Source organism: Nostoc sp. (assembly GCF_036917815.1).
In the GTDB taxonomy this organism is placed as follows: Bacteria; Cyanobacteriota; Cyanobacteriia; order Cyanobacteriales; family Nostocaceae; genus Nostoc.
Genome location: NZ_JBALEK010000085.1, coordinates 1 through 57671, shown reverse-complemented (window position 1 = coordinate 57671; position 57671 = coordinate 1). Strand labels below are relative to the sequence as shown.

Genomic DNA, 57671 nt, shown 5'->3' with positions numbered 1-57671 from the left:
ACCCCTGTTTTGGTGGGCCAAAAAATCAGCCAATGTTAATTAATAGTTTATATGGTTCTATCACCAATCAGGATGCATTGCAAGCTTATTTAATTTCCTTTCAAAAGTGCGCTGTTGACTTACCACAACTTTTAAAACCAGAAGTTTTTCAAGCAGTACAAACAGCACCTTGGGTTTTTGAAGAAGATTTATATTCCCAAGCTAACTATTTGAATCGGTTGATGGCAATGAACATCAAATTTAAAGGTGCTGACCAAATTCTGACGAAAGTTAGTAACTTGACTCAAGCTGCTCTTTTACAAGGTCGTTCTCCCTTGTTTGACCAACGAGTAGTAGACTTAAGCATGGAGATACCCCCAGAGTATAAGCTTTCTGGAGTAGAAGAAAAAGCAGTATTAAAGCAAGCGATTACCTACGGTACGTCTTTGACGAACGCAGATATTTTACCAGACACAATTATTCATCGTCCCAAAAGTGGCATGATGGTGCCGGTGCAGTTAGGATTTCGCAAATATTGGCAGCAAGAAGCTAGAGATTTATTGCTCAATCGCAATGCGGCTATCACCCCCTACTTAAACCAGTTACCTATTCGTAATTGGTTAAACTATCAAGGAGATACTTGGAGTCGTTATGGTGTGAAGTTGTGGTTGCTTGCTAGTTTAGAAATTTGGTTGCAGGTGAATCAAAAAGCGCAGTAGTGAAAACAAATTTAGTGGTGTTATAAGAGGTTGTTTTAAAAGTCCTCCTATCGGTAGTAAAAAGTTTTAGATACCCCTAAATCCCCCGATAAATTGGGGGACTTTGATTCCGGTTCCCCCCTTTTTTAAGGGGGGTTAGGGGGGATCAATAAGTGCAAAGATACAGCCACCCACTTTTCAAACAACCTCTAAAATTATTTTTATAATTGTAATCTTTCTGAGATAATTTTTATAATAAATCAAGGAAATGTAAAATGGCTCCTACAATTTTGACAGTCAATACTACAGCCGATCAAAATGATGGCAGTGCTGCTAATGGGTTATCTCTGCGGGATGCGATTATAATTGCCAATGCAAACCCGAATACTGGCTATGAAATCGACTTAACAGGAGGAGCAACTTACAACCTAACATCGAACGGGATTGATGAAGATAATGCCCTCACCGGAGATTTAGATATTAAAAGTCGCAAAAATCTACTTTATATTGTGGCAGTTGGTGGACAAAAAGCAACTATTGATGCTTCGGGTTTAATAAATAGCGATCGCGTCTTTGATGTACTTACTGGAGGAGCCTTAGCCTTACAGAATGTAGTGGTTACAGGCGGCAATATCTCTACTCATGGTGGAGGTATTAGGGTTGATTATAATAGCTTTCTCGATTTGTCTAATTCGACCGTTACAGGCAACCAATCGTCCAGTTATGACGGCGGAGGCGGCATCTACAACGATGGTACAGTCTACTTGGAAAATGGTTCTAATATCAGTAACAATCAAGCTAACGTAAGCGGTGGCGGTATCCTTAACTCTGGCACTGTGGTTGCGATTGACTCCACAATAAGTAATAATAGCTCAGATGATGGAGGTGGAATCTACAACCTTGATACATTGACGCTGATAAACACTACAGTTAGTGATAATAGTGCAAGTAGCGCTGGCGGTGGTATCACAAATAATGGTGGCTCTAGTGCTTTAGTTAACACAACAATTAGTGGAAACAGTGCCGCAACAGCTGGCGGTGGTATAGATTCTGATGGTACGGGTGTGACAAATATACTTAACAGCACAATTACCAATAATACGGCGGGTACCAATAATACGGCGGTCAGTTTAGGAGGAGGTGGAATTTACGGCAGTGCCAATTTAAAGAACACAATTGTTGCCGGAAATTTTGGTAATTATGATAACCAGGGTACAGGCAAAGATATTCAAGGGACAGTTAACGGCAATAATTATAATCTAATTGGCTCTCTAGCTGGAGCCAGTGGCACTGTAGGCACTGGTACAGATATCGTCAACCCTTACCCCGGACTCAGCCCCCTACAAAATAACGGCGGAATCACCCTTACCCATGCCCTTCTGACTGGTAGCCCAGCCATTAACGCCGGCAACAACAACTTGATTCCTGCTGATACACAAGACCTTGACGGCGATGGCAACACTTCAGAACCCATTCCCTACGACCAACGAGGCTTGGCGCGGCTTGTTGGCGGTACAGTCGATATTGGCGCATTTGAAGTACAAGCAGCTACTGGAACTGTCCCCATCACTAACACCTTACAAGCTAGTACCACAACAACCTTAGCTAATGGTGTCGATAATCTAACTCTGATTGGAACCAGCAATATTAACGGCACTGGCAATAGTGGCAATAATATATTGACGGGTAATAGTGGCAATAATATTCTCACTGGTGGTCTGGGGAATGATACTTATGCATTCAATGCTTCCACCCCATTAGGTAGCGATCGCATTCAAGAAACTACCACAGGTGGGAATGATTCTTTAAGTTTCAATGGTACTACTACAGATATACGAGTGAATTTAGGCATCATTACCACCCAGACAGTCAATAGTAACTTGAAATTGACCCTATCAGCTAATAATGTCATTGAAAATGTGGTTGGTGGTAATGGTAGCGATCGCTTGATTGGCAATAGCCTCAATAATACCCTGAATGGGGGGACTGGAAATGATATTCTTACAGGTGGAAGTGGGGCTGATACTTTAATCGGTGGGTCTGGAAATGATATTCTTACAGGTGGGGCTGATAGCGATCGCTTTTTGTATAGTAGCGGACGAGCTTTTACTAGTAGCGATTTCGGTAGCGATATCCTGACTGACTTTACCTCTGGAAGCGATAAATTGGTGTTGAGCAAGAATACTTTTACTGCTTTGAGTAGTATTGTGGGTAATGGGTTGAGTCAAGCTTCTAATTTTACGACTGTAGACGATGATGATTTAGCTGCAACCAGCAATGCTTTCCTGGTTTACAGTCGCAGTAGTGGCAGTCTCTACTATAACCAAAATGGCAATGCAGCAGGCTTAGGAACTGGAGCCGAATTTATTAATCTGCTTAATATTCCCACCTTGACAACGACTGACTTCACAATTGTTACCTGAGTGGAATGATACAGCAGAATTCAAGAGTCAGAATTGGTGAATTCAGAAATCAAAACAGTTACTACCAATGCCCAATACAACTCTTGGAGAGGCTGCGCCAACGGCAACTCTTGGAGACGCTACGCGTAGCAAGATCCCCGGAGGGGTACGCTCAGTACAAGTGCCCAATGCAATGCCAAACTGATATCTTGCACCAGGCGACTGGAAGTCGCGCGCCAGGTGCTTCTCCCAGGGGGAGACGCTACGCGAACAAGTCGGCGGAGCCGCCCAACGCACTGGCTTGGCTACACAGGCAAAACCTTGATTTTGCATTAGTCCGCGTAGGCGGACGAGAGTTTGTATAGCCGCGATTTCTAATCGCCAGGGCTAGTAGTCCGTCAAGTTTAAATTGAGGGGTATTAATTTAGTTCGTAGTTGCGCTTTAGCGCTAAAGCGCAACTACGAACCCCTCAAAACTAGCTTGACAGACTACTAGGTGCAAGATATGAATGCCCCAAGGGGCGGGGCGGCTATCCCTCTCCACCCACAACGGGATGGATTTTCCCGCCGCTTTCAATGAATATTTCCTGACTTATGTCAGGATTTTTTGTTTTAAAAACCACTGAAAAAGCGCTTTTTCAGGTGATTGGCGATTTTTCGTCAATTTATTTTTGATTATTTACTGAGATGATCTCCATTTGGGGTGTACTCTCAAGGTACGGTAACTTATCACACTCGACCTTTGAGATAAATTACACCCAGAGGTGAATACCATGAAAAATTATGTTGATCAGCAGGAATTTATATTAAGTCAAATCACAAACAAATATTTTCAGCGCCGGGATTTTAGTGGATGTGACTTGAGGGGAATCGACCTCAGAGGAATTGATTTAAGTAGTATTAATTTCATCGGTGCGGATTTACGGGGTGCAAATTTGTGTGGCTGTGTTCTGACTCGTGCTAATTTAAGTGGCGCAAATTTGATGCAAGCTAGCTTACGTGAAGCTAATTTGTATGAAGCCTCTTTGTGTGAAGCCAATTTGACAAATGCTGATTTAACACAAGCAAATTTGTGCGGAACTTTCTTATGGCGGGTGAAATTCACAGGTAGTAATCTTTGGGGTGCTTCTTTGTGTGATGTGGATTTGAGAGAAGCCGACTTAAGTGAAGCCAAATTAATTGAAGCATCGCTGATTGAAGCTAACTTAAGTTCTGCAAATCTCGCAGAAGCAAATCTTGCAGGAGCAAAATTACTAGAAGCTAATTTGACTGATGCTAACTTAACAGGTGCAGACTTGACATGGGCAAATTTAACTAAGACAAACTTGAGTAAGGCAAACCTTTGGAAAACAAACTTAATGTATACAAAATTCCGGGATACTATCATGCCTGATGGCACAATTGAGCAACCTCAGATAGTCATTTATTAGTTAGCAGTTAGAGGATGTTTGAGAAGTCCTCTTCTCGGTAGCAAAAAAATCTATATCCTCCTAAATCCCCAGATAAATTGGGGGACTTTGATTCCGGTTCCCCTTTTTAAGCGGGGTTATGGGGGATTAATCAGTGCCAAAAATTACAGACAACTACTTTACGGACTTTATCCTAACGCACCCTACAATACCTAGTTTTTTCATAAATTAAACCGGATTACTATAGCTGATTTATACTGCAAATGAAGAAGATTGTTTCTTTTTATCCTTAATCCTTATTTCTTTAGTATCTACTACTGGGGAAAAGTAGAATATCTATTACTTCACCTACTACCAAACCTAATACCGCTATGACTGTTAAAACCCAAAATGAATCTAGCTTGTTGAAGTCAGAAAACCGCATTTCCAAATCAGCTAAAAGCGTAGTGGCTAGTGGTATGAGAAAAAGACCGAATAATAATGACCAAGTTGCTACTAAAGCAATTGATATACTTAAGAATAATATCACAATTAAGGTTTGAGAGCCAAATTCAACTAACCGCTCTAACCAAGAAATACTCTTTCGCACTACAGCTATAACCATAGCAGCCACAAAAGCTCCTACTAACCAAATAATATGATTAGTGGCAAGATACCACCCCAGGAGAGTATAAGCCAATAAGAGTAATACTAAAGGCATCAAAGGAATCCTATTAAAAAATTCCACATTCATACTCCTAAAACTGGTAAAAACACCAAGTTAATATTTGACTTAATCGTAGTCAAATATTATTACTGCCCCGACTTCTAAACATACCAACTTCCCTCAGGGTATTCCTCTATCTACAGAGCAAATTTTAGGACATACTCTTTCATCATGACCGAACAAGGCAAAAGTAAAAAGTAAAAAGGCACTCATCAAGAAAAAGAAAAATGGTTTGAGAGCAACTAAATTTATTTATGGAATGAAATAAAAACATTTATTTCGATAGCGCCGGCGGCAAGCGAGTCATCGAGCGTCGTGGCGCAGCGCGTTCGCATGATTGCGTCTCGTAGAGAGAAATAAGGTGTCATTATTAAATCCCCTCAATTTATTTATGGGGATTATCTTTTTACTTTTTACTTCTTAAAATATATAGCCTTACTTAATCAACACTTAGAGAAGTTGAGAATCTGAGCCTTAGATGCTTATAATATCTCTGGCAACAACAGCTTGCTAAATCAAAAATTTTATACTTGCAATCTAATTTAACTTACTTTGATGCGATCGCTCGGCAGCCTAACTAACAACTCAGGTTAGTATTTAGAGTATATTTTTATACTTAGTAGATCATAAGCAAGTTATATTTTAGAGATAAATTTATTGATTTAAGAACAATAGTATTAAATTCTCAAATACTAGTAATCTGTAAACAGATTGACTTTGGCTCTCACCTATTTGCCATGAAATTTAATGAAGAGGTCGTTACAATTCATGGTGTACAACTTTGACAACTGTCCACAATACCCTTGCATGTCTCAAGGTCATGGTAATATTATTTTACTGCCAGTAGATATTATTTTATACATCAAATTAAAACCATGCTGAAACAGCTAGTTAGGTGTGCTACCTCCAAAAAACAAAAAATTATTCAACCCACTCAGAAAATCAACAAAAGCGCTAGTATACAAAGCACAGAGCTTTTGAAAGTCTGCTTATATAAGATACTAAATAGCTGAAAAAGCCCTTTTTTAGAAATTATGAAAGCCAGTGAAAAAGACATAAAATTCTCTTGTAATTGCAAAAAATTAGACAAGAGTCCATAGGGAACTTTTGACACGATCTGAATGAATTGTTTTTTGGATATGTGAAAATATCAAAAAGCTCAATTTGTCTTTCAAAACAGACATCAGTATTGTCTGTTTTCTTTAGATATTGGTTTTCTTTGTGCTTAGTTACCTATATATAAAAGTCCTATTTTATTAGTGAAAATTTAAGCTAACCTCGACCAAATGAGGCAAACTATTAAATTTAACAAATGATTTAGGACTGCTAGATCAATGCTGATTTAGCAACGACTTGATTATTAACAACGTCAGCAAGAGTAACAGGAAAAACATGAATATCATTCTTCGTTTATTTGGAGCGATCGCTCTTCAAGTATCTGCGTTGGCTGCGATGTCTAGCATGGCAATGTCTGACGAAAATCCCTTACCCTTCCATACCCAGCAGACTCCTGCTGTTTCTCAACGGAAAACAACACAGAGGATTTGCTCTTTAGATCCTATTGAGGATTTATTACCTCCACCACAAACCAAGGCAAATAATTCTTTGCTTTCTTACCTTGCGGAACAAGGTTTTACACAGAATCAAGAGGGTTCTTGGGTCTGTTATGCGAATGATCCTAAAAAAGAAGGGCGTTACTTTACTCTGTTTAAGGTTAAACAAGTTGATCGCAGGCTCATAGCAAGTTCTTTTCTAGATGAGGGGAGTCTGATTCAGGGGCAGGAAAATCGTAGCTTGGACTTCTTTATGATGCTGATTGAGCATCATACGAATACTACTCAAGAGAACCGTCAGGGTATACGTAGATATTTAGAAGCCTTCGTTTCTTTGGTAAAGGAAGGGAAGATCAAACCCACAGCCCGTGGGTTTCTTTTCGACCAACCAAACCGGGCATTGGTCTCATATCACACACTCTCATCAGGAACTCTCAAAGGCACGGGAATCACGATCAATATTTATTTACCGAAGAAGATGTTTGAAAAGCCGCAAAGTGTACTAAAAACCCCTCTCCAAACCTCTCCCCCACAGGGAGAGAAGCTTTGAAACCCCTATTCTCTTTTAGGGAAGGCTTGCTGGGGAGTTAGCTTTCCGAGGCTTTGATATTACGAAAAATACTTTTCAAACATCCTCTAAGAGTTGAAGTGGGAGTGGGGGAGAAGAATTAATAACCAATACCGAATGGCACGAAGACAAGCCTTTGGGCTTGTCTCACCTAGTTCCCAGCCTGGAGCCTGGGAATGTCTTCTGAGGGGCTGCTGCCTCTGGTCAAGCTGCTGGAGGCGGCAGCCCCCCCAGAATGGGTTCCCAGCCTCTAGGCTGGGAACCAGTCAGGTCAAGGGCTGTATCTTTTCTTAGTGCCATTCGCCATTCAACCAATACCCAATTAAATTGCTGTCGTTTAGTGGAGGTGCATCTTGCCTAAATCAATTGTTCAAAGAATTGCGATATCGAAGGCGGCTCGCTTTGCGGCCATCGTATTTTCGTCTGTTGCAGTAGTACTCACTACGTGTCAGTCTGCTTTTGCACAGCTAAATATTGGACGCTATGGTATCCAACAAGGACTGGAGTCTGAGTATCTCCAATACCAAATCAATAATCCGAATCTGAGCCAGATGCAAGTCATTCCTGGATGTGATGTGGGATTTGGTCTGAGCTGCAATAAAACTGGATCGGTAATCCAGCAGTTAGTGGAGTTAAACAACGGGACTACCTATCAAAACCTCCTGATCAGAGCAGCCGGTGGGGAGAAAAACTTCCAGGATTTCGCTAGCTTTTACGGCAATAATCCCAATCTCTCTGCGGTGCCTTTCGCTTCATTTTGGAAAAATGAATCCCCCGCAATTATGGATGGATCTCAATACCTTCTTGGACAAAGTTTTGGTCGTAACCCCGTCGAAGGACTCGGACTTGTAACCAAGCAGTTCTACTGGGCACCTTACTCAGGAGTCAATAACTCCCTCAGCCCCCGTAATGGATTACTAGACTTGAAAATGTCATACGGACGACTGCTGTTTGAGGAGGCTTCCAAAATTCCCGACATTAAGGAGCAGATTCAGTCTCTAGGTTTGTCGCCAGAGATGACAAATTTTTATTTATATAAAATCTCTACAGGCTTGGATGCGTTGAATTCTGGAGATCAGAAACAACTCCAACAGAGGATTTTTGAAGTACTATCCTTTCCATACTCTGAAGATGGTGGGGAACTCGGACGTCCCAATAACGGGATTCCACAGGAATTGAATCAACTTTTAGGACAAGATATTGCAGGAGATATTTTACTGACTGACAATCCAGTACCGTTGGCGGGAGAAGCAATGAACCTTGATACTTTTCCTGCCTCTGCGGGAGATGTCTTGGTACCAGAGAGTTCTGATTCCTTTCCACTCTGGCCAATAATCGGAGTTGGAGGCCTTGCTTTAATTCTGCTTCTACTACTGGGTGGCGATAGTTCTTCAGCACAACCATCTGTTTCTTCAGTAAATACACCTTTGTCTCCCACCAACACTCCTTTGTCTCTGACTAGCAAAGGCGAATGTGATCTGAATCCTACTGGTAATGGTTCTGATCACACACAGATGATTGAGATTCCGTGTAATGTTACTCCTAAACCCCCTACGGAAGTGAGGAAGGTAGTGGAGCCATCTATGATCAAGGCGCTTTTATTGCTAATTGTTCTACTATGCATAGTCCGTTACAAACACCGGTCTTTGAAAATTCGTAATGACGCTCGATGACTCGCTACCGCTACGCTAACGTAATTCGTAATGACGCTTGCGGACTTGCTACTGCTACTCTCATGTAATTAAGTTTTGTAACAGCGATTTAGAAAGAGCCACAAAACTTGCTACTTGTTAGTCGCGATGAAACTTAAACCCCAAGAATTAGTTAAACAAAGACGTAAGCGGCATCGAGAGATTGACGCTTAGACAAGTGGCAGATCATTTTTCCTTGATATGATCCCCTTCAAATCGAAAAACTATTTGTTGCCCTCGTTGTTTTGGGTTCCAGCCTTGATCGATAGCATATAAGATGGCTTTCCTCAACAACCAGGGGGAAATAATGTTTCCTTGACACTCCACAACAACTGCCATCCCAGGTTCATCGTCTGGTTGCACGACCCAACGGTATTCAACACCATCAACTTTAATTAGCCTTGTGCCTTTTTTAGCAAGCGCCATAGTCGTCAAATTCTTTTGTCTTAAGTTATAGCTGTAAAATAAATTTGCTGCGGCTCTTTAGCTAAATTAAAATTCTGGAGTTTTGTGACTCTGTGCTTACTCAGTTACCGACTATCAATGCCCTGAAAAAACCCACTAGTTTGGCTTGGGTTGAACAAGCGATCGCTAACTTAGATATCATCTTACTCGACCACTCCCACTGTGAACGCAAAGCAGCAGGCGTGGCCTTGAACTTGATGTTTCGCTACCCTTCTAATAGTAAAATGGTACGGGAGTTAACAGCGATCGCCCGCGAAGAACTAGAACACTTTGAGCTAGTTAACCAATGGTTAGAACTCCGCAATATTCCCTTGGCTCCCTTACCACCGCCTCCCTACGGCGCGGGTTTAAAAGCTAATGTCCGCCCCAAAGAACCTGAGCGATTTTTGGATTCCTTACTAGTCACTGGTTTAATTGAAGCTCGCTCTCATGAACGCCTGGGATTATTAGCTGCTCACTGTCCAGAGCCAGAATTAGCAAAATTTTATCATGGGCTAATGGCGTCCGAAGCGCGTCACTACGGTATATATTGGGTTTTAGCTGCTACTTACTTCGACAGAGAAATTGTCATGCAACGCCTTGATGAATTGGCAATTGTCGAAAGCGAGTTGCTGGCGACTTTGCACCCAGAACCTAGAATTCACAGTTAGTAGACTAACCTAACAGGTATGAAGCTTCAGTTAACACATCTGAGACTGCTTGTATCCAACTACAAAGATTCTTTTCTGTTCTATCGGGATCTGCTGAAATTTGATGTCGATTGGGGCGATGAAGATAGCGGATATGCTGAGTTTAACACCGGATATCTCAAGCTGGGTTTGTTCAAAAAAGAATTAATGGCTGAAGTAGTCCCCAGAATCGAACAGCCTTCTTATGTTGTCAATCGAGATAAAATTGTCTTGATTTTTGCAGTCGATAACGTGGATGAGGTCTATGAGCAAGTAAAAGATCACAATGGGATCGTTGTGACTCAACCACAAGATCGCCCAGATTGGGGAATTCGCACAGCTCATTTCCGCGATCCTGATGGCAATCTCATCGAAATCTACAACAATCTCGGAATTGTCATTTAACGATAGGTAAAAGTCGCCACCGCTACTTCCTAGAGGGGTGGGTAGTTCATAGATGACTTTTTTTAGTACTGTTACAATTCAAGCCTTGAGAGTACCGCCTAAAATCGACTCTGCCAAAAAAGCTATTTGCTGGGTAAATTGGGATATAGATGCTCCTAAATTTTCTGTGTAAACTTGACCAGCAAATGGTAATGAAAAACTCTTATCAAGATTTTATAATTCGTGATTGGGTTGAAAGCGATCGCACAAGAGCCGCCGAAGTCATCAGTTATGTATTATCAGAATACGGTTTGGGCTGGGAACCAAACGGTGCTGATAGAGATGTACTGCGAGTAGAAGAATTTTATTTAGCTACTGGGGGAGAGTTTTGGGTAATTGAACACCAAAGCCAGTTAGTAGGTACTGGGGCATACTACCCCATACACCGTGGTGAAAAAGCTGTAGAAATCCGCAAAATGTATCTTTTGCCCAGCATCAGGGGTTTGGGATTAGGAAAATATTTGTTACAACAGCTAGAAGCAGCGATCGCAAAGCGTGGATTTGGGCAAATTTGGATTGAAACCGCCAGTGTTTTGGTGGAAGCAGTCAAGCTGTATGAAAGCAACGGCTACATTCCAGCAAGGGTGGATGTAGAAACAACAAGGTGCGATCGCGTGTATGTTAAGTCATTGGTCAATGGTCATTAGTCATTGGTCAAAGACTAAGGACTAAGGACAAATGACAAAGGACAATTCTAAATGCACACTTGGATTAAAAATCTCACAGGCTTACTCAATCTTTTTCTCCAATCCCATTGCCCTCTGTGTCAACGTGCAACTTCCCAAGAGTTGTGTCATAAATGCACCAGACAACTGCAAAAATGTCAACGTCAAGACCCGATTTCTTTGTGGCAAGAGCCACTACCAGTATTTGGCTGGGGCGAGTATGGTGGCCCGGTGAAACGGGCGATCGCAGCGATGAAATACGAAAATCAACCTCAAATAGCTCGTCCTTTAGGTCAATGGTTAGGAGAAGCATGGTTATTAAATTCACCGAGGCGAGATAGCCAGCCTGTGGTAGTTCCCATCCCACTCCACGCTAGCAAACAAAAGCAACGTAAATACAATCAAGCCGCACTAATAGCACAAAGCTTCTGTGAAATAACTGGATTAAAATTGAAACTAAACGGTTTAGCAAGAGTGCGAGAAACTGAAGCGCAATTTGGTTTATCGGTATCTAAACGAGAAAAAAACTTAGCTCAAGCTTTTGCTGTGGGGCAAGAATTTCGCGATCGTCCCCCAAATGTCCCAGTGCTGTTAGTGGACGACATTTATACTACTGGTGCTACTGCCAGGTCTGCTGTGCAAACACTTCGTCAGTATGGAATTGTAGTCTTAGGATTAGTAGCTGTAGCCACTGCCATCAAAGACGGATAAATGAAGGATTAATGGGCAAGCTTTCATAGATAATTGCATAAATTGACCGAATTACCCTATTTTTGTAGAAAAATTGCTTGAAATGTATGAATAAAGTTTTGGTGGCGGGTTTAAAGCAACTCATGATCATTCCTGCCGCATTGCTGGCAATAGGTATAAGTACAAGTGCAGCTTTTGCTCAAAATAAGTTGTATAGTCCAATCCCCTTATCTAACAGTACGGAAATTAATGATACCCTCTCAGATAAAGACATTCCCACTGGTCAAGGTGGGTTTGCCCGTGATTACGTAGTGAAGTTACAGAAGGGCGATAATTTAGCAGTTGACCTGTCATCTGAAAACTTTGACAGCATCATCACACTGCTGGGACCTGATGGTTCGACTGTAGGAGAAAATGATGACGGTCCTGATGGTACTAGCAATTCCCTACTATTTACTCGCATCGTAGAGACAGGGAATTATGTTATTCGTGTGCGGTCTTTTGGAGAAACTGGGGTTGGCGCTTTTAAACTCAAGGTGACGAAGTTGCAACCGATTAAATGAATTAGTCATTAGTCATTAGTCAGGAGTTAAAAATTCTTTTTCTGCGCCTCTGCTCCTCTATCCCCCTGATCCCTCATCTTCCTCATTTTTTAAAAGGCGGTCAGCACAGAGAGAAATAAGGCTTCAGTCCACTCAACGACTGCACCGTAGGTATCTCCAGTGTGTCCGCCTAGTTTGTGGTTGAACCATGCACCAGTTAAAGTGGCGATCGCACTTCCAACAACGATCATTGCCATTGGAAGAAATACCTGGTGTTTATCTATCAGCCAAAGTAACCCACTCAAACCAAACAACAACAACAATCCTGGTAACAAATCTTTGTAAGAACGAATGGCTTGTTTGTGAAATGCACCTTTACCAGTTGGTTTCAGATAAGGGTATCGCGCGATCGCTAGCTGTTGTCCCCAACGTCCCCAGCCACAAGCCGCCATCATCAACAACCAACGGTTTTCTGATATATCTGTCAAAGCTGTTGTTTTCAGTATCACTAAGGCGATGGCAGCCATTGCCCCAAATGCTCCTGTGGCACTATCTGCCATCACTTCCAATCGCCGCTCTGGGTCGCCCACTGCCAAACCATCGGCAGTATCCATTGCCCCATCTAAGTGCAATCCTCCAGTTATGGCAATCCAAACACTTACTACCAAAGCACTACGAGTTAGCACGGGCATACCAATATAATCCATCCCCATATCCAGCAACCCTAAAATTCCCCCAATTATCAACCCTACAAGGGAAGCAAGACGCGCCACTCCCCGAAAGTCTAATCCGTTCAAATACGGTAGTGGAATACTTGTGTAAAATATAATACTAGCTGCCAGTTTTAACAGCAGCTTTTTCCACCACTGTTGCTGTTTCGTCATCGGAATTAGATTAATATTTGGTAAACTACTGGATAATAGTCTTGATTTCGGTACAACCGACATGAACAGACTTTAAAACTTTAGATAAGATTTACTTCTATCAGATATTCTCCTTGAAAATTTTGTTATGCTGGTCTAAGTGCTACAGTAAATAATCTTGAGTGTTTTTTATACAAAAAACGAATGGTTTAGGAAGTGAAAATTCCATCAAGGAGCAAAATTTGTGTTTTGTATTCGTTAACTAAAAACTTACTCAAAATTATTTAGACGATTGCCCCACAAAATTGATATTTTTTTAAATGTAGGAAGTAAACAAGCTATTCAATTATGACAGTCTAGCTATGTTGTCGCTCTCCTTAGCTCAATCGCTATTTTCCTATGAGTCACCATCTACCCGACACCAGGATACCAGCTCCGTGCATTATTAACACGGGCATCATTGTGAATAAGCTCGACATCCGGCGATTGCTGACAGATTTAGGTCGAGTCCACTACATCTACACCCAAGAAGATAAGGTACTGAGCGAGGGTGAAGGGGATGTGATGGAAGTTTTTGCTAATCCACAAAGGTCTACCTTAGTGGCTAACCATGCGCTATATCTGAATGTTTGTAGTTTTGATTACTTGGAACTAAAACAGTCGTCGCAACAAGAAACCTACTTCGATTTGATGCAAGAAGGAGTGTGTCTGCGGTTGATTCCCCGCTCAACCCCTTTACAAGAGCGGCGAGAGCGAGGCTTCAATGTCAGCGCCATAGAAGCAATGATGGAGCAAGTACTTTCAGCCAGGTGGGATGCAGAAATTGACGATGACTGTTCTGATTCTTTCTAAATAACAATTATTTCAGTATATACTCGTAAAGTTGGTAACTAGGTTAATAGTGAATCCTTAAGTGTTCACTAAAACCCAATTACCAGTTATTATATTTGTCCATAATTTAGCCAAATAATATTAATTTTGCCCTAATACCTTATGGTTTTATGGCTGCTAGTTATGGATTTCTGAAACTCTTTACCGATTATAGGACTAGCCCTTTCAAGGTGACTAACGAAGATACGTTATTTCAGTGCTATCATCTTGAATCCTCCGCTCAGATTTTGGGCTTTTTGAAGGTTGAAATAAGCAATCTTCGTTCCAAATTTCACCACCTTGAAAGGGCTAGTCCTAAATTAGGGTTTCACAATCCAAAATCTAAAATCCAAAATGGCATGAGTGCGAATTTTTCTTTTCAATGTCTTGCTTGTTGTAGTCAAACCAAAGCTAGAGCCGGAGTGTTTTTCACTCCTCACGGTGTTGTGGAAACCCCCAGATTTATGCCCGTGGGAACGCTGGCTAATGTTAAAACTATCACCCCAGCACAGTTGCGAGATACTGGGGCACAAATGATCTTATCCAATACTTATCATCTTCACCTCCAACCAGGGGAAGCGATCGTGGCTGGGGGTGGTGGGTTGCATAAATTTATGGGTTGGAACGGGCCGATGCTCACAGATTCGGGTGGGTTTCAGGTGTTCAGCTTAAGCGAGATGCGAAAAATTACTGAAGAAGGCGTAACTTTCCGATCGCCCCACGATGGACAAATTATTAATTTAACACCAGAACGCTCCATTGAGATTCAAAATACTTTGGGGGCGGATGTAATCATGGCCTTTGATGAATGTCCGCCCTACCCAGCGACTCGCCAAGAGGTAGAAACTGCAACTGAGCGCACTTATCGCTGGTTAGAACGCTGTATCAAGGCTCATCAACGTAGCGATCAGGCGTTGTTTGGGATTGTGCAAGGGGGCGTGTATTTGGATTTGCGTTGTCGTGCGGCGGAAGCTTTAGCTAAGTTGGATTTGCCTGGATATGCTATTGGTGGGGTAAGTGTGGGAGAACCGCCAGAAATGATGGCTGAGATTGTCAAAGTCACAGCACCGCTTCTACCTGCCGATAAGCCGCGTTACTTGATGGGTGTGGGTACTTATCGGGAAATGGCGATCGCGATCGCATCTGGTGTAGATTTATTTGATTGCGTAATTCCCACACGCTGGGCGAGACATGGTACAGCCATAGTCCAAGGCGGACGCTGGAATTTGAAAAATGCGAAGTTTCGTGAAGATTTTACGCCATTAGATGAAACTTGCCCATGCTACAGTTGTCAAAATTTTAGTCGTGCTTACATATCTCATTTAGTGCGATCGCAGGAAATTTTGGCTTATACCTTGTTGAGCATTCACAACATTACCGAACTAATTCGCTTTACCCAAAAGATTAGAGAAGCAATATTGAGCGATCGCTTCACCACAGAATTTGGTCACTGGCTCAACTCATCTGAAGCAGCACCAGATGAGGGGGAAATTACAAATGACTATTGACAAATGATCAAGACCCAAACCATGTTAAAATACTTCTCAATTATGAAAGCTGTGTTGGATAGGTGGATTTAAACAAACATGGAAGCAGCACTTTTATTAGCAAAACTGCCTGAAGCATACCAAATCTTCGATCCTTTGGTAGATGTTCTCCCAGTTATCCCCGTATTCTTCTTGTTGCTTGCTTTCGTTTGGCAAGCAGCCGTAGGATTTAGGTAAGTTAATCTATTTTTCAAAAAATAGGACAGGTGGAGTACCTGTCCTATTTTTTTGTAGCGCCATATTTTACAAAGTTAATATTTATTAATATCTTGTAATGAATTGAGATAATAAATAAGATGTTAATCAAGCCATGTCAATATGAAGCCTTGAAAGCCAAGCTTACAGTCAAGGAGGAATCAGTTATGGGTAATATCAAATTCGTTAAAGAGAATAAAGAAGTAGTGGCGGCAGATGGTGCAAATCTTCGGCTCAAAGCCATGCAAAATGACATTGATATATATACATTCATTGGCAAGATGACGAATTGCGGTGGTAATGGTCAGTGTGGCACTTGCGTTGTCGAGATAGTCGAAGGACTAGGAAATCTTTCCCCCCGCACAGACGTAGAAAACCGGAAATTCAAGAAAAAGCCGGAAAATTATCGCCTTGCCTGTCAAACTTTAGTGAATGGCTCAGTCAGCGTAGTCACCAAGCCTTAAATTCTCAAATCTTCCATTAGTTCAAGTTGTATCCAGTCATAAGTAAAAATACTTACCAAAATAGAGTTTACTCATTTGGAATTTTGAATTGGTATAACTCTGTCATTGATGATGCTATCCTAATGTTGTTGACTGGAAATTTAAGAGAGGTTTTCTTGCCATGCAAGTTAATGACCTAGGGTTCATAGCGAGCATTTTGTTCGTACTAGTCCCTGCTGTGTTTTTACTAATTCTGTACATCCAAACTGCTAGCCGAGAAGGTGGAAAAGATAGTTAAGAGTTTGTGTATAAAATAAATAACCCCTACACTATTGGTGCAGGGGTTTTTATTTATCAACTTTTCCAGGCTTTCATTGAAAGCGGCGGGACGGCTATCCCTCTACAGACAGATGGGGATGGAGTTTTTTATTTCTCGGTATCCTAGTGTAAAGGCTTTAGGCGTAGCACCAGTATATAGGATTCCTATTTGATTTTTGAACAAAATTAGGTACTGTAGGGTGCGTTAGGATGAAATCCGTAACGCACCATTCGTAAGGATTTAGTGCGTTACGCTGTCGCTAACACACCCTACGTATCTTTTTGAAAATCAAATAGTAGTCCTATAGCAATCCTAAATGAGTTGTGAAAATGCGCGATGTCCAGATACCTGACTTCTCGAAGAAGTCGGGGATCTAATTTTTCACGAATGATTAAGGATTGCTATATTTATTAGCTTTTATTAGTAAATGATTTCTTATTTTCGTCTATTTTAAATGAGAGAAGAGCATTATTTTGAGCAAATTTCTGCTGCGCTAGAGAGATTTCGGGATAGTTTGTCTGCGCCCATGAAGCAAGCGCCTTAACTGGTTCTAGAAGTGTTCGTCCCAGTGTTGTTAGTTCGTAATAAACACTGGGCGGTAGTGTTGGCGAAACTGTGCGCGTCATTAACCCATTACGTTCAAGCTCACGCAATGTGCGGGTAAGCATTCGCTGAGAAATGCCATCAATTAGTCGGCGTAATTCACTGAAACGTAGTGGACCATCACTGAGTATCACAACAATCAATACACTCCATTTATCACCAACAAGACTTAACACTTCGCGCACGGGGAGACAGTATTGTTCAGTATGGTTGATATTTTTAGAGGGAGGAACATTGTTGTAACCTTCTGACATAATTGTGCCTTCTTGCGGTCATTTTTCTTAGTTACTATAATATACCTTGTTACCTCTAATAACTAGGTAACTTGCAATAACTTCAGCTTTGACAGACGCGAAAAACAGGCAAATGAAATATCTGAATAAGGCAGCCTAATGATTATGGAAAAATCAAGCATCACACCTTTGCATTTGAAAACAGTAGACAGTATCTCCTCAAACATTTCCACGCGCCGGATCATTCATCGTACCTGGGGGCAGCGAAACGGACAGATCACTCGTTTGGTCAGTCCATCTGATGTTGGAGAGCTAATCAAGCCGTTCGTATTCCTCGATTATTTTGAGGCGCAACCTCTGAGCGCATCTGGCTTTGGCTGGCATCCGCACTCAGGCATTGCGACAATTACCTTTATGTTGTCGGGTGAAGCATCTTATGAAGACAGCACGGGAAAGCAAGGTATTCTTCCACAGGGAGGTGTTGAGTGGATGCGTGCTGGTAGTGGTGTCTGGCATCAGGGGGGAACTATTGGCGGCTCACTCATGCAGGGCTTTCAACTTTGGATCGCCTTACCGCCTGAGCAAGAGCTTGCTCCTGCACAAAGTGTCTATCTGCCTCCCCATGAAGTAGAGGAGTCAGGGGCGGTGCGTGTGGTGTTAGGTCGCTACGGGACTGCAAAAAGCCCTATTGCTGCACCGCCATCTATAAATTACCTCGCCGTGCGACTGAAAGATAGCGAACACTGGCACTTTGAACCAGATGCAGGTCACACCGTGTGCTGGGTCGCTGTACAGGCTGGAATACTGCATACTGACGATCAGACTTTGGCATCTGGTGAGCTTGTGGTTTTTGATGAATCAGATGCTGCTATCGATTTCCATGCCCAAGGTGACACTACATTTGTGCTTGGTTCCGCCATCAAGCATCCACACGATCTGGTGTTGGGTTACTACTCGGTTCACACCAGCCCTGATGCCTTAGATCAAGGCGAAACTGAGATTAAACGCATCGCTAACAGGCTTCGGAGTGAGGGACGCTTGCCCTAAGTATGTGTGTCATTTCGGATGAAGTACTCCTGACTACTTAGTTGAGTCAGGAGTTTCTGGCACTTTGTTTATAGAGATTATCTAGAGGTGCTGCCTTGATAGGGCGATCGCACCCTTAAAATCAGAAATGTCCAAAATTGTTGATCGCGATCGCCCTATTGAGTGTGATATATGCGTGAAATTTTGTCCAGAGCAATAATTGTCGCCTCCTGAACCTCAGTAATTAATGATTAAATTATTCGACCTGTCCCCTTGTCTGGGCACCATGAGGTGAAAAAAATCTGCTGCCTTAATTAAGTGGATATCGAGCTTCCATATAATAGTTAAAGAAGTGCAACAAAATGAAACATCAAGTAAAATCCCTCCTCTGTCACCCTTAGAATTCATTGTGAATTCTGACTCCTAACTCCTGAATTCTGTTATAAATTGGGTCTAGTTGGCATCTGAGCGGTTCAATTCAAAATTTTGCCTTCGGCAGGTACACGAACACAACAGGAGAACACGAAATCTATGACCAGACTAGAAACCCGCACTGAACCTATGGTGCTAAACATGGGGCCACATCACCCTTCAATGCACGGGGTTCTGCGGCTAATCATGACTCTGGATGGCGAAGATGTCGTTGATTGTGAACCGGTTATCGGCTATTTGCACCGGGGAATGGAAAAAATTGCCGAAAACCGCACTAATGTAATGTACGTCCCCTACGTTAGTCGCTGGGACTACGCTGCGGGAATGTTCAACGAAGCCGTAACTGTCAACGCCCCAGAAAAGCTTGCAGGTGTCGCTGTCCCCAAACGCGCTAGCTACATCCGCGTCATCATGTTGGAGTTGAACCGCATTGCTAACCACTTGCTGTGGTTTGGTCCGTTCCTGGCTGACGTGGGCGCTCAAACTCCTTTCTTCTATCAGTTCCGGGAACGGGAGATGATTTATGATTTGTGGGAAGCCGCTACAGGTTATCGGATGGTGAATAATAACTACTTCCGCGTTGGTGGGGTAGCAGCCGATTTGCCTTACGGTTGGGTAGATAAGTGTCTGGAATTTTGCGACTACCTCTTGCCCAAAGTTGATGAGTATGAACGTTTAGTAACCGATAATCCCATCTTCCGGCGACGTGTTGAAGGTATTGGTACTATCACCCGTGAAGAAGCAATTAATTGGGGACTTTCTGGCCCAATGTTACGCGCATCTGGCGTGCAATGGGATTTGCGAAAAGTTGACCATTACGAATGTTATGACGATTTCGACTGGGATGTGCAGTGGGAAACCGCCGGTGATTGCTTTGCCCGTTATGTGGTGCGGATGCGAGAAATGCGCGAATCTGTGAAGATTATTCGCCAAGCAATTAAAGGACTTCCTGGCGGCCCTTACGAAAATCTGGAAGCGAAGCGTTTAGCCGCAGGTAAAAAATCAGAGTGGGACGCATTTGATTATCAATACATCGGCAAAAAAGTTTCGCCCACCTTTAAGATTCCCAAGGGTGAAATCTACTCTCGTGTCGAAAGTGGCAAAGGTGAATTGGGAATTTATCTGGTTGGCGATGATAATGTTTTCCCCTTACGGTGGAAGATTCGCGCAGCAGACTTCAACAACCTCCAAATTGTACCGCATTTACTGCGCGGCATGAAAGTTGCAGATATTGTGGTGATTCTTGGCAGTGTTGACGTAATTATGGGATCTGTGGATAGGTAGAAAATATTTATCTAAACATTTTTTAGAGCAGTTGTATTATGCAACTGCTCTTTTTTTTATAATTTTTGAAGACGCGATAAATCGCCGTCTCTAATCTAGCATAAAAATTTTTTACTCGTATAACAGATGTACGAAATATTTATAGAGTTTTGAGTAATGCCCCGTATCTTTGACAACATTGATTTACAATTGCTACCGATTTTACGAGAAACCCTCAAAGTCTCTTACCGAGCAGATTTTTGTGTTGGCTACTTCAACCTCAGAGGTTGGCGAAGAATTGATGATTTGATTGAACAGTATGTTGGTAGTGAAAATGCTTGTTGTCGTTTACTAATTGGGATGCAAACCTTGCCCAGTGATGAAGTTCATGCAGCATTTAGTTTTGTTGGTGGTGATGGACGGATTGATAACAGTAGCATCGTGCGGTTTAAAAAACGGATGGCGGCGGAATTTCGCCAGCAGTTGACTATCGGTGCGCCGACTAATCAGGATGAAGCGGGGTTGCGGCGGTTAAGTCATCAGCTAAAAACTCAGAAACTAATTATTAAACTGTTTCTGCGCCATCCCCTCCACGCCAAATTATATCTTGTGCATCGCCATGACCCCAATACTCCAACGGTGGGATTTTTAGGTAGTAGCAATTTAACTCTTCCCGGACTGGCAAAACAAGGGGAGTTGAATGTTGATATTTTAGACCATGATGCTTGCAATAAACTGCAAAAGTGGTTTAGCGATCGCTGGCAAGATTACGGTTGTGTAGATATATCTCAAGAATTGGCTGAAATTATCGATCAAAGTTGGGCGAGATATGAGTTGGTCTCACCTTACTACATCTACCTGAAGATAGCTTACCACTTATCTCATGAAGCGATCGCTGGAATTTCCGAATTCCGCATCCCCCGCGAATTTAACAATTTATTTGATTTCCAAAAAGCCGCCGTCCAGCTAGCAGCACGTCATGTAACTAGGCGTGGTGGCGTATTAGTGGGTGATGTGGTCGGTTTGGGCAAAACTTTAGTTGGAACCGCCTTAGCTAAGATATTACAAGAAGATTGTTTTTTAGAAACACTAATTATTTGCCCAAAAAACTTGGTGCAAATGTGGCAAGAATATGTCAATAACTATCGGCTACTTGCCGAAGTTATGCCCATTAGTCAAGTCCAAAATAAATTACCGAAACTCCGCCGTTATCGAGTTGTGTTAATTGATGAAAGTCACAACTTACGGAACCGCGAAGGCAAACGTTATCGAGCAATTATAGAATATATTGCGGCTAACGAAAGTAAATGTATTTTATTATCTGCTACTCCTTACAATAAAAGTTATCTTGACCTTTCCGCCCAACTGCGGCTATTTGTACCAGAAGACCAAGATTTAGGATTAAGACCAGAAGCTTTAATTAATGAACTTGGTGGCAGTTCTATCGGAGAATTAGAGTTTATTAGAAAACATCAATGTTCAGTCCGTTCTTTAGCGGCTTTTGAAAAAAGTGAACACCCTGATGACTGGCGAGAATTGATGAAGCGTTACATGGTGCGACGCACTCGCTCTTTTATTAAAGATAATTATGCCCACACAGATGAAACCGGGCGTAAATATTTAGAATTTTTTGATGGGAGACGTTCTTATTTTCCCCAGCGTATACCTCGCAGTCTCAAGTTTCCTCTAGAAAGTTCTAACACTGACTCTTATTCTCATCTTTACTCAGAGTTAGTAGTAGAAGTAATTAATCAACTTAATTTACCTCGTTATGGGCTAGGAAATTATATTATTGCTAAACCCAAACAATTACCTACAGATATCGAGCAACGCTTTCTTAATAGCTTATTTCGTGGCGGTAGGAGGTTAATGGGTTTTTCTCGCACTAACTTATTTAAACGTTTAGAAAGTAGTGGTGTTGCTTTCCTTCAATCAATTGAACGCCACATTTTACGGAACTTCATTTATTTGTATGCTTTAGAGAAGGGGCTTGATATTCCCATTGGAACTCAGGAAGCTGAGTTATTAGATACAAGTAATAATGATGAAGATGCCGATTCTGTAGCAGCAGCTTTGTTTGATACAGAAACAGAAGAAGATGATTCTGACAATTCAGGTGATGTGGAAAAGCTAACGCGGAACCTAACCCCCCAGCCCCCTTCCCTACTAGGGAAGGGGGAGAATTCAAAGCCTCTCGAAAAGCAGGAGAGAGGTTTTCCAGATGAGGATGAGAAGGCATTTAAGACAGAAAAAGTTTTTCGTCAAAGAGCAGAGTCAATTTATCAAGAATATACAACTCGATATCAACGACGATTTAAGTGGTTGCGGTCTACACTTTTTGACATTAAAAAACTGAAACGGGATTTGCTAGAAGATGCCAAAGCACTGATTAATGTCCTGCAAGAGTGTGGTGAGTGGAATTATCAAAAAGATGAAAAGCTTGCTGCCTTAATCAAACTGCTAACAAAAACTCACCCCAAAGATAAAGTACTGATTTTTACACAATTTGCCGATACAGTCCGTTACCTTACAGACAATTTGCAGTTGAGTCATATTACTCATATTGCAGGGGTGACAGGTCAATCTAAAGACCCGACAGCAATGACGGGAAGATTTAGCCCTGTGAGTAATGGAAAACGCGAGGAAATTTCATTATCAGATGAATTGCGTATTTTAATAGCTACCGATGTTTTGAGTGAAGGTCATAATTTGCAAGACTGTGCAATTATCGTCAATTGGGATTTACCTTGGGCGATTATTCCTTTAATTCAACGTGCAGGGAGGGTAGACCGCATTGGGCAAAATGCTGATAAAATTCTCTGTTATTCTTTTTTACCAGCTGAAGGGGTAGAACGGATTATTAATTTGCGGGGACGACTCCGCAAACGACTACAAGAAAATGCTGAAGTCGTGGGAACTGATGAAGCATTTTTTGAAGATGATGATGCACGAGTAATTCTCGACCTCTACAACGAGAAATCTGGAGTTTTAGATGGGGAAGAAGACACAGAAGTTGACTTAACTTCGGAAGCATTTCAAATTTGGAAAAAAGCCACCGATGGTAATCCAGGTTTGAAAAAAACCATTGAAGAAATGCCAAATGTGGTTTATTCTACTCGCGCCCATACTCCGCAACCTGTGCAACCGGAAGGGGTATTGCTGTATATGAAAACCACTGAGGGGAATGATTCTTTGATTTATGTTGACCGTGATGGAAATAGCGTTACTCAATCGCAATTAGCAGTTCTTCGAGTGGCGGCGTGTGAAGAATCTACCCCAGCGATACCGAGAGATAAACAGCATCACGAGTTAGTGCAAAAAGGTGCTGAGTTGATTGCTGAAGAAGAGAAAAATGCCGGGGGTCAATTGGGGCGACCATCAGGTGCAAGATTCCGCAGTTATGAACGACTGAAGAGTTATGTTCAAGAAATGAAGGGAACACTATTTGTTAGCGAAGAACTTTTAAAAGCAATTGATGAAATTTACCGTTATCCTTTGCGACAGTCAGCCATTGATACTCTCAATCGTCAACTCAGAAGTGGTATTAATAATCAGCAGTTGGCTGAGTTAGTAGTGGCGCTACGGATGGATGACCGTTTGTGTATTGTCACAGAAGAACTTGAGAAACGAGAACCTCAAATTATTTGTTCTTTAGGATTATTTCAAGATTAGTAAATTAAAGTTTGTAGTAAGGGAGCATCCCAATTTTGCTTAAATCTTTTCCCTCACCCCCAGCCCCTCTCCCATTTTTGGGAGAGGGGAGACATAATTCTAGTTCTCCTTCTCCCATTTTTGGGAGAAGGGGTTAGGGGATGAGGGCTATCAAGGTTTTTGCACATTTGGGATGCTCCCTGTAGTCAGGACTTTACTGACTTTTCACGTCATGTGGAAAAGCCGATGAAAGACCTAACCCCCTAGCCAGCTTCCCGACACGAGAAGGGGGAAAATTCAAAGTCTTTAACGCCACGTGCAACAAGAGTGGCTCGCCGCCCAACGCAGTGGCTCCTCCTTGTAGGAGAGAGATTTAGAGAGAGGTTTTCAAGATATAATAAAACTATTTTAGGAGTAATTTTTATGGTCGTATTATCATCTAATCTTTCTTTAACAGAGTTTCTGCAATTACCAGAAACTAAACCAGCTAGTGAATATATTGATACAAAAACCTACCAAAAACCAATGCCACAGGGAAAACATAGCAGAATTCAAACTCGTTTATCAACGGAAATTAATCAGGTAAGTGAATCTCAGGAAATAGCTTTAGCATTAACTGAATTACGCTGCACATTTGGAGGACGTTCTTTAGTTCCAGATATTGCTGTATTTGAGTGGTCACGGCTTGTTGTTGATGAAGATGGAGAAATTGCCAATAAGTTTGAAATTTATCCAGATTGGATAATTGAAATTCTATCCCCTGACCAATTTCCTAACCGTGTGATTGATAAAATCATTTTCTGTATTAATCATGGTACAAAACTAGGTTGGTTTATTGACTCTAACGATAAATCGGTGATGGTATTTCAACCTAATAAATTGCCAGAAGTAAAATATAATAATGATAAATTGACTGTTCTTGATGTATTAGCAGATTGGCAAATTACGCCAGCAGATATATTTAGTTGGTTAAAAGTGAAATAGTTCATAAAATATAGTTCTTCTTGGTAGCAAAACGTTTTAGATCCCCCTAAATCCACGCCACGTGCTTCTCCCTTGGCGCTAGCCTCTCCCTTTGGGAGAAGGGGAGACGCTGCGCGAACAAGTCGGGGAACCGCAAGGGCGCAGTCGCTCCCCTTAAAAAGCAGGGCTGATTCATTCCCCAAAAGACCTTAATTTACAAGCGTATCAGTCAAAAAAATCAGGTTTTTAAACACTCTAATTGGGTCAAAAACCAGGCGATCGCACTTAAATTTACCGATTGAAACAGTAATTTTTCGATTACCAACTCACTAAATTTTCTGGTTGATACTCTTGACAAAATTCTGATCTGAACGAATGAAACAGCCCTGCCTTAAAAAGGGCGACTTTGACTCCGTTTCCTCCCTTTTTAAGGGAGCTAAATTTACCAGCTTTACGACTCATATTTAATAGGACTTACGCAAAACTACACGCGCTCAGGGGCAATTCATGAATTGCCCCTACCTAAAAATCAGGGTTTTAGCTATTGTTTGCGTAAGTCCTGTTTAATTTTTGAAATACAGGTAGGGTGTGTTATCGCGTCAGGGTAACGCACCGTCAGAGGTTTTCGGTGCGTTAGGACTAAAGTCCATAACGCACCCTACCAGATTCTCTCAATTTTTCTTTAGTTTACGTTCGCATAGCCGCGAATTCTATTCGCCCTGGCTCTAAGAGGATGTTTGAAAAGTCCTTAGCTGTGATTTTAGGCACTGATTGATCCCCCCTAACCCCCCTTAAAAAGCAGGGCTGTTTCATTCGATCTCTTAGAGATTTTGTCAATAGTATAAGTCAGAAATTTGCTTGATTTGGTTATCGAAAAGATACCACCTCAACGAGTAAATTTCAGTGCGATGTCTACGACGGGCTACGCCTACGCGATTTTCTCGCCCAATCAGATTTTTTAGTCACCTGACTTTTTTGCTTGAAATGCTTGTAAATCAGAGTCTTTTAGGGAATGAAACAGCCCTGCCTTAAAAAGGGGGGAACCGGAATCAAAGTCCCCCAATTTATCGTGGGATTTAGGGGGATCTTACGATGTCTTGCATTGTGTACAAAGATGTGTATATACCGTAGCCTTTTAACAGAAAGGTCAAAGTCTATTGCATACAAAGGAGCAATCGCTATATTTATTGCCTCAAACTATAAAAAATTGAGCATATTATTTATATATTTGCAAAAATCTTAACTTTTAAGTTATAATTAGGGATTTTCTTTGGTGAAAATTAAAATTGTAATTTCTTAATAATTTATTTTAAATTCACGGAAGAGGTTGACTAGTACGACACGGTGTAAATAAAGCAACCATTTTAAATAGCCAGAAAGCCTACAAAATAAGCATTCTTTCTTTTTACTTTTGCCTTTTTACTTTTGCCTTCTTGTACTAGTGTTATGTTTTGTTAAAATGGGGTTGCTACTATAAATACTAGATATGTATTTAAATAAGGTCTAATAAATTACTATATAAATCCGGCAGCATTTACCTAGTCGTAATTTGAGAACCGTGCAAATTCATCCTCAATCAAAATTTAACCAAAACCGCGATCGCCGCGAACAGGGTTTGCAAAACTTGCTCGATCGCCTTGTTAAATCAATGCACCGCGATGAGTTAGTCCGGCAAACAACGAACCAACTCAGAGAATCGCTTCATGTTGATCGGGTGGTGTTGTATTATTTTTACGGGCAGTGGCAAGGACAGGTGACTTTTGAATCTTTGAGTTCTAAAGAATTCTCAATACTTGGTTCAACTGGCCCAGATGGTTGTTTTAACGACCAGTATGCTGCTTTATACTTAGCAGGACGGGTAAAGGCGATCGCTGATATTGAATTAGAGCCAATCGAGCCTTGTCACCGAGATTTTCTCAGCAATATGCAGGTTCGTGCCAACCTAGTTGTACCAATTTTGATTCCTAGAGGATTATGGGGATTGCTAGCGGCACATCATTGTCAAGGGTCTCATGATTGGTCGCCATCAGATATAGAAATGATGCAAACAGGGGCGCAAATTCTAGCAACAGCCCCTTACATCCTAGAAAGTTAAATATAATTCGTAATTCATGCCGCGTGCAACTCAAACCTAACCCCCAACCCCTTCCCGACAAGGGAAGGGGAGCAAGAATTAAGTTAAAAGGGCGGTTAGAAACCGTGGCTACATGAGGCAAAACCCACCGACCTGGGTTGAAAATACTCAATTTGATTTTTCTAATCAGGAGAAAGAATTATGAAATTTGGTTATACGGTCATCTGGGTAGACGATGTAGTTAAGACGGTTGAGTTTTACGAAAAAGCATTTGGTCTGGTTCGTCGCACTCTCGAAGATAGGGGGCAGTTTATTTGGGCTGAAATCGAAACCGGAAACACTACACTAGCTTTCTCTTCTAGTAGCGAAGCCCAAAAGTTATTTCCTGGCGGCTTCCATCCCAACGATGCCACACAACCACCGGCATTAATCCAGATATCATTTATCACTCCTGATGTTGGCAGCGCTTATATCAGAGCGATCGGAGCAGGTGCAAAAGCATTAGATGCTCCTAAAGCCCAGCCTTGGGGACAAACAATTGCTCGTGTCCGCGATCCTAATGGTGTGTTGGTGTCGTTGGTGAGTGGCTAAGTAGTCAAATAGGACTAGGGCGTGTTTTCAAAGTCTTAGATCCCCCCAACCCCCTTAAAAAGGCTTGCTCAGAGTCTCTTAAAGTCCCCCAATTTATCGGGGGATTTAGGGGGATCTAAAAAGTTAGGAGCCTAAGGGATTTCCAAGAAATAAATTATCCAAATAAACGTAGACGCTGCATCGGCTTGCCGCAGGCTACCACAGAGACAAGGCAGCGCGGTCTTCTCACATTGGGAGAAGGGGAGACGCTAAAAGCGATAGCGCCGGCGGGAAGCGAGTCCGCGTACCCTTACAGGGAAGCAAGCTACGCTTTTAGCGTCTCGTAGAGAGCGTCTGGGGGTTTACCCCATGAGCGACTGCCGCGCAGAGAACACAGAGAGAGGATAAATAGAGAGGGTTTTGTGTCGGTTTTGGGATATTTTTTTATTTGTCAGTCCCTAAACAAGTAGTTTAAAAACACACCCTAGTAGTCTGTCAACCTAGTTTTGAGGGGTTCGTAGTTGCGCTTTAGCGCTAAAGCGCAACTACGAACTAATTGACGAATAAATTTTCTGTAGAGACGGCGATTTATCGCGTCTCTCTAACCGTCAAAATGAATTTGACACACTCTAGTCCTATTCAATTATTTTCTTTTGTCCCCAATCTCAAATTTTATGGATTCAAATCCAGCATTATGTGTAGCGATCGCAAATCACATTACCAACAGTCCCCAGCAGCGAATCACTTTTGCTGAATTCATGGATATGGTATTATACCACCCTGAACATGGCTACTATTCCAGCGATGCAGTGAAAATTGGCTTTGAGGGTGGTGATTTTTTTACTTCTCCTAACCTCTGTGCTGATTTTGGCGAGTTACTAGCAGAACAATTTTTGCAAATGTGGGAGATTCTAAAAAAACCTGTACCCTTTTCTCTGGTAGAAATGGGAGCAGGTCAAGGACTGCTAGCTTTGCATATCCTCAAATATCATCAACTGCACTACCCAGATTTTTTTACCGCGCTGGAGTACATCATTGTTGAAAAGTCGCCAGTTTTAAGACAAGAACAGCAGCAACGCTTGCAAGATTTCCCTGTACGTTGGTGCAATTTAGAGGATATACCACCAAATGCGATCGCAGGCTGCTTTTTTTCTAACGAATTAGTAGATGCTTTCCCCGTTCATCAATTCATCCTAGAAACAGGAAAACTCCGAGAAATTTATGTGACAACACCACAAAACCTAACCCCCCAACCCCCTTCTCTTCTAGGGAAGGGGGAGAAAGACTCCCCTGCCCTCATAGGGGAGGGGTTGGGGGAGAGGTCAAATTTTGCATTTGTAGAAGTCACAGGGGAACCTTCAACACCCCAACTAGCTGAACATTTGGATTTAGCGGGAATCGACTTGAGCCAAAGTGCATATCCCGATGGCTACCGTAGTGAAATTAATTTAGCGGCTCTAGACTGGTTGAGTATAGTAGCAGACTGCTTGCAGCGCGGCTATGTGTTAACAATTGATTATGGTTACCCCGCCAGTCGTTACTATAATCCCAGGCGATCGCAAGGAACGCTACAGTGTTATTATCATCATCGTTTCCATGACAATCCCTATATCAATATTGGGCGACAAGATATCACTGCCCACGTTGACTTTACAGCCTTGGAACGCTGGGGTGAAAAGTGCAATTTAAAGAATGTTGGTTTTATCCAGCAGGGATTATTTTTAATGGCGTTGGGTTTAGGCGATCGGATTGCAGCCCTTTCTGATCAAAAGCAACCCCTCTTGCAGTTACTACAGCGACGGGACGCACTACACCAACTTATAGATCCCACAGGACTGGGCGGTTTTGGAGTTCTAGTTCAGAGCAAAGGTCTGGAAGACACAGAAATTTCTCAACCACTAAAAGGATTGACCGTGCCAGAGTAAAGGTAACTTTAAAAAGTTAAAACTCTATTTAAGAATGGAGTATCAATCTTATTTAGACTAGGATAACAGTGATTAGTGTAAACTTAAACACAATACAAAAGTAATAATTATGACGACTCATGACTTGCTAATGCTAGCAACACTACTTACTCCAGGTATTTTACTTTCAGTGATAATTATGGCAACTTTTGCTGCTGGTGGTTGATTGTCACGTGAACGGATTTTAGATTTTAAATTTTGGATTGAAGATTTAAACCTCAAAAAGGTTTATATGCGAACAGCATCTCCTTGGCGCAGCCTCTCGTAGAGAAGAGTTACCCCTGAGTTTATACTCGTTCCGCGAGAAGCAAGCTACGTGGAATAAATCTAAAATCCCAAATCTAAAATTAAATGACAGAGCCAATGACTTGATTGCTAGAGTCAATCTAAAATCCCAAATCCAAAATTGTTTGACGCTGTATTAAAGGAACGTGAAAAATGAAGGTGGCATTTCTGGGAACTGGACTAATGGGACTACCAATGGCTCAAAGGTTATTAGCCGCAGATGTACAGCTAGTTGCCTACAATCGTACCCCAGAAAAATTAGCACCACTACAAGCAGCTGGGGCTGAAATTGCTACACATCCCCGCCAAGCCATTCGTGCTGCTGAGTGCGTGATCCTCATGCTTACTAATGCCCCGGCCATTTATAATGTGTTGCTTTCAGATACGGCTTGGCAAACTTTGGAAGGTAGCACAATCATTCAAATGGGAACAATTACTCCCACAGAAAGCCGGGAAATTAGAGATGCAGTTGTTGCTGGTGGTGGTGAGTATTTAGAAGCACCTGTATTAGGGAGTATCCCGGAAGCCAAGGCTGGCAAGTTGAGTGTTATGGTAGGGGCAGAGCCAGAACAATATGAACGCCACTTAAAGTTACTCCAAAATTTTGGCACAGAACCTTTACTTATAGGACCAGTGGGATCTGCGGCGGCTCTGAAATTGGCACTAAATCAACTAATAGCTTCCCTAACAACTAGCTTTGCTCTGAGTCTAGCTTTTGTCCAGCGTCAGGGTGTCGATGTGGATGTGTTTATGGAAATATTGCGCCATAGTTCACTCTATGCACCTACCTTTGACAAAAAGCTACAACGGATGTTGGATAAGGATTATGCTAATCCCAATTTCCCCACAAAACACTTGCTTAAAGATACAGAATTGTTTATCTCAGAAGCAAAATCTCAAAGTTTGGATCTCAGTAGTATTAAAGGAGTGCGGCAAATCTTGCAAACAGCCGTAAAAATGTCATTTGCTGATGATGATTACTCATCACTATTTTCTGTGATTAAGGAATGGGGAGAAGCGATCGGGGAATAAATTTTTGTATTGCTTTAAAACCTCCTTCTGAGTCTCTGGCTGGAAATGCACCTCAGTACGGCTCTGCTGCAAGTCAATAGGCAAAGCCTCCCATTAGACATTTCCAGTCATATCATGTCCGTATAAATAGTTATGATTCGCACAGTCATTGCACCCCACCCCCAACCCCTAAGATATCTTCGGGAGGGAAGACAAAGCGTAGCTTTGGCGGGGTGGGGTTCTTCGGGTTTAATAAGTAATCAAGCGGACATGATATCAGAGACTGGGAACGAGACAAAACCCTGATTTTTCCTTAGTTCGCGGAGGCGGACTTTGTTTGTGTAGCCGCGACTTCCAGGCACCCTGGCTCTAAGTTGACACTACTGCCCATTAGTAGTAGATGGAGAAAATGGTGTAGTCGTTGATGGAGGAAATGGTTGAGATTCAGGCTGAGGCTCAGGTTTCGGTTGAGGATTGAGAAAATCCTGCCAAGTCTTAATTTGCTCTTGCGCTGCACTGTAAGCAGCACTACCGCGTGGAATCGATTTGGCAATGTCAATGCCTCTAGCAATATCAGACTGACCTTGAGAGCGGGCGATTTCTAACAATTGCTGACTCCACTGATCGATAGCCTGATTCGCATCCATACGTAAGATGTTATTGTTTGAAACCCGATCCGCCAGCCGTATTGCCTCAACCAAGGCTTCTGGCGTACCAGCCGCCCCCACTTCCTGGGCTTTTTTCCAGTTTTCTTTGGTGCGGATTTCCCCTTCCCAATCATTGATCGCAGCTTGTGCTTCCCCAGAAAGCGCCCTTCCCGACGAGGCAATTTGTTGAGCTGCGCCAATGGCGGCGGTGAGATTTCCACTTTGAGCCAGTTCTCGTGCTTGATCTAAGTAGGGCTGATCTTGAATTCGCTGAATTTTTCCGATCCAAGTCCGAATTTTTTTCCGTGCTTCTGGATATAATGCCCGACCTCTACGAATTTCATTCGCCTGGTTGATCGCAGCTTGCAAGGAGTTAATATCGTCGAATACTGCTATCTGTTCGGCGCGATCTAAATAAGGTTGGTCTTCAATTGTCTCTACTTGGGCACTCCAGCGATCTATCTCTTGCCTCGCTTCTGTAGCCCTGGGATTACTCGCAGGGATGAGCTGTACTTGGGCGATCGCTGCTGTTAAATTGGGGATTGTTCCCTGACTAGCCAATATTCTCCCTTTTTCCAGATTTGCAACATCTTCGATTTCCAACTGCCAACGAGCAATAAGTTGCTGTGCCTCGTCATAAACTGGTCTGGAAGGATCAATTTGTTGTGCTTGAGCGATCGCTGCCTGTAAACCAGAAACGTTACCGATCCAAGCACTCCTTTTCGCATCAGCTATGGCAATAAAGTCATCGGTTTCGCCTTGTAGTTTCGTACTTTCTGGTATTTGCCTAGCAATATTCAGCGCTTCATCCGCATCCTTCTTGTCTAGTTTTGCCTGTGCCAATCCCAGCATTTTGCGTCCAAATGCGGGAATCGCTTCCTGAGCTTTTTGGTAAAGGTAACTTTCTTGCCCAATGGACTCGGCTAACTTGATCGCTTCTAATAAATTATCGACAACTTTGCTGTCTGCTAAACTTTCGGCTTTTCCTAACTTATCGCCATCTTCCCGCGCTGTGGCGATTAGACGATTCAATTGGTCGTATTTAGTACCCGCCCAGTATTGATTATCTACACGCAGCATTTTGGCGGATAACATAAACGCCGATTGCCAGTGCCGTTCCTTGACTTCGGCGATCGCACCGTTGTATGTCGCTTCTGCCTTTGACCAAATTGTTTGCCATTTGTCAACTTGTTCATCGACTAATTTATAAGCGGCTACGTCTTCGGGGATTTTCTTGGCAGTAGCGATCGCTTCCTCTAAATTCCCAGTTTGGAAACTTTGATCGGCTAGCTTCAAAATATCCCGCGACCATTCTTCGATGAAACGATCAATTTCTCCATGCAACGGGTGATCTTGTGGTAGTTGCTTCACCAGAGCGATCGCTTGCAACAGGTCATTCACAGTCTGCTTAGAAGCCGCCAACTGAGCGCAGTGTAGTCGCACCGAAGCACTAGCTAAAGGCCAGAAAATCGAGGGGCAATTAGGGGCAGTGGGCAACTTTAGTAGCATTGCCATTGCCAAGAATCCGACACTGCCAGGAATCAACAATAGCAGTACTAGCCATAATGTCCAGCTTTTCATCCAGCGTGGCCATTTCCCCGAATTACTACTGAGTTGGGCAGTTTCTTCTGAATTACTATTTATAGGTAATCCTTCCCGATGGTTTTTTTTTCGCCGCTTCACTGACTTGGAGTTATAACCAGTAGCTGGGACATCAAATGGCTGAGTTTCACCGAATTGTTCTGTTCGGGATAAGCTTTCGTTTTGATCTGGCTTTCTTCCACTGGCTGAAGACCAACTGTCTGGAATATCCCGCTCTGTCATCTCTCACACCAAAATAATTGAATAGCGCTCTGTTTTAAGTCGATAATTCCATTGTTGACATAGTAACTTTCTGATGATTAAAAAGCTACTTTTTTGATTATCTCTCTCCACAGAGTACCATTATCAATCTAAAAAATCAGTGCTATTTTATACTTTATCCTAAAACAGCAGATTCAGCTTGCAAATCGGCAATTAGTTGAGCTAACTGCTCGCTAGTTGCCTGGTAGACGTTGCCGCAAAAATCGCAAGTTGCTTCAGCCCCATCATCTTTAATAATCATGTCTTGCAATTCAGCTTCTCCTAAAATCTTCAGTGCGCCTAAAACGCGATCGAAAGAACAACCACAATGGAAGCGCAGCAATTGCCGTTCGGAAAAGATTTCCAGCCCCATATCTCCCAACAAGTCGCCAAAGATTTCCGGTAACGTCTTCCCAGCTTGCAACAACGGCGTAAATCCTGCTAGACCGGCAACCCGTGATTCCAACGTTTCTACCAAGGCTTCATCTCTGGCAGCTTTGGGTAATATTTGTACTAGTAATCCTCCAGCCGCACTTACTCCCCCGGCTCCCACGAACACACCTAAAACTAAAGCCGAAGGTGTTTGTTCGGAATTCACCAGATAATGAGCGACATCATCACCAATTTCCCCAGAAACTAGTTCTACCGTACTAGAGTAAGGATAACCATAACCGATATCCCGCACAACATAGAGGTAGCCGCCACCTACCGCACCACCAACATCTAGCTTCCCTTTGGCATTGGGCGGCAATTCCACAGATGGATTCCCGACATACCCGCGTACCGTACCATCTAAGCCTGCATCTACCAATATCCCACCCAAAGGCCCATCGCCCTTTACCCGGACATTGACCCTCGATCCAGTTCGCTTCATACTAGAAGCCATTAACAAGCCCGCCGCCATAGTCCGGCCCAGTGCTGCCGTTGCCACATAAGAAAGCTTGTGGCGTTGCCGTACTTCTTCTGTTAAACGTGTGGTGATCACACCTACGGCACGAATTCCACCTTCGGCTGCTGTTGCACGAATTAACTGATCCGCCATGAATCACCTTACATTTCTTAACAAGTTCACATTTTCTATTCTAAGTTCTCTGCTGGTAGAAAAGTAGCTTAGTAGGGTGCTACGCAAATAAACGTCTGTCATTGATCATTGGTCATTAGTTATTTACAAAGGACTAATGACTAAAACTATTTGCAATATTAGAAATAGCGATGTCTCACCTTTAGGTAATCCGATAAAAATGCTGGGTAATTTTCAACAAAGCCAACTGCGGATCGAAATCGAAGCCTCAACAGATGCAATTCGTGACAGTCTGCTGCATCCGGTGCAACTAGAAAAATGGCTCTTAGGGCAACGCTTTGCGCCAGGAATGCCAGAAGAACTGCTTCCCGGATTCCAGTTTACAACCTGGACTGGGCCAGTGGCGATTCATCATCAAGTAAACGTTGTCAAATCCAACTGCCTGCGCTTGGTACTTAGTGGAGGTATCGACGGGTTCCACGAATGGTACTGGGGAGAAGGTTGGGTACAGTCCCGCTTGGAAGGAGTTTCAATTTTGCCCTTAAATTTGGGTCAAACGCTGAGTTTGTTTAGCTTGCGTCAATTTCTGGCGACTCAAGGGCGTTGAATTGACTGAATGTAGGGACAAGGAAAATCCCCTTGTCTCTATGTGTCTTTGCCTTGCTACTATTGCCAAACACTATAAACGTAATCTAAGCATCAACCGCATCCGCGAAGCAGTAGGAACAGGACAACAAGGAACTACATTATTAGGTTTAAATCCTTAAATTATTTTTAAACGTTTAGGACTTAGAAATAATACCTACAATAATTTTTATCAGCGTAGATAAATCTTCTGGAACTTGATAGCGTTTCTGATCTTGAGTCACCTGACGATTCCCACGATGGTAAACCCCAAAACGCCAGTCTTCACCAGTCGTAACTGCACCATATAGAAGTTCAGATGTAGATTTAGTCCATTGATCAAGTGCTACTAATTCAATGGCGAGTTGAGTAAATCCTCTAACTAAATCTGATTGTTTGGCTTCGATAACTAATAAATTTTGAGGTGCTGCAATATAGTAGTCGAGAGTCCCTTTCAGATAGTCGTTGACAGCAATAGAATACTCGATATTGAGTCTCTGATTAGTTAAATGGCATACTTCAAACAAAATTGGGCCAATTAAAGCTTCGCGTCTAGTAGTTTCATTAACTAAATCAATATGAGAGAAATTACGCCGAAGTTGCTGCTGTAAAAATTGGATATCTAAAGTTTCTGATGATTCAGGTAATGTGAGATTTTTCCTTTCAATAGTGCAATTTAATTCGGCTAAAATATCATCAATCGTGAAAGGCAATTCAAAATATCGGCTGAAAGTATAAGATTCACCAACTTGAAGAATGCGGCGGGAACTCATAAAAAACCTCAGCCAGATTTATCCTGTTAATTTTATACAAACTTAGTCAACTAACTGCCAATTTGAACAATGATTGCGTCTGTTACCGCCCCATGTTGTCCACTTCCCAAACTTATGGGAATTAGTTCTCTATTGACCAATTCATAGCGGGTATCAGTGCCATCATCATATTTCAGATATTCTTCAAAGGTTAGTTTTGGGGTGGTTCTAGTCATTGCTTCCCCTGGCAAATTTTTACCTTGATTTTACGACTAACACTGAACATTTAGCTTCTTCTACAACTTGACTGCTAACAGAACCCTGAACAATTCGCTTCATTCCCATCAACCCCCGACTGCCAATTATGATCAACTCAATTTTGTAAATATTGGCAAGGCGAATAATCTCTTCGGCAGGATCACCAGTTACCAATTCTAACTCACTTGTGACTAATAACTTTTCCTGATAGGATTGCAACTGTTTTTCAATATGAAAATAAGAAAATGTTGGGGAATCTGGCTGAGGACCATCGGCGGGTAGTTCCATCTCTGACTCTGGTGTGGGAAATACATGACAGAGAATAACCTTGGCATCTTTTGACAACGCCAAATTATCTAAAGTCTGAATTACTCGTTCTGAAATTTCCAAACCGTCCAGAGCTACCAAAATATTGTTTAGCACCGCTCTTGTCTCCTAAAAAGTAGACTCCTTACATAAGTATCTAGCAAAATTAGTCGGCAGCGACACTAAACCAATTTTTTATTTGCCAACTTAGTTTATGTAGTTTATGTCTTGAGGCTGCTTGCGTTGTAGCAACTGCTCTGGAGAAGCTTTTCACGAGTTTCTAGGAGAGGTTTTTCCTCTCCCAGAAACTACCGTCGGCAATGCCCGACTTGTGGACGCATAAGAAAAAAATTAAGCATTCCAAATCACTCTTCTCGCTGAACTCGGCGTCGGACTGAATCAGCATGAGAAGGTAAACCCTCTGCTGTTGCTAACACATCAATAGCACCAGCCACATTTTGCAGTGCGGTTTGGGAGTATTGAATAATACTGGAGTGCTTGAGGAAAGTTTCAACCCCTAATGCCGAAGCATAGCGGGCAGCACCAGAAGTTGGCAAGGTATGGTTAGGGCCTGCCAAATAGTCTCCTACGGCTTCTGGTGTTGAGTAACCTAAAAAGATTGCCCCAGCGTGGCGAATCTGTGGTAATAATGCCCACGGATCTTTGATTTCTAGTTCCAGATGTTCGGGGGCAAATTCATTTGAGAGTTCTGCTGCTGCTTCGAGGGATTCCACAACGACAATCAAGCCGTAATGAGCGATCGCTTTTTCTGTGTCTATTCGCCGTGGGTGATCCACTAGCTGTCTTTCTAAGGCTAATTGCACGTTTTTTGCCAACGCAGCATCCGTCGTCAGCAAAATTGCTGCTGCCATTGGATCGTGTTCGGCTTGGGCTAGCAAGTCAGCAGCTACATGCACCGGATTTGCGGTTTCATCGGCAATCACTAGCACTTCGCTAGGGCCTGCCAAGGAATCAATGCCGACGGTGCCATAGACAAGTTTTTTCGCTAGGGTGACATAAATGTTCCCAGGTCCAGTAATTACATTCACTTTCGGAATCGTTTCTGTACCATAGGCTAAAGCGGCGATCGCTTGTGCGCCCCCAATGCGATAAATTTCTTGCACCCCTGCTTCTTGGGCAGCTACCAACACTGCTGGGTTAATAGCACCCCCTAGACCTGGTGGTGTCACCATCACCACGTGGGGTACAGCAGCAACATGAGCCGGAATTGCATTCATCAGTACTGTACTGGGATAGGAGGCACGGCCACCAGGCACATACAACCCGGCTCGATCTACGGGGGTGTAGCGTTTGCCCAGCACTACTTCATCATCGCCAAAGTGTACCCAGCTTTTTGGGACTCGCTGACGATGAAACGCTTCAATTTGGCGGCAAGCTAGCCGAATTGCGCCCAACAACTCCTTTGACACCTGTTGATAGGCTGCATCCAGTTCCGAGCCTGTAACTCGGAGTTCTTCTGCTTTGAGGGTTTGTTTGTCAAATTCGGCTGTGTAATGCAATACAGCTTTGTCGCCTTGGCGCTTCACTGCTTGCAAAACTTCCCGCACCGTTGCTTCTTTGTGAATAACCTGTTCGTCATGGGTGCGATCGCAGATCCGTTGTAGTTCTGCTCTGACGTCTGCCTGCTGAGTAATGATTCGCAGCATGGAGTAAGGAGAATGCCAAAATTATAATATTGCCATCTGAGATTTAGTATTGCTCTTGACCCACTGGGTCGTACAAGCTGACTCTAATTCTCTTCTCTAGCTTAACCTGGATTTTTTTGATACTCTCAAGGCTGCCACCATTGATTATTCATTCATCCATCTCAAATGCCCCATAGCCAATCCCAGAAATTTTTTAGGAAATTATAACATTGGCAATTTGGATGCTATATTAGTAAGTCTAGTAGTGTGTGTACATAATTAATAGTATTTTTGGAATTGACTGTGGCGAATACAAAGTCTTCTCTCAAGCGTGCCGAAATCGCAGAACGTAACCGACTGCGTAACAAAGCTTATAAATCAGCAGTCAAGACGCTGATGAAGAAATACTTTAATGCTATAGCTGCCTATACAGCTAATCCTACCCCAGAATTAAACCAAGAAGTTCAGGCTCGGTTATCTGAGGCTTACGGCAAAATCGATAAAGCGATCAAACGGGGTGTCCTTCACCCCAACAATGGGGCAAGGAAAAAGTCAAGATTGGCTCACAGGCTAAAACCCTTACAAACAGCTGAGTAGTCATTGGTCATTTGTCCTTAGTCATTAGGTCATAAGACAAAGGACTAAGGACAAACAACAAAGGACAAAAGATGCAACTGATAGACACGCACGTTCATCTCAACTTTGAGAGTTTTCAGCCGGATTTAGCAACAGTGCGATCGCGGTGGCAAGAAGCAGGTGTAGTGCGTTTAGTACATTCCTGTGTTCACCCGGAGGAATTTTCCAGTATTCAATCCATCGCCCAAGAATTTCCCGAAATCAGCTTTGCTGTAGGGTTACATCCCTTAGATGCTGATAAATGGAATAGCGAGACAGCCGAGAAAATCAAAACTTTAGCAAGTTCTGACTCGAATGTGGTAGCAATTGGGGAAATGGGGCTGGATTTTTACAAAGCTGATAACTCCGAGCAACAGTATATGGTGTTCGAGTCACAGTTAGCGATCGCGTCTGAACTCAACTTACCAGTGATTATCCACTGCCGCGACGCTGCTGTGGCAACTAGAGAAGTGTTGCAAAAATGGCGGGAACTCAAAGGAGAAAGAGTCCGGGGTGTCATGCATTGCTGGGGAGGAACGCCAGAAGAAACTCAATGGTTTCTCGATTTAGGGTTCTATATCAGCTTTAGCGGAACGGTAACGTTCAAAAACGCCAAAGCAATCCAATCATCAGCAGCGATGGTGAGTAGCGATCGTCTACTGATTGAAACAGACTGTCCATTTCTGGCTCCAGTTCCCAAACGGGGCGAAAAGCGCAACGAGCCAGCCTACGTGCTTTATGTAGCCGAGCAAGTAGCGAAACTGCGCCAGGAAACAGTAGAGGCGATCGCCCATCAAACCACCCAAAATGCCTGTGAGTTATTCGGTCTGTCAATATAAAATGTGCCCTAGGTCTTTTGTTAAGTTGTGCTAAAAAAATAAAACTTTAGGGGGAAAAAAATATGCTAATATTATTCCCTCAAAAACATTTTGCTTGCGCCATAATGATAAAGGAAGGAACCTAAAACTTCTCATCTAAATTTTCCGTGCTGTTATGGCTTGGCCATCCTCCAAATCTCTACAAGCGGATGCTCTCCAGATAATCACTAACTGTGCCAACCCAAATTGAGCTAGACTTTTGCCAAACATCAGCCTGGTGTGTATTGAACCTATTCAAAATCGTTAAACAAAATTGCCTTGTGAGTACAATTCAGCAAAATGAAGTGATTCTGATTCCAATCCGGCAAGGTACGGATCATTCCCTCCGTCTGAGGATATCTAAATTCTCACTGAGAGTATAGACATCGGAGTGGATTTTAAGACACACCGTGTGGAGCTGCGTCAGCAAATTAACGCGCTTTTTGGAGGGGAAATGAGGAAAGTAAGTCAAACTCAGGAATATTTCAATTGTATATTCTTTTTGAAATGGGGATTGAGCATGAAGCATTGGGTACAGAGTGGAAAGACTTTCAGCAAATTATTTGCTACTCCTGTGATCCCCAAGTCCCTAGTACCCATTACCCAGACACTATTAGGGGCGATTACCCCATTGTCAAAATTGCTCATTCCAGCCAGCTTTCATCGCTGCGTTTGTCCACACCTGTAAATAGCAAGTGTGTAACAGAAAGTTCCCAAACAGCTAAGGACACTGGCTAGCAGTGGGAAGCGTCAAATAGCAGTGTCCAAGGAAAAATTTATTTAACCAGGTTGACAAAGGTAGAGGCATGACTAAAGAAACATATATGGAACCGGCCTTTCTGTTGCCCGACTTGATTGAAATCCAGCGCTCAAGCTTTCGCTGGTTTTTGGAAGAAGGGTTGATAGAAGAACTTAACTCCTTTAGTCCGATCACAGATTATACGGGCAAATTAGAACTGCACTTTTTGGGTCATAACTACAAACTCAAGGAGCCAAAGTACAACGTCGAAGAAGCCAAACGGCGGGATAGTACTTATGCCGTCCAAATGTATGTTCCCACAAGGCTGATTAATAAGGAAACCGGGGAAATCAAAGAGCAAGAGGTATTCATTGGTGATTTGCCTTTGATGACCGATCGCGGCACGTTTATTATTAACGGAGCCGAACGGGTAATTGTCAACCAAATAGTGCGATCGCCAGGAGTCTACTACAAATCAGAAATAGACAAAAACGGGCGACGGACTTATTCAGCTAGCTTAATTCCCAACCGGGGAGCATGGCTGAAATTTGAAACAGACCGTAACGATTTGGTGTGGGTACGCATTGACAAAACCCGCAAACTCTCAGCCCAGGTACTCCTAAAAGCTTTAGGCTTATCAGACAACGAAATATTTGACGCCTTACGCCATCCCGAATATTTCCAAAAAACCATCGAAAAAGAAGGGCAATTCTCTGAAGAAGAAGCCCTAATGGAGTTATATCGCAAACTCCGTCCGGGTGAACCACCCACAGTCTTAGGTGGACAACAACTCCTAGACTCTCGTTTCTTTGACCCGAAACGTTATGACCTCGGTCGCGTCGGACGCTACAAGCTCAACAAGAAATTGCGCCTTTCTGTCCCAGACACAATGCGGGTATTGACTGCTGGCGATATTTTGGCAGCCGTAGATTACCTGATCAACCTAGAATATGACATTGGTAATATCGACGACATCGACCACTTGGGCAACCGCCGGGTGAGAAGCGTCGGTGAATTGCTGCAAAACCAAGTGCGGGTCGGCTTAAACCGCTTAGAGAGAATCATTCGGGAACGGATGACCGTATCCGATGCCGAAGTGCTGACCCCCGCTTCCTTGGTGAACCCCAAACCATTGGTAGCAGCAATTAAAGAATTCTTTGGTTCCAGCCAGTTAAGTCAGTTCATGGATCAAACCAATCCTCTGGCAGAACTGACCCACAAACGCCGACTCAGTGCCCTAGGTCCTGGTGGTTTAACCCGCGAACGCGCCGGCTTTGCCGTGCGGGATATACATCCTAGTCACTATGGACGCATTTGCCCCATTGAAACACCAGAAGGCCCCAACGCCGGATTAATTGGCTCCTTAGCAACCCATGCGCGGGTGAACCTGTACGGATTCCTAGAAACACCGTTTAGACCTGTAGAAAATGGGCGAGTCAGATTTGACGTGCCTCCAGCCTACATGACAGCCGATGAAGAAGACGACTTGCGCGTTGCTCCTGGGGATATTCCTGTAGATGAAACTGGGCATATTATCGGGCCATTAGTGCCAGTCCGCTATCGCCAGGAATTCTCCACCACAACACCAGAACAGGTAGACTACGTAGCCGTATCTCCAGTACAGATTGTATCGGTAGCAACCAGCATGATTCCCTTCTTGGAACATGATGACGCTAACCGAGCGCTGATGGGATCGAATATGCAACGGCAAGCAGTACCGTTACTCAAGCCAGAACGTCCTCTAGTGGGTACTGGTTTGGAAGCCCAAGGAGCCAGAGACTCTGGGATGGTGGTTGTATCGCGTACCGATGGCGATGTCACTTATGTCGATGCCACAGAAATTCGCGTCCGTACTTCTCTACGAGAGGCTGCGCCAACGGCTACGCTCAATAACCATACTTCTCTACGAGAGGCTGCGCCAACGGCTACGCTCAGTAACCATCCGAAACCGAATACCCCAGAAATTAGATACACCCTTTCCAAATATCAACGTTCCAACCAAGATACCTGTTTAAATCAGAAACCTCTGGTCCGCATTGGTGAGCGGGTTGTTGCTGGTCAGGTGCTAGCTGATGGCTCCTCTACCGAAGGCGGTGAACTGGCGCTAGGACAAAATATCGTCGTTGCCTATATGCCTTGGGAAGGCTACAACTACGAAGACGCCATTTTAATCTCTGAAAGACTGGTGCAGGATGATGTCTACACCTCAATTCACATTGAAAAATATGAAATTGAAGCCAGACAAACAAAATTGGGGCCAGAAGAAATCACCAGAGAAATTCCCAACGTCGGGGAAGATGCCTTGCGTCAGTTGGATGAACAGGGAATCATTCGCATTGGGGCATGGGTAGAAGCTGGTGATATCTTGGTAGGAAAAGTCACACCCAAAGGTGAATCTGACCAACCGCCAGAAGAAAAACTATTGCGGGCGATATTCGGTGAAAAAGCGCGGGATGTGCGGGATAATTCCTTGCGAGTCCCCAACGGTGAAAAAGGGCGTGTAGTTGACGTGCGCTTGTTTACTCGTGAACAAGGGGATGAACTACCACCAGGAGCCAATATGGTAGTCCGGGTGTATGTTGCCCAAAAACGTAAAATCCAAGTTGGCGACAAAATGGCAGGACGCCACGGTAATAAAGGGATTATTTCTCGGATCTTACCGGCGGAAGATATGCCTTATTTGCCCGATGGTTCACCAGTGGACATCGTACTCAACCCGTTGGGTGTACCCAGTCGGATGAACGTTGGACAAGTATTTGAGTGCCTCTTAGGTTGGGCTGGTCAGACCTTGGGAGTACGATTTAAGATTACTCCCTTTGACGAAATGTACGGTGAAGAGACATCCCGGAGAATTGTACATGGCAAATTGCAAGAAGCCCGGGACGAAACAGGGAAAGACTGGGTGTATAACCCAGATAATCCCGGCAAAATCATGGTGTATGACGGTCGGACAGGTGAACCCTTTGACCGAGCAATTACTATTGGTGTGGCTTACATGCTGAAACTGGTGCATTTGGTGGATGATAAGATCCACGCCCGTTCAACTGGACCTTACTCACTGGTGACACAGCAACCCTTGGGTGGTAAAGCTCAACAAGGTGGTCAGAGGTTTGGGGAAATGGAAGTGTGGGCATTGGAAGCCTTTGGCGCCGCTTACACCTTACAGGAATTGCTGACAGTTAAATCTGACGATATGCAAGGACGGAATGAAGCGTTAAATGCGATCGTTAAAGGTAAGGCAATTCCTCGACCTGGAACTCCAGAATCCTTTAAGGTGCTAATGCGCGAATTGCAATCATTGGGGTTAGACATTGCCGTACACAAGGTAGAAACCCAAGCAGACGGCAGTTCCCTAGATGTGGAAGTGGATTTGATGGCAGACCAATCAGCCCGTCGCACACCTCCACGACCCACTTATGAATCTCTTTCCCGCGAATCGCTGGATGATGACGAGTAAAGAAGTCAAAAGTTAAAAGGCAAAAGGCAAAAGAAGAAGAAAACAATCACAGTTTTTCTTTGAGCTTTTTTCTTGACTTTGCCTTTTGACTTTCTCATTCTTTTACCTTTTTACTTTTTACTAAAGAAGTCAAAAGCTAAAAGGCAAAAGGCAAAAGAAGAAGAAAACAATCACAGTTTTTCTTTGAGCTTTTTTCTTGACTTTGCCTTTTGACTTGATCATTCTTTTACCTTTTTACTTTTTACTTTTTACTTTTGTATGAGACCTGCCCAAACTAATCAGTTTGACTACGTAAAAATCGGCTTGGCTTCCCCAGAACGCATTCGGCAGTGGGGCGAGAGAACATTGCCCAATGGTCAAGTAGTCGGTGAAGTTACCAAGCCAGAGACGATTAACTACCGAACTCTCAAGCCAGAGATGGATGGCTTATTTTGTGAGCGCATCTTTGGTCCGGCGAAAGATTGGGAATGTCATTGTGGCAAGTATAAAAGAGTCCGTCATAGAGGCATTGTTTGTGAGCGCTGTGGGGTAGAAGTTACCGAGTCACGGGTGCGTCGCCACCGCATGGGCTACATTAAACTCGCTGCCCCAGTAGCTCACGTCTGGTATCTCAAAGGCATTCCTAGCTATATTTCCATCCTGTTGGATATGCCCTTGCGGGATGTGGAGCAGATAGTCTATTTCAACTCTTATGTTGTGCTGAGTGCAGGTAATGCCGAAAGTTTAAGTTACAAACAGCTACTGAGTGAAGACCAGTGGTTGGAAATAGAAGACCAAATTTATAGCGAAGATTCTGTGCTGCAAGGCGTAGAAGTCGGGATTGGGGCGGAAGCGCTGTTGCGTTTGCTTGCCGATATTAATTTAGAGCAAGAAGCGGAAAGCCTACGGGAAGAAATTGGCAACGCTAAGGGACAAAAGAGAGCCAAACTAATTAAGCGGTTGCGGGTAATTGATAACTTTATCGCCACTGGTTCCAAACCAGAGTGGATGGTAATGGCAGTTATTCCGGTGATTCCCCCCGACTTGCGCCCAATGGTGCAACTAGATGGCGGACGCTTTGCCACCAGCGATTTAAATGATTTGTATCGGCGGGTTATTAACCGCAACAATCGTTTGGCACGCTTGCAAGAAATTTTGGCACCAGAGATTATTGTGCGGAACGAAAAGCGGATGCTGCAAGAAGCAGTGGATGCTTTGATTGACAATGGTCGTCGGGGACGCACTGTGGTAGGGGCAAATAACCGTCCCCTAAAATCTTTGTCTGACATTATTGAGGGTAAGCAAGGACGTTTCCGACAAAACTTGTTAGGTAAACGGGTTGACTACTCTGGGCGTTCGGTGATTGTGGTCGGCCCCAAGCTGAAAATTCACCAGTGCGGTTTGCCTAGAGAAATGGCAATTGAGCTATTTCAACCATTTGTGATTAACCGCTTGATTCGTAGCGGCATGGTAAATAATATCAAAGCTGCGAAAAAGCTGATATCGCGTAATGACCCCAGTGTTTGGGATGTGCTGGAAGAGGTGATTGAAGGACACCCTGTAATGCTAAATCGGGCACCAACGTTGCACCGTTTGGGTATTCAGTCCTTTGAACCAATTTTAGTAGAAGGTAGAGCGATTCAATTGCATCCTCTGGTGTGTCCAGCATTTAACGCCGACTTTGACGGCGACCAAATGGCGGTACACGTACCGTTGTCGTTAGAAAGTCAGGCTGAGGCGCGGTTGCTGATGTTGGCTTCTAACAATATTTTGTCACCAGCTACAGGTAAACCGATCATCACACCCAGCCAAGATATGGTGTTGGGGGCTTATTACTTAACAGCAGAAAATCCCGGCGCCACAAAAGGTGCAGGAAAGTACTTTTATTCGCTCGATGACGTAATTATGGCTTTCCAGCAAGACCAAGTTGACTTGCACGCCTATATTTACGTGCGGTTTGATGGTGAAATAGAATCAGACCAAGCGGATATAGAACCCCTGGAAGTGACGGAAAATGACGATGGTACCCGAACATTACTCTATAAGTTCCGCCGAGTAAGACTTGACGCTAAGGGCAATGTACTTTCCCAGTATATATACACAACTCCTGGCCGCGTTATTTACAACAATGCCATTCAGGAAGCACTAGCAAGCTAAGGGAGTGGGGGATTAAGAAGTAAAAAGTAAAAAGTCAAAAGATAATCCCGATAAATAAATTTAGGGGATTTAATAAGGACGTATTATTTCTCGTGCTATGCATCTCGAAATAAATGTTTTTATTTGATTCCATAAATAAATTTAGTTGCTCTCAAACCATTTTTCTTTTTCTTTCTTTTACCTTTTTACTTTTTACTTTTGCCTTGTTTGGTGATGAGTTAGGAGTTAGGAGTTATGAGTTTTTATTCCTAACTCCTCACTTTTAACTCCTAACTATTAATTTAGGACTAATGATTAATGACTAACGAAAAAATGATTTTTCGCAATCGCGTGGTTGACAAAGGTCAACTGAGAAATTTAATTTCTTGGGCTTTTACTAATTTTGGTACGGCGCGAACCGCAGTGATGGCGGACAAATTGAAAGATTTGGGATTTCGCTACGCTACCAAAGCAGGGGTTTCCATCAGTGTAGATGACTTGATGATCCCACCAACTAAGCGATTGCTCTTAGAAGCAGCCGAAGAAGAAATTCGGGCTACTGAAATCCGTTACCAACGAGGAGAAATCACTGAAGTAGAACGCTTCCAAAAGGTAATCGATACCTGGAATGGTACCAGTGAAGCCCTGAAAGATGAAGTAGTCGTCCACTTCAAGAAGACTAATCCCCTGAACTCCGTATATATGATGGCATTTTCCGGGGCACGGGGTAACATCTCTCAAGTCCGGCAATTGGTGGGGATGCGGGGACTGATGGCAGATCCTCAAGGCGAAATTATCGATTTGCCGATCAAAACCAATTTCCGAGAAGGGCTAACTGTGACGGAATATATTATTTCGTCTTACGGTGCCAGAAAAGGATTGGTGGATACTGCTTTGCGGACGGCTGACTCTGGTTATCTCACACGGCGGTTAGTGGACGTATCCCAGGATGTAATTATTCGGGAATTTGACTGCGGTACCACCAAAGGTCTGAGCATTCGACCAATGACAGAAGGTGCCAAAACCCTGATTCCTCTAGCAACCCGCTTGATGGGACGGGTAATTGGCGAAGATGTGCTGCACCCGGTAACAAAAGAAGTGATTGCAGCCCGCAATTCCCCAATTTCTGAGGACTTGGCGAAGAAGATTGAAAAATCTGGGGTGGGAGAAGTTGTGGTGCGATCGCCACTAACTTGTGAAGCCGCACGTTCTGTCTGTCAACACTGCTACGGCTGGAGTTTGGCCCACGCTAAGATGGTAGACTTGGGAGAAGCTGTGGGGATTATTGCTGCCCAAAGTATCGGCGAACCTGGTACCCAATTAACCATGCGGACATTCCACACCGGGGGTGTGTTTACCGGAGAAGTGGCGCAACAAGTTCGTTCTAAAATCGACGGGACTGTTAAGCTTCCCCGGAAATTGAAGACGAGAACATATCGTACCCGCCACGGGGAAGATGCCCTCTATGTTGAAGCTAATGGCATCATGCTTTTAGAACCAACAAAAGTAGGTGATGTTACCCCAGACAACCAAGAGGTTCATCTGACTCAAGGTTCAACACTATATGTATTTGATGGAAATAAGGTAAAACAAGGTCAGTTGTTGGCAGAGGTTGCCCTCGGTGGACGGACAACTCGGACTAATACAGAAAAAGCAGTTAAAGATGTTGCCTCTGACTTGGCAGGGGAAGTACAATTTGCCGAAGTCGTTCCCGAACAAAAAACCGACCGTCAGGGTAACACCACAACCACAGCCGCACGGGGTGGTTTGATTTGGATTTTGTCTGGGGAAGTTTACAACTTGCCACCTGGCGCAGAATTGATTGTCAAAAATGGTGATGCGATCGCCTCGAATGGAGTGTTAGCAGAAACCAAGTTAGCCAGTTTACATGGCGGTGTGGTGCGCTTGCCCGAAGCTACCCCAGGTAAAAGTACTAGGGAAATTGAAATTATCACCGCTTCTGTAGTCTTAGACAAGGCTTCGGTGACAGTCCAAAGTTCCCAAGGTCGCAATAACTACTTAGTCTCCACTGGCAACAATCAGGTATTTAACCTCCGGGCCACACCAGGCACAAAAGTGCAAAATGGTCAAGTAGTCGCTGAGTTAATTGATGACCGCTATCGCACAACCACTGGTGGATTCCTAAAATTCGCCGGTGTCGAAGTCCAGAAAAAAGGCAAAGCCAAGCTGGGTTATGAAGTTGTCCAGGGCGGTACTCTGTTGTGGATTCCCGAAGAAAGCCACGAAGTTAATAAAGATATCTCGTTGCTGTTGGTGGAAGACGGTCAGTTTGTCGAAGCTGGTACGGAAGTAGTCAAGGATATCTTCTGCCAAAACAGTGGTGTGGTAGAAGTGACCCAGAAAAACGACATCCTGCGGGAAGTGGTGGTGAAGCCAGGGGAACTGCTGATGGTAGACGATCCAGAATCAGTGATCGGGCGAGATAACACCTTCATCCAACCAGGTGAGGAATTCCAAGGCAACGTCGCCACAGAATTGCGTTATATCCAGTATGTGGAGACACCAGAAGGACCTGCCCTGTTAAGTCGTCCAGTAGTCGAGTTTGCCGTACCGGATAATCCAGATGTGCCATCAACGACATCGGTAAGTCAAGAAACCGGGCGATCGATTCAGTTACGGGCTGTGCAGCGACTACCTTACAAAGATTCCGAACGCGTCAAATCTGTTGAAGGTGTAGAACTGCTGCGAACCCAGCTAGTGCTGGAAATTGACCAAGAAGGTGAACAAGACCATAATGCTTCGCCCCTGGCAGCAGATATTGAATTGGTACCGGATACTGAAGATGCAGAAGTTCAGCGTTTGCAACTGGTGATTTTGGAATCCTTGGTAATTCGTCGAGACATTACTGCCGATGCCACCCAAGGTAGCACCCAGACGACACTTGAGGTACACGATGGGCTAACCATCGCCCCAGGTTCTGTGGTCGCACGTACCCAAATCTTGTGTAAAGATGGGGGAGAAGTACGGGGTGTCCGAAAAGGAACCGAAAACGTGCGTCGCTGCTTAGTGTTGCGCGACGTTGACAGGCTGATCACCAATACTAGTACTCAGCCCAAGGTGAAAGTGGGTGACTTGCTAGTAGAAGGTACAGAAGTTGCTGCTGGGGTTTTTGCCCCAGAATCAGGGCAAGTAGTAGATATCAAAAGTGCTGCTGCTGAATCTGCTGGGGAATCAGCTTTGAGTACTAAAAACTATGTTATTACTACCCGCATTGGTCGCCCTTATCGAGTCAGCCCTGGTGCTGTGTTGCAGATAGAAGACGGCGATTTGGTACAACGGGGCGATAACTTGGTGTTGCTGGTGTTTGAACGCGCCAAAACTGGAGATATCATTCAAGGTTTGCCCCGGATTGAGGAACTACTTGAAGCTCGTAAGCCGAAAGAAGCCTGTATTTTATGTCGGCGGGCGGGTGAAGTTAAGGTAGTTTACGCTGATGGTGGTGATGAAGCGATCGCCATCAAGGTCGTAGAATCAAATGGCGTGGTGACAGATTATCCTCTGGGGCCTGGACAAAATTTGATTGTGCCAGATGGCTCAATGGTATTAGCTGGACAACCGTTGACTGATGGCCCATCCAATCCCCACGAAATTTTGGAAATCTTCTTTAGCCTGGGTTCTGAAGACGGAATCTATGCTTGTGCTAGCATTGCCTTGCAGAAGGTACAGACATTCTTGGTGAATGAAGTGCAAATGGTGTATCAGTCCCAAGGGATTGATATTTCCGATAAGCACATTGAAGTAATTGTTCGCCAGATGACCAACAAAGTCAGGATTGATGATGGTGGTGACACCACAATGCTTCCCGGCGAATTGGTGGAACTGCGCCAAGTTGAGCAGGTGAACGAAGCAATGGCAATTACAGGCGGTGCTAGGGCACAGTATACTCCAGTATTGTTGGGTATCACCAAAGCATCGTTGAACACCGACAGCTTTATCTCTGCCGCATCCTTCCAAGAGACAACACGGGTACTTACCGAAGCAGCCATTGAAGGCAAATCTGACTGGCTGCGCGGGTTAAAGGAAAACGTGATTATCGGGCGATTAATTCCGGCGGGTACTGGGTACAATACCTATGATGAACCCGGTGCGATCGAAGACTATGCTGCTGAAATTACCAGTAGTGTCTTAGATGAAGTTGATGATCCCCTGGATATGGTCTTAGATGACCGCACAGCTCGCACCTATAATTTAGATTCTCCTACTCTTGGGGAATCTGGTTTTGGCAGCAGACGTGCAGAAAGATCAGTTCTAGATGAGGAAGATGAGTTAATCGCCGATGAAGTCGCAGATGACGACGATTACGAGGAAGAAGAGGAAGACGACGACGAAGATGATTTCGATGAGGAATAGAGACTTGAAATTTTGCGTCTCTATTAAAGGCTAAAAAGTAAAAAGGCAAAAGAAGATTTTCTTTTGCCTTTTTATTTTGCTCTCTAAAAACACATTTTTAAATCCTCAAGATTCTGGTTTCTGGCTTTCTAGCTAGTAGTCTGTTAATTACGGCGATTCAAAAGTAACATCCTCATATAAATCTGCAACAGCACACCGAAAATCTACACTTGCCAGATGAATTATATCTTCTTGCCCATAAGGATAAAGTACCCATTGTCTCTCTGAGTTACGGCGAAAACACTCAACATTTAACCGAGTTTGACTCACAAGCACATATTCCTGAAGTGACTCCATCTTTCGGTAGTCAGCAAATTTATCACCTCGGTCAAAGGCTTCTGTTGTTGGAGATAGCACTTCTACAATTAAGGAAGGGTAACGCAGAAAGTTGTTAAAAGCTTTATCTCGTTGGTCACAACTTACTATAACGTCGGGGTAGTAATAGATATTAATCGACTCAATATGTGCTTTAGTATCTGAGATATAAGCCTGACACCCACTCCCGCGCAAATGATTTCTCAGCATAGCAAACAGATTTCCGCTAATAATTACATGGGTATTACTTGCCCCTGCCATTGCATAAACCTGTCCCTGTCTATATTCATGCTTGATAGGACTGGTTTCTTCTCCTTTGAGATAGTCTTCTGGGGAAATATAGCTAGAATTTGGAGTTGCAACCATCTGTAATGACCTTGTGTGATGCCTTTTATCTAGTTTAAGAGTAGCTTTACGGCTAAATCCGCATAAATCTAGCTATTGCTAGATGCTGTAATTCTCTCAAACGCTATAATCTACATCTGTTACACCGAGAGATTAACTTGTGGATGTCATATTAGAACGATCGCACCAATTAAAACAAGCCTTAGTTGATTTTGTCCTTGATGCTGAAGGCGAACTGGCACAAGCATTGGAAACCTATGCAGCCGCACAGTTGCGCCGTGGAAGTGGGGATACTACACAGCAGGACTTAATCATCGATAGCTTTCTGACAGCCGGGAAAGTCGGTGATAAGTCGCCATTAAAGTTGTTTATCGAAAGCAATCCAGATTTAGAAGAAAGCGATCGCAGCCTGATCAACAGCTGGCATCATAGTTTTATTGGCTTATTTGCCATAACTAATATTCTACCTGATGGCTTTGAATTGACTAACTGGTTGACAGATAAACGCTACATCGTCAAGCCGAACAATACTCAAACATTACAGGCAATATCTCGGTTGAAAGTCGGGGAAATCTTGCTAACTCGCATTTCTCCTGTCACCGATAGCTACTGGATGTTGTCTGGCCCTTACACAATAATGGGTAAATTGGGTAAACCAAAACTTGCTGTAGCAATTGGCAATTTCAAAGAAAACTATAAAAGTAATCTTTATAGCGATGCTCCAGACTTGCTAGAAGAAGCTTGGCAGTCAGTAGGACAATATCATCAGCAGTTTGTGGACTTTTTTGGCACTGATGAAATCACACTATCTGGATACCACCTTAATAAAAAAATAGCCGAGTTTCAAGAAGTAATTACTGAAAAAACCTTTGCAGCCGCAGGAATTGATACTTCTAAATCTCTGGCTGAAGTGGCAGAAGCAGCTGGCATTGGAGACGAGGAAATCAAAGCAGTAGCAGAAGAATTTGGTGCTGATTCCAACGTAGTCTCTCAGATGTTTAACAGCAAAAGCGGCAATAGCAAAATGGTGATGCCAAAGGTTGATTTGCCTGCTGAACTCAAGAAAGCAGAACAGGTAACAGCACTTTCTCATCCCCGTTGGGGACAAATGTTTTTACCAACATATAGTAAGATACAAGCAATCTTATCAGCAGAGGACTGGCAAAGTGTTCAAGGGTCTGAAAAACTAATTCGCTACTACCTTGAAGATAAAAGTATTAATGCCTTTATCTGGCATCGATTAGCGCAACAGTATCCAACTCAATTAGAAAAGGTGTTGCAAATATTTTTACAACGCCCAGAGTTTAGGCTGGAAAGTGACTTGAATCCACTTTTGCAAGAATTCCACAAACCTATTGAGCCAGAGTTACCAGACATTGCTAGTGTACCCATACATTTGCATAACTTATTTCAGGAAGCTTTAGGAGAAGTTAACAAATCTAAGCCAAAGGGTAAGGGGCAACAAAAGCCAGCAAAGGGTTTTCAACGAGGTTAGCAAATCTATGATCAATAAACACATCTCGAAACATCCCAAAAATTGTGGAATTTAAAGCCACATATAGGATTAATATTTGATTTTTGAACAGATACGTAGGGGAGCTAGTGGGTTGTGAAAGTTACCGACGCTCAATGACTCGCTCTCAGCGTTGGCGCAGCCTAAGAAGAGAAGCTATGCCGTTAGCCTTCATGTAGCGTGTCGCAAACAAGCCTCTCGAACGCGAGTGCGTCTCCCCTTCTCCCAAAGGGAGAGGCTAGCGCCAAGGGAGAAAAGAAGGCTTGACGTTGCGCTATCCGTTGTAGCAACTGGCGCTGTGTTAGCGACAGCTTAACGCACCATTATTAAGGGTTTGGTGCGTTACGGACTTCATCCTAATGCACCCTACAATACCTAGTTTTTTCAAAATTCTAAGTATTTTTAGGGTATCTTACAGCTTCCGTATCATTCTATTTATAGGATACAAACTATATAATGCAAACTATTGTGTCGCACACTCAAAGAGTAAAGATTTGTGAAAGAATCCTTAACATCTTCACCTGGAACTAATCCAGAGTCTTCATCCGGTGGGAATGCACACTCCAAAATGCACATACCATCCCTTGATGGAATGAGAATTCTTGCTTTCTTAATTGTTTTTTTATCTCATACAGGACTTGCGAAGGCTTTTCCGGGAAGTTTCGGCGTCACAGTATTTTTCTTTCTCAGTGGTTACTTAATTACAACTCTTCTCAGGCAAGAGTACGATCGCTATGAGACTATTGATTTTAAGCTCTTCTATCTAAGACGAATCCTGCGTATTTGGCCGTCCTTTTATCTAGTCTTGGGGTTAGGAGCTGGCTTAACTCTCTTAAAATTACTTCCGGGAAAAATTCTCCTCCCAGCATTCTTGGCTCAGTCTCTTCACTATACCAACTACTATGGAATTTTTTTTGGCGGTGGAATGGCTGCTGGTAGTTGGGTATATTGGTCTCTCGCTGTCGAAGAACACTTCTATTTACTTTTTCCACTGTTTTACATAACTCTACGCAAACTGCGTGTGAGTTCACGTGGGCAAATGCTAATTTTTTGGGGATTATGTTTAGCTGTCTTAGTTTGGCGGTGTGTTCTAGTTTATGGTTTTACAGTACCTGAACTACGTGTATTTTGTTCAACAGATACCCGGATAGATAGTATTCTCTTTGGTTGTGCCTTGGCAGTCAGTGGTAATCCAATGCTGGATACACAATATTTATCTAACAAACTCTGGAAGTATTTATTTCTGCCAATAGGAATAATTTTGATTATTCTTTCATGCCTATCTCGCTCATCGGAGTTTCGAGAAACCATTCGTTATACCATACAGGGAATTGCCTTATATCCAGTCTTTATTACTGCTATTCGCTTTCCCAGTTGGGGATTATTCGCAGCCCTAAATCTAAAGTGGATGGGTTTTCTTGGTGCCCTATCTTACTCTTTGTACCTTGTTCATTATAGTGTTATTTTCTTGGTTTGGAGGTATCTACCCCAATTACCTAAATTTGTCCAAGCAGGAATTTCTCTATTAATTTCTTTTGGATTAGCATACCTGATTTACCAGTTTATAGAACTTCCAATTGGACAGTTACGCAAAAAGTTATAAGGGAGATAAATTGGCAGATAAAGACATCATTTACCCAAATTTGAAGCAGATCGGTGTTAATATTTTTAGTTGTAATCAAGCAGGTATAGGACTTACGCAAAATTATGCGTGGTAGGGGCAATTCATGAATTACCCCTACCGTAAAACAAGGGTTTCAGCTATTGTTTGCATAAGTCCTAAACTATTGACGTTTTTCTAACCTTTTAAAAACGTTGAGAACCAAAAAAGCCAGGAAAGCACCAATTAATCCTAACTGCCATAAACCACAGCCGGCAGCAATTCCCAATGCAGATGAAACCCAAATAGCGGCTGCTGAGGTGAGTCCGTGAATTTCAAGTTGCTGTGATTCTTGGGAAGATTGGCGCACAATTTCTCCAGCACCGATAAATCCTACACCAGTGGCAATTCCCTGAATCACGCGGCTAAGTGCATCAGGACTAGCTTTCAGTCCTCCTGTTTGCATAATTATCAAGGTAAAGACGGCTGAACCAAAACTCACCAGTATATGAGTTCTTAAACCGGCTGGTTTGCGGCTAATTTGGCGCTCTAAGCCAATCATTGCTCCAATAAGCAATGCAATGCATAGCCGAAAGCTGATATTCAGCCAATCATTAGTTGTAAGGTAGTAAGTGTTTGGCAATGCTTAGTTATTAAAATGATTTAGATATAAAATTATACCTTAAGTTGCTAGATTTAACTCATACACTCAATAATTAAATATGATATTGCCATGTACAACTCGATCAAAGAACTAAACCGCCGGTTTTAGGAAAGGGAGGCAAAATGAAGGAAAAAATTTGATAGTCGTATTCACGAGTGTTGAGTAACCTCATAGCGAAACGGGGGGATTGAAATAACCTATAGCGTTTCTCGACCTAGTTAGGTACACCCGTAAGGGCACGGCACTGCCGTGCCCCTACACCTAGCGATATAATGTTGTACCGCATCTGAATGGGAACCGCTATATCAGGAAGAAATAGCCGTGGCTACAAATAGACAACTGACAAGTAACAAATTGAGTGGATAAACTCTACTGGCTAGACCAAATTAAACTACAAGACTGTGCCAAAGTAGGGGACAAAGCCTTTCACTTGAGCAAAATTACCCAACGTGGCTATCCGGTGATGCCTGGTTTTGTCATTTCGGCGGAAATTTTGCAAGAATTTCTCGAAAATCTCAACAGTTCAGAGTCATTAGTGGCTGACTTACCCCATTCTTCGTTACACCTGGATGTCACTAATTGGCGTCAACTTCAGCAGGTGGCTAGTCGCTTACGTCAAGAAATTCTGACTGCGACTGTGCCCCAGCAGTGGGTAAATACAATTTTCCAAGCAGCTAGAGAATGGCAAATTGGCTGTTTAATTTTTCGACCTACTTTGGCAGTATCGACTGCTACGCCAGGGATGAAAAATACATCTGGGTTGTTGGAGTCGGTGTTTTGCCAATGTGAACCGGAAGCGATCGCACTGGCTCTAAAGCGTACCTGGAGCCAGATATTTCGGGCTAGGAGTCTATTATATTGGCAGCACTCAGGAATTAATCTGCAACAAATTAATCTGGCAGTTTTGGTGCAACCTGTTGAGAATGCGATCGCCAGTGGTTTGCTAAACGTCAACCCTTCTGGGTGGGAAATTGAAGCTACTTGGGGATTAGGAATTGCGATCGCTCTTGGCGAAGTCCAGCCAGATGTCTACTACATTCAACCGGAAACTGGGGTTGTACTTGAGCAACAGATGGGCAATAAAATGCTGGCTTATGGTGTTGATGATGCCGCGCCTAGAGCTTTTTCGCAACCCGTACCCAATTCAGCGCTAACACCAGATCACACTTGTCTGATTACATATCTACTTCCAGAAGCCCAGCAAAAACAGTACTCTTTACAAGAAGAATACTTACAACAAATAATTGCTCTGGGAACTCAACTGGTGAGTGAATTAGGTAAAACCTTTACCATTAAATGGACTATCGCCGGGCAAACTACATCTGACAAGCTTTACATAACACAAGTTAGTCCTTCCCAATCGATAATTCCCCACGTACACTTCATTCGGGGATTAGGGGCAGCAGGGGGACGTGTTGTAGCCACTGCCCTGGTAATTATTAATTCTCAACAGAAACCCGAACAACTACCTAAAGGAGTGATTTTAGTAGTACCAACAATTACACCTGATTGGTTGCCATTACTGCGACAAGTTGCTGGTATTATCACAGAACAAGGGGGATTAACTAGCCACGCGGCAATTCTGGCTAGAGAATTAAGTATTTCAGCAGTAGTAAACGCCACATCTGCCACAACTTTAATCCAAACTGGCGAACGATTACTGCTTGATGGGGACAGAGGAGAAGTTTATCGGATCAAAGGAAACTCAAAGGAGGACATGGAGAAAGGGAGAGAAGAAAATCTTTTTTCCCCCGATCAGCCCAAAGCGTCCCATCCGCCTCTTACTTCTCATCGACCGATGATTGCTACCCAACTGCTAGTTAACTTGAGTCAGTCCACTTTAATAGAACAAGTGCGAAGCTTACCTGTGGATGGGGTGGGATTGTTGCGCTCAGAATTGATGGTACTAAATATATTGTCTGGACAACATCCTAATAGTTGGATTTTAGGCGGGCGTCAGGCAGAATTATTAGAGTTATGGTCTGAGCAGATTATGCAGTTTGCCCGTGCCTTTGCACCAAGATCAGTTTTTTATCGTTCTTTAGATTGGCGATCGCCAGATTTACCATCATTAAGTGATAGTTTAGAATCTTCGCCCCAGTCGATGTTAGGTGAACGCGGCACCTTTAGCTATTTACAAAATCCCGCAGTATTTGAACTGGAACTGCAAGCTTTGGCAAGTGTGCAGCAAGCTGGCTACACCAATATCAACCTACTGTTGCCCTTTGTGCGGACTGTGGAAGAATTTATTTTTTGCCGTCGCAAAGTTGAGCAAGCTCTTTTAACTGAGGTGGCGCAATTTCAATTGTGGATGATGGCAGAAGTGCCAAGTGTACTATTTTTACTGCCAGAATATGTCAAAGCAGGTGCAGCCGGAATTTCCATTGGTACAAATGACCTGACGCAATTATTGCTAGGAGTGGATCGAGAACAAGGACAGCTAGCAAAAGTATTTAATGAACGTCATCCGGCGGTGATGAGTGCGATCGCGCAACTGATCCAAATGGCTGAAAGTGCCGGTATACCTTGTTCAATTTGTGGTCAAGCACCAGCCCTTTATCCAGAAATCATTGATAAGTTGGTGGAATGGGGTATTACTTCCATTTCCGTGGAACCGGAAGCTGTGGAGCGAACATATCAGGCGATCGCTCGTGCCGAACAACGTCTAATTTTAGCAGCAGCCCGACGAAAACTGCATTAGTTAGGAGTGATTTAATGATTCTAGGCGTGATAGCCATGTGTTGAAGTGGGGACACCTGCTCCGAATTACTTCTAGTCCAATTCGTTCAGCCAACTGTGGTCCAAAAGCAGACTTCGCTCTTCCATAATCAGGAAACTGAGCGATAATGCGTTTACTCGGAGCTGTCTGCTGTCCGTCGTTGATCAACTCAGGTGTATCATATTGATTAGCGATCGCCTGGAGAGCCTCAATCTCCTTTGTACGACTAGCATCAAGGTATTCAAAGCACGTTGGATCAGCAAAAAGGTATGCCTCATATTCATGTAACTGAATGTACGGGATGAATCGGTAATCGTTGATATCTTCTGCAAAGCGTTGCTGCTTAAAAATACTTACCTAAACCTGCTTAGACCTGTTTAGAGATTTCTTCTCCCTTCAACCAAGGCAGTCGGCTGCTTCTTGTCCAGGAGCGT

The 57671-nt window shown here is 43.3% G+C and carries 47 protein-coding genes and 1 pseudogene (1 of these 48 running past the window's edge); 34 read left to right on the top strand and 14 right to left on the bottom strand.

Going from position 1 to position 57671, the window contains the following annotated elements; translation table 11 throughout:
* Positions 1–698, top strand: partial view of an asparagine synthetase B family protein gene (locus V7K97_RS25445; protein ID WP_334803762.1) — the 3' portion only. Its footprint begins 1081 nt before the window's first position; 698 of the gene's 1779 nt are visible here — the last part of the coding sequence; its start codon lies off the left edge, out of view; its stop codon occupies positions 696–698.
* Positions 699–952: 254 nt separating this feature from the next.
* Entirely contained in the window at positions 953–3100 is a 2148-nt protein-coding gene (locus V7K97_RS25440; protein WP_334803761.1) for a beta strand repeat-containing protein, read from the top strand.
* A 42-nt stretch (positions 3101–3142) separates the two neighbouring features.
* On the opposite strand, the gene V7K97_RS25435 is transcribed toward V7K97_RS25440, so the two are convergent.
* The gene (locus V7K97_RS25435; protein ID WP_334803760.1) at positions 3143–3412 is read right to left on the bottom strand and encodes a hypothetical protein; all 270 of its coding nucleotides are present in this window, start codon (positions 3410–3412) and stop codon (positions 3143–3145) included.
* A 440-nt stretch (positions 3413–3852) separates the two neighbouring features.
* Between V7K97_RS25435 and V7K97_RS25430 the strand changes: the two genes are divergently transcribed.
* Entirely contained in the window at positions 3853–4509 is a 657-nt protein-coding gene (locus V7K97_RS25430; RefSeq protein WP_334803759.1) for a pentapeptide repeat-containing protein, read from the top strand.
* 283 nt (positions 4510–4792) lie between these two features.
* Here V7K97_RS25430 and V7K97_RS25425 read toward each other — a convergent pair whose 3' ends face one another.
* Positions 4793–5221: a hypothetical protein gene (locus V7K97_RS25425; RefSeq protein ID WP_334803758.1), complete on the bottom strand. Its 429-nt coding sequence runs from the start codon at positions 5219–5221 to the stop codon at positions 4793–4795.
* A gap of 1365 nt (positions 5222–6586) precedes the next feature.
* Here V7K97_RS25425 and V7K97_RS25420 point away from each other — a divergent pair.
* Together V7K97_RS25420 and V7K97_RS25415 are read left to right on the top strand one after the other, a co-directional pair.
* Positions 6587–7297 carry a hypothetical protein gene (locus V7K97_RS25420; protein ID WP_334803757.1) on the top strand — a complete coding sequence of 237 codons (711 nt, stop codon included), beginning with the start codon at positions 6587–6589 and terminating at the stop codon, positions 7295–7297.
* Positions 7298–7668: 371 nt separating this feature from the next.
* The gene (locus V7K97_RS25415; protein ID WP_334803756.1) at positions 7669–8988 is read left to right on the top strand and encodes a hypothetical protein; all 1320 of its coding nucleotides are present in this window, start codon (positions 7669–7671) and stop codon (positions 8986–8988) included.
* A gap of 204 nt (positions 8989–9192) precedes the next feature.
* Here the strand turns inward: V7K97_RS25415 and V7K97_RS25410 are convergent, their stop codons facing one another.
* The gene (locus tag V7K97_RS25410; RefSeq protein WP_334803755.1) at positions 9193–9432 is read right to left on the bottom strand and encodes a hypothetical protein; all 240 of its coding nucleotides are present in this window, start codon (positions 9430–9432) and stop codon (positions 9193–9195) included.
* A gap of 92 nt (positions 9433–9524) precedes the next feature.
* Here V7K97_RS25410 and V7K97_RS25405 point away from each other — a divergent pair, with 92 nt between their 5' ends.
* From V7K97_RS25405 to V7K97_RS25385, 5 genes are all read left to right on the top strand, one after another.
* Entirely contained in the window at positions 9525–10121 is a 597-nt protein-coding gene (locus tag V7K97_RS25405; protein ID WP_334803754.1) for a tRNA-(ms[2]io[6]A)-hydroxylase, read from the top strand.
* A gap of 18 nt (positions 10122–10139) precedes the next feature.
* Positions 10140–10544 (top strand): VOC family protein, encoded by a 405-nt coding sequence (locus V7K97_RS25400; protein ID WP_334803753.1) that lies wholly within the window; start codon positions 10140–10142, stop codon positions 10542–10544.
* Between the two features lie 191 nt (positions 10545–10735).
* Positions 10736–11230, top strand: coding sequence for a GNAT family N-acetyltransferase (locus tag V7K97_RS25395; protein ID WP_334803752.1), 495 nt, complete (start codon positions 10736–10738; stop codon positions 11228–11230).
* 51 nt (positions 11231–11281) lie between these two features.
* Positions 11282–11959, top strand: a complete 678-nt coding sequence (locus V7K97_RS25390; protein ID WP_334803751.1) for a ComF family protein — start codon at positions 11282–11284, stop codon at positions 11957–11959.
* Between the two features lie 86 nt (positions 11960–12045).
* Positions 12046–12501, top strand: a complete 456-nt coding sequence (locus V7K97_RS25385; protein WP_334803750.1) for a PPC domain-containing protein — start codon at positions 12046–12048, stop codon at positions 12499–12501.
* A gap of 89 nt (positions 12502–12590) precedes the next feature.
* On the opposite strand, the gene cobS is transcribed toward V7K97_RS25385, so the two are convergent.
* Positions 12591–13364, bottom strand: a complete 774-nt coding sequence (gene cobS / locus V7K97_RS25380; RefSeq protein ID WP_334803749.1) for an adenosylcobinamide-GDP ribazoletransferase — start codon at positions 13362–13364, stop codon at positions 12591–12593.
* A 378-nt stretch (positions 13365–13742) separates the two neighbouring features.
* Here cobS and V7K97_RS25375 point away from each other — a divergent pair, with 378 nt between their 5' ends.
* The 5 genes from V7K97_RS25375 to psbM all read left to right on the top strand — a co-directional run bounded on the left by V7K97_RS25375 (position 13743) and on the right by psbM (position 16696).
* On the top strand, positions 13743–14195 hold the full coding sequence (locus V7K97_RS25375) for a hypothetical protein (protein ID WP_334803748.1): 453 nt from the start codon (positions 13743–13745) through the stop codon (positions 14193–14195).
* 377 nt (positions 14196–14572) lie between these two features.
* Positions 14573–15721 carry a tRNA guanosine(34) transglycosylase Tgt gene (gene tgt, locus V7K97_RS25370; RefSeq protein WP_334803747.1) on the top strand — a complete coding sequence of 383 codons (1149 nt, stop codon included), beginning with the start codon at positions 14573–14575 and terminating at the stop codon, positions 15719–15721.
* Between the two features lie 78 nt (positions 15722–15799).
* Positions 15800–15937: a photosystem II reaction center protein K gene (locus V7K97_RS25365; RefSeq protein WP_006195022.1), complete on the top strand. Its 138-nt coding sequence runs from the start codon at positions 15800–15802 to the stop codon at positions 15935–15937.
* 185 nt (positions 15938–16122) lie between these two features.
* Positions 16123–16419, top strand: coding sequence for a 2Fe-2S iron-sulfur cluster-binding protein (locus V7K97_RS25360; RefSeq protein WP_334803746.1), 297 nt, complete (start codon positions 16123–16125; stop codon positions 16417–16419).
* Between the two features lie 160 nt (positions 16420–16579).
* Positions 16580–16696, top strand: a complete 117-nt coding sequence (psbM, locus tag V7K97_RS25355) for a photosystem II reaction center protein PsbM (RefSeq protein WP_084227279.1) — start codon at positions 16580–16582, stop codon at positions 16694–16696.
* 431 nt (positions 16697–17127) lie between these two features.
* On the opposite strand, the gene V7K97_RS25350 is transcribed toward psbM, so the two are convergent.
* The gene (locus V7K97_RS25350) at positions 17128–17574 is read right to left on the bottom strand and encodes a winged helix-turn-helix transcriptional regulator (protein ID WP_334803745.1); all 447 of its coding nucleotides are present in this window, start codon (positions 17572–17574) and stop codon (positions 17128–17130) included.
* A gap of 144 nt (positions 17575–17718) precedes the next feature.
* Between V7K97_RS25350 and V7K97_RS25345 the strand changes: the two genes are divergently transcribed.
* From V7K97_RS25345 to V7K97_RS25310, 8 genes are all read left to right on the top strand, one after another.
* Positions 17719–18600, top strand: a complete 882-nt coding sequence (locus V7K97_RS25345) for a pirin family protein (RefSeq protein ID WP_334803744.1) — start codon at positions 17719–17721, stop codon at positions 18598–18600.
* A 510-nt stretch (positions 18601–19110) separates the two neighbouring features.
* The gene (locus V7K97_RS25340) at positions 19111–20295 is read left to right on the top strand and encodes an NAD(P)H-quinone oxidoreductase subunit H (RefSeq protein WP_334803743.1); all 1185 of its coding nucleotides are present in this window, start codon (positions 19111–19113) and stop codon (positions 20293–20295) included.
* Between the two features lie 156 nt (positions 20296–20451).
* A complete protein-coding gene (locus V7K97_RS25335; protein WP_334803742.1) occupies positions 20452–23946 on the top strand; it encodes a helicase-related protein in 3495 nt (1164 codons plus the stop codon).
* A gap of 402 nt (positions 23947–24348) precedes the next feature.
* On the top strand, positions 24349–24909 hold the full coding sequence (locus tag V7K97_RS25330) for a Uma2 family endonuclease (protein ID WP_334803741.1): 561 nt from the start codon (positions 24349–24351) through the stop codon (positions 24907–24909).
* A 1537-nt stretch (positions 24910–26446) separates the two neighbouring features.
* Positions 26447–26983, top strand: a complete 537-nt coding sequence (locus V7K97_RS25325) for a GAF domain-containing protein (protein WP_334803740.1) — start codon at positions 26447–26449, stop codon at positions 26981–26983.
* A gap of 180 nt (positions 26984–27163) precedes the next feature.
* Positions 27164–27553: a VOC family protein gene (locus tag V7K97_RS25320; protein WP_334803739.1), complete on the top strand. Its 390-nt coding sequence runs from the start codon at positions 27164–27166 to the stop codon at positions 27551–27553.
* A 653-nt stretch (positions 27554–28206) separates the two neighbouring features.
* Complete coding sequence (locus tag V7K97_RS25315; protein ID WP_334803738.1) at positions 28207–29457, top strand: class I SAM-dependent methyltransferase; 1251 nt, start codon at positions 28207–28209, stop codon at positions 29455–29457.
* 477 nt (positions 29458–29934) lie between these two features.
* Positions 29935–30813 carry an NAD(P)-dependent oxidoreductase gene (locus tag V7K97_RS25310; RefSeq protein WP_334803737.1) on the top strand — a complete coding sequence of 293 codons (879 nt, stop codon included), beginning with the start codon at positions 29935–29937 and terminating at the stop codon, positions 30811–30813.
* 359 nt (positions 30814–31172) lie between these two features.
* On the opposite strand, the gene V7K97_RS25305 is transcribed toward V7K97_RS25310, so the two are convergent.
* Positions 31173–33263: a chromosome segregation ATPase gene (locus V7K97_RS25305; protein ID WP_334803736.1), complete on the bottom strand. Its 2091-nt coding sequence runs from the start codon at positions 33261–33263 to the stop codon at positions 31173–31175.
* A 154-nt stretch (positions 33264–33417) separates the two neighbouring features.
* Entirely contained in the window at positions 33418–34323 is a 906-nt protein-coding gene (gene hslO, locus V7K97_RS25300) for an Hsp33 family molecular chaperone HslO (RefSeq protein WP_334803735.1), read from the bottom strand.
* 199 nt (positions 34324–34522) lie between these two features.
* On the opposite strand from hslO, the gene V7K97_RS25295 reads away from it, so the two are divergent.
* Together V7K97_RS25295 and V7K97_RS32165 are read left to right on the top strand one after the other, a co-directional pair.
* Positions 34523–34909, top strand: a complete 387-nt coding sequence (locus V7K97_RS25295; protein WP_334803766.1) for a hypothetical protein — start codon at positions 34523–34525, stop codon at positions 34907–34909.
* 40 nt (positions 34910–34949) lie between these two features.
* Positions 34950–35060 (top strand): annotated as a pseudogene (locus tag V7K97_RS32165) (cysteine peptidase family C39 domain-containing protein); the annotation flags it as partial.
* Between the two features lie 24 nt (positions 35061–35084).
* Here V7K97_RS32165 and V7K97_RS25290 read toward each other — a convergent pair.
* The 4 genes from V7K97_RS25290 to hisD form a co-directional block, all read right to left on the bottom strand.
* Complete coding sequence (locus V7K97_RS25290; RefSeq protein ID WP_334803734.1) at positions 35085–35699, bottom strand: hypothetical protein; 615 nt, start codon at positions 35697–35699, stop codon at positions 35085–35087.
* A gap of 50 nt (positions 35700–35749) precedes the next feature.
* A complete protein-coding gene (locus tag V7K97_RS25285) occupies positions 35750–35914 on the bottom strand; it encodes a hypothetical protein (RefSeq protein WP_334803733.1) in 165 nt (54 codons plus the stop codon).
* Positions 35915–35933: 19 nt separating this feature from the next.
* A complete protein-coding gene (locus V7K97_RS25280) occupies positions 35934–36359 on the bottom strand; it encodes a universal stress protein (RefSeq protein WP_334803732.1) in 426 nt (141 codons plus the stop codon).
* Between the two features lie 248 nt (positions 36360–36607).
* Positions 36608–37909 carry a histidinol dehydrogenase gene (gene hisD, locus V7K97_RS25275; protein WP_334803731.1) on the bottom strand — a complete coding sequence of 434 codons (1302 nt, stop codon included), beginning with the start codon at positions 37907–37909 and terminating at the stop codon, positions 36608–36610.
* A gap of 282 nt (positions 37910–38191) precedes the next feature.
* Between hisD and rpsT the strand changes: the two genes are divergently transcribed.
* From rpsT to V7K97_RS25245, 6 genes are all read left to right on the top strand, one after another.
* Positions 38192–38485 carry a 30S ribosomal protein S20 gene (rpsT, locus tag V7K97_RS25270; RefSeq protein WP_334803730.1) on the top strand — a complete coding sequence of 98 codons (294 nt, stop codon included), beginning with the start codon at positions 38192–38194 and terminating at the stop codon, positions 38483–38485.
* Positions 38486–38556: 71 nt separating this feature from the next.
* Positions 38557–39342, top strand: coding sequence for a TatD family hydrolase (locus tag V7K97_RS25265; protein WP_334803729.1), 786 nt, complete (start codon positions 38557–38559; stop codon positions 39340–39342).
* 507 nt (positions 39343–39849) lie between these two features.
* Entirely contained in the window at positions 39850–40098 is a 249-nt protein-coding gene (locus V7K97_RS25260) for a hypothetical protein (RefSeq protein ID WP_334803728.1), read from the top strand.
* A gap of 68 nt (positions 40099–40166) precedes the next feature.
* Positions 40167–43556, top strand: coding sequence for a DNA-directed RNA polymerase subunit beta (gene rpoB, locus V7K97_RS25255; protein ID WP_334803727.1), 3390 nt, complete (start codon positions 40167–40169; stop codon positions 43554–43556).
* Positions 43557–43814: 258 nt separating this feature from the next.
* Positions 43815–45692, top strand: coding sequence for a DNA-directed RNA polymerase subunit gamma (locus V7K97_RS25250; protein ID WP_334803726.1), 1878 nt, complete (start codon positions 43815–43817; stop codon positions 45690–45692).
* Positions 45693–45989: 297 nt separating this feature from the next.
* Positions 45990–50042 (top strand): DNA-directed RNA polymerase subunit beta'', encoded by a 4053-nt coding sequence (locus V7K97_RS25245; RefSeq protein WP_334803725.1) that lies wholly within the window; start codon positions 45990–45992, stop codon positions 50040–50042.
* A gap of 147 nt (positions 50043–50189) precedes the next feature.
* On the opposite strand, the gene V7K97_RS25240 is transcribed toward V7K97_RS25245, so the two are convergent.
* A complete protein-coding gene (locus V7K97_RS25240) occupies positions 50190–50762 on the bottom strand; it encodes a Uma2 family endonuclease (RefSeq protein ID WP_334803724.1) in 573 nt (190 codons plus the stop codon).
* 139 nt (positions 50763–50901) lie between these two features.
* Between V7K97_RS25240 and V7K97_RS25235 the strand changes: the two genes are divergently transcribed.
* Positions 50902–52236, top strand: coding sequence for a hypothetical protein (locus V7K97_RS25235; RefSeq protein WP_334803723.1), 1335 nt, complete (start codon positions 50902–50904; stop codon positions 52234–52236).
* A 514-nt stretch (positions 52237–52750) separates the two neighbouring features.
* Positions 52751–53857 carry an acyltransferase family protein gene (locus V7K97_RS25230; RefSeq protein WP_334803722.1) on the top strand — a complete coding sequence of 369 codons (1107 nt, stop codon included), beginning with the start codon at positions 52751–52753 and terminating at the stop codon, positions 53855–53857.
* 181 nt (positions 53858–54038) lie between these two features.
* Here V7K97_RS25230 and V7K97_RS25225 read toward each other — a convergent pair whose 3' ends face one another.
* A complete protein-coding gene (locus V7K97_RS25225; protein ID WP_334803721.1) occupies positions 54039–54497 on the bottom strand; it encodes an MgtC/SapB family protein in 459 nt (152 codons plus the stop codon).
* Between the two features lie 379 nt (positions 54498–54876).
* On the opposite strand from V7K97_RS25225, the gene V7K97_RS25220 reads away from it, so the two are divergent.
* Positions 54877–57219, top strand: coding sequence for a putative PEP-binding protein (locus V7K97_RS25220; protein WP_334803720.1), 2343 nt, complete (start codon positions 54877–54879; stop codon positions 57217–57219).
* On the opposite strand, the gene V7K97_RS25215 is transcribed toward V7K97_RS25220, so the two are convergent.
* Positions 57220–57588 carry a DUF4276 family protein gene (locus V7K97_RS25215; protein ID WP_334803765.1) on the bottom strand — a complete coding sequence of 123 codons (369 nt, stop codon included), beginning with the start codon at positions 57586–57588 and terminating at the stop codon, positions 57220–57222.
* Between the last annotated feature and the right edge of the window lie 83 nt (positions 57589–57671).

Bases quoted from the DNA above. Each gene is read 5' to 3' on its own strand.
- V7K97_RS25440 (WP_334803761.1), top strand. From the start codon at position 953: ATGGCTCCTACAATTTTGACAGTCAATACTACAGCCGATCAAAATGAT.
- V7K97_RS25435 (WP_334803760.1), bottom strand. From the start codon at position 3,412: ATGCAAAATCAAGGTTTTGCCTGTGTAGCCAAGCCAGTGCGTTGGGCG.
- V7K97_RS25430 (WP_334803759.1), top strand. From the start codon at position 3,853: ATGAAAAATTATGTTGATCAGCAGGAATTTATATTAAGTCAAATCACA.
- V7K97_RS25425 (WP_334803758.1), bottom strand. From the start codon at position 5,221: ATGAATGTGGAATTTTTTAATAGGATTCCTTTGATGCCTTTAGTATTA.
- V7K97_RS25420 (WP_334803757.1), top strand. From the start codon at position 6,587: ATGAATATCATTCTTCGTTTATTTGGAGCGATCGCTCTTCAAGTATCT.
- V7K97_RS25410 (WP_334803755.1), bottom strand. From the start codon at position 9,432: ATGGCGCTTGCTAAAAAAGGCACAAGGCTAATTAAAGTTGATGGTGTT.
- V7K97_RS25400 (WP_334803753.1), top strand. From the start codon at position 10,140: ATGAAGCTTCAGTTAACACATCTGAGACTGCTTGTATCCAACTACAAA.
- V7K97_RS25395 (WP_334803752.1), top strand. From the start codon at position 10,736: ATGAAAAACTCTTATCAAGATTTTATAATTCGTGATTGGGTTGAAAGC.
- V7K97_RS25390 (WP_334803751.1), top strand. From the start codon at position 11,282: ATGCACACTTGGATTAAAAATCTCACAGGCTTACTCAATCTTTTTCTC.
- V7K97_RS25385 (WP_334803750.1), top strand. From the start codon at position 12,046: ATGAATAAAGTTTTGGTGGCGGGTTTAAAGCAACTCATGATCATTCCT.
- cobS (WP_334803749.1), bottom strand. From the start codon at position 13,364: ATGACGAAACAGCAACAGTGGTGGAAAAAGCTGCTGTTAAAACTGGCA.
- V7K97_RS25375 (WP_334803748.1), top strand. From the start codon at position 13,743: ATGAGTCACCATCTACCCGACACCAGGATACCAGCTCCGTGCATTATT.
- tgt (WP_334803747.1), top strand. From the start codon at position 14,573: ATGAGTGCGAATTTTTCTTTTCAATGTCTTGCTTGTTGTAGTCAAACC.
- V7K97_RS25365 (WP_006195022.1), top strand. From the start codon at position 15,800: ATGGAAGCAGCACTTTTATTAGCAAAACTGCCTGAAGCATACCAAATC.
- V7K97_RS25360 (WP_334803746.1), top strand. From the start codon at position 16,123: ATGGGTAATATCAAATTCGTTAAAGAGAATAAAGAAGTAGTGGCGGCA.
- psbM (WP_084227279.1), top strand. From the start codon at position 16,580: ATGCAAGTTAATGACCTAGGGTTCATAGCGAGCATTTTGTTCGTACTA.
- V7K97_RS25350 (WP_334803745.1), bottom strand. From the start codon at position 17,574: ATGTCAGAAGGTTACAACAATGTTCCTCCCTCTAAAAATATCAACCAT.
- V7K97_RS25345 (WP_334803744.1), top strand. From the start codon at position 17,719: ATGGAAAAATCAAGCATCACACCTTTGCATTTGAAAACAGTAGACAGT.
- V7K97_RS25340 (WP_334803743.1), top strand. From the start codon at position 19,111: ATGACCAGACTAGAAACCCGCACTGAACCTATGGTGCTAAACATGGGG.
- V7K97_RS25335 (WP_334803742.1), top strand. From the start codon at position 20,452: ATGCCCCGTATCTTTGACAACATTGATTTACAATTGCTACCGATTTTA.
- V7K97_RS25330 (WP_334803741.1), top strand. From the start codon at position 24,349: ATGGTCGTATTATCATCTAATCTTTCTTTAACAGAGTTTCTGCAATTA.
- V7K97_RS25320 (WP_334803739.1), top strand. From the start codon at position 27,164: ATGAAATTTGGTTATACGGTCATCTGGGTAGACGATGTAGTTAAGACG.
- V7K97_RS25315 (WP_334803738.1), top strand. From the start codon at position 28,207: ATGGATTCAAATCCAGCATTATGTGTAGCGATCGCAAATCACATTACC.
- V7K97_RS25310 (WP_334803737.1), top strand. From the start codon at position 29,935: ATGAAGGTGGCATTTCTGGGAACTGGACTAATGGGACTACCAATGGCT.
- V7K97_RS25305 (WP_334803736.1), bottom strand. From the start codon at position 33,263: ATGACAGAGCGGGATATTCCAGACAGTTGGTCTTCAGCCAGTGGAAGA.
- hslO (WP_334803735.1), bottom strand. From the start codon at position 34,323: ATGGCGGATCAGTTAATTCGTGCAACAGCAGCCGAAGGTGGAATTCGT.
- V7K97_RS25295 (WP_334803766.1), top strand. From the start codon at position 34,523: ATGCTGGGTAATTTTCAACAAAGCCAACTGCGGATCGAAATCGAAGCC.
- V7K97_RS25290 (WP_334803734.1), bottom strand. From the start codon at position 35,699: ATGAGTTCCCGCCGCATTCTTCAAGTTGGTGAATCTTATACTTTCAGC.
- V7K97_RS25285 (WP_334803733.1), bottom strand. From the start codon at position 35,914: ATGACTAGAACCACCCCAAAACTAACCTTTGAAGAATATCTGAAATAT.
- hisD (WP_334803731.1), bottom strand. From the start codon at position 37,909: ATGCTGCGAATCATTACTCAGCAGGCAGACGTCAGAGCAGAACTACAA.
- V7K97_RS25265 (WP_334803729.1), top strand. From the start codon at position 38,557: ATGCAACTGATAGACACGCACGTTCATCTCAACTTTGAGAGTTTTCAG.
- rpoB (WP_334803727.1), top strand. From the start codon at position 40,167: ATGACTAAAGAAACATATATGGAACCGGCCTTTCTGTTGCCCGACTTG.
- V7K97_RS25250 (WP_334803726.1), top strand. From the start codon at position 43,815: ATGAGACCTGCCCAAACTAATCAGTTTGACTACGTAAAAATCGGCTTG.
- V7K97_RS25245 (WP_334803725.1), top strand. From the start codon at position 45,990: ATGACTAACGAAAAAATGATTTTTCGCAATCGCGTGGTTGACAAAGGT.
- V7K97_RS25240 (WP_334803724.1), bottom strand. From the start codon at position 50,762: ATGGTTGCAACTCCAAATTCTAGCTATATTTCCCCAGAAGACTATCTC.